The following is a 56,019-nucleotide window of genomic DNA, read 5'->3' on the forward strand; positions in this document are numbered from 1 at the left end:
ATCGGCGTGCACATCTGGAAATCACTGCCGTTCTGGACGCTGATCCTGATCACCGGACGCCTTGCGATCGCGCACGATCTGTTCGAGGCCGCCGAGGTCGATGGTGCGAGCTGGTGGCAGAAATTCCGCTACATCACCTGGCCGTCGATGCAGACGCTCTACATCACCTGCACACTGCTCTCGATGATCTGGACGCTCGGCGATTTCAACAGCGTCTATCTGCTCACCGGCGGTGGCCCGGCTGACCTCACGCACGTGCTGGCGACGCTCGGTATCCGCTATCTCCGGCTCGACCAGCTCTCGCTCGCGATGGCCTCCATCGTCTGCGCGATGCCGTTCGTCCTGCCGCTCGTGTACTTTATGATGAAACGGTTGTCGCGATGAAGCTTCCCGGCGTAAGCGAATTTTCCTGGCGCGACGTCGCGATCGAAGCGCGGCTGCTGCTGATCGGTATTCCTGTCTTCCTGTGGACGATGATTCCGATCTACCACATGTTCCTGTTCGCGATCTCCCCGAAGGAGGACGCGTTCTCGGGCAAGCTGTGGCCGGATCATCCGACGCTCCACAACTTCGAGATCGTGTTCAAGCAGCAGCACTACTTCCTGCGCGACTTCTACATCCAGTTCTGGAACTCGACGGTGATCGCAGTCTCCGTCGGCGTGATGACGCTGTTCATCGCCACCGCCGCGGCGTTCGCGATCTCGCGATTAAAGGTGCCGGGCGGCCGCACCGTGTTGAACCTCGCGCTCTTCACCTATTTCATCCCCGCGGCGTTCCTCGCCGTGCCGATGTACCGCACCATGGGCAATTACGGCCTGCTCAACAATCACTGGTCGCTGATCCTGGCCATGGTGACGATCGCCAGCCCCTACGCGATCTGGGTGCTCAAGCAGGCCTCCGACAAGCTGCCGGTCGAGCTGGATGAAGCCGCGGTGATGGACGGCGCCACGACGCTCCAGATCTTCCGCCTGGTCTACCTGCCGCTGATGATGCCCTCGCTGGTCGCGATCGGCACCTATGCAGTGCTGCTCGCCTGGAACGAATATCTCTACGCGTTCCTGCTTCTGTCCAACGACCGCGAGATCACCCTCCCCGTCGCGCTCGGCAACTTCCTCGCCGCCGACGATTCGCCCTGGGAGCTGTTGATGACCACCGGCTTCATTTACGCGCTGCCGCCGGCCGCGGTCTATTACGCCTTCCGCCGCTACATGGTGGGCGGGCTCACGGCAGGCGCGGTGAAGTCCTGACAATCGAGAGCCTCGTTCCGATGGAATCGGAACGGGGCTCTCGATTCTTGCTTTGACGCGTTTTCATTACGCGAACCGGTATCCACTTCGCTCGAAAGCGCTCCGGGACGCATCGCGTCGCCGCAAGCAGGGCGTTCGAGCGACGACGTGGACAATTGCGGGTTGTCCACGCCTGCTCTAACCTCGCAGCCCTGTCACGGGGCACGTCACCATGCGCGGCAACGACGCGATCCATCTCGGCCTGATGCTGCTGGCGTTCGCGGCGTCCTATCTGGTGCCGTTCGAGCTGCTGCTGCTGGCCTATGTCGTGCTCGGCCCGGCGCACTACTTCACCGAGATCTCGTGGCTGCACGATCGCAGCTATTATCTGCCCCATCGCGGGATCGCGGCGGTCCTCGCGATCATCGCCGTGGTCGCGGCGCTGATCGACAACGCCTCATGGTTCGGCCTTGCGATGTGGGGCGCGCTGGTCGTCTGCGCCATGCTGGCAGCCACGACCTCCGCGATCGAGAGCATGCTGCTGTTCATGGTGGCGATCGTCCTGTCCGCGATCATGTATTCGAGCGGATCGTCGCTTGCAGTCATCGGCATCCTGATCCCGACCCTGATCCACGTCTCGCTGTTCACGCTGATCTTCATGGTGCTCGGCGCGCACCGGTCGGGCAGCCGCGTGCAGGCTGCGCTGGTGGTCGTCTATCTGCTTGCGGTCGCCATGATCCTGTTGCTGCCGCCAACGGCCGAAATCCGGATCCCGAGCTTTGCCCGGGTCGGACAGGACTATTTCGGCAATGTCGGTCCGGCGCTGGGCCGGCTGTTCGGAGTCCCCGGCCTCGTCCTCGACACCCGGCTGACGAGCCTGCTCGCCTTCGTCTACACCTACCACTACCTCAACTGGTTCATCAAAGCCGACATCATCCGCTGGACTGAGGTGCCCAAGGCGCGGCTGGCGGCGATGGCCGCCGCAAGCGCCGCCTCCACCGCGCTGTACTTCTACGACTACGCTTTCGGCTTCACCTTCCTGCTGGCGCTGAGCCTGATTCACATCCTGCTCGAGTTTCCGCTCGACAGCCTCGCGCTGCGGCAGCTCGGATCCGCTGTCCAGGGCGCGATACGCGCGCGATATGCGGGGCCCATCGCGGCCTCCGCGGCGCAATCGCGTTCTACGGGCACCAAGGCCGCGAAACGCGCAACGCGCTCACGCTGATCATCTCTCCGCGCTCTTTCGTCGATACGCGACCAGCAGGGCGATCGTCGAGCCGATGAAGTAGCCGGCGGTCGCGCCCGAGATGGCGCGGCCGGCGACGATCGCCAGCGCGCGATCGCCCGCATCGATCGCCGAAATCACGCCGACCGCATATTGCGAGGCGAAGACAATGAGGTTGCGGACCAGACCAAATGGACTGCCCGGACGGATGATCTGCCCGGTCGTGTGATCGACGTCGAACGGGCGCGGCGTCAGCACACCGAGCGGCAGCAGCGCCAGCGCGGCCGCGATCCATGCGACCAGCGGCGAAACGCTGTCTTGGTGGCCGAAGCCGAGTCGCGAAATCCCCCAGACGATGAAGACGACCGGCACGATCAGCGCGCGCCAGATCGGCGTCGTGCGCGGCTGCATCGCCTTGACGCCCTGCCACACCAGAAAAGCGAGCAGCATCCAGACCCAGACCGGCGTGTGGATCAGGATCTGGTAGGCGAATGTCATGATTGCTCCTCGCCTACAGCGGCGCCGCGCTCTCGCCCTGCGAGCTCGAGAGTTTCGAGGCAAGCGAGGCGATGACGATGACCACCGCGATCAGGGCGATCACCAGCGTGCAGATCGCGTTGATCTCGGGCTTCACGCCAAGCCGCACCTCCGAGTAGATCCGGATCGGCAGCGTCGCCGAGCCTGGGCCGGTGGTGAAACTCGCGATCACGAGATCGTCGAGCGACAGCGTGAAGGCCAGCATCCAGCCCGCCGCGATCGCGGGCGCGATCAGCGGCAGCGTCACGGCGACGAACGCGCGAACCGGGTTGCAGCCGAGGTCCATCGCCGCCTCCTCCAGCGAACGGTCGAGCGAGCCGAGGCGGGACTGCACGACCACCGCGACGAAGCACATCGTCAGCGTGGTGTGGGCGATCGTCACCGTCCAGAAGCCGCGCTCGGCGTTGAGCGCGACGAACAGCAGCAGTAGCGACAATCCGGTGATCACCTCCGGCATCACCAGCGGCGCGTAGAGCATGCCCGAGAACAGCGTGCGGCCGCGAAAGCGCTCGCCGCGCGACAGCGCAACGGCTGCGAGCGTGCCGAGCAGCGTGGCGATGGTCGCGGAGGAGACCGCGACCCGCAGGCTCATCCAGGCCGCCTCGATCATGGCGCGGTCATTGAAGAACTCGTGGTACCAGCGCAGCGACCAGCCGCCCCACACCGTCACCAGCCGCGAGGCATTGAAGGAGTAGATGACGAGGATGAGGATCGGCAAATAGAGGAATGCCAGGCCCAATGCGAGCGAGGCGATGTTGAAGCGGGACAGGCGGGAGACCTTGCGCATCGCTTCAGCGCCCCTGTTCCAGCTGCCGCTTCTGCAGCCGTTCGTACAGCAGCAGCGGCACCAGCAGCACCACCAGCAGCACGATCGCCGCGGCGGAAGCCACCGGCCAGTCCTTGTTGGTGAAGAATTCGAGCCACAGGGTCTGGCCGATCATCAGCGAATTGGAGCCGGCCAGAAGGTCCGGGATCACGAACTCGCCCACGATGGGGATGAAGCACAGCAGCACGCCGGCCCCGACGCCGGGCAGCGACAGCGGAAAGGTGACGAGCCAGAACACCTGCCAGGGCGGCGCGCCGAGATCAGAGGCCGCCTCCTCCAGCACCGGCTCCATTTTCGCGAGCGTGGCGTAGAGCGGCAGGATCATGAACGGCAGATAGGAATAGACGATGCCGATATACATCGCGGTGTCGGTCGAGAGCCACACCACCGGCTGGCTGACCAGATGCAGCGCGAGCAGGATCTGGTTCAGCAGGCCGTCATGCTGGAGGATGTTGATCCAGGCATAGATGCGGATCAGGAACGAGGTCCAGAACGGCACTATCACCAGCACCATCGCCACCGCCTGCCAGCGCTTCGGCAACCGCGCCATGCCGTAGGCGATGGGATAGCCGATCACGAGCAACAGCGCAGTCGCGGTGACGGCGACGGTGAGGCTGCGCACATAGGCGAACACGTAGATGTCGTCTGAGGCGAGCAGCTTGAAATTGTCGATCGACAGCGCGGCGAACGCTGCCTTGAGCGCCTCCCATCCCGCCATCAGGTCGAACACCGGCTCGTAGGGCGGCTGCGCGATCGCCGTCTGCGACAGGCTGATCTTGAGTACGAAGCCGAACGGCACCAGGAAGAACAGCAGCATCCAGACATAGGGCGCGATCGCGGCAAAGCGCGCGGGCCTTGCGAAGATGCGGCGCGAGCTCATGATTGCAGCACCACGCAGTCGTCGGGCGTGAACCAGGCGACGACACGCTGGTTCAGGCTGTAGGCGTCGACGTCGAGTCGCGCGCTGTTGGGGACCGACGCCTGCACGATTCCGCCGGCATCGAGCTTCACCTTGTAGGTGGTGGTGCCGCCGAGATAGCAGATGTCGGCGACCACGCCGTCCAGGCTGTTGATCGCCGTCTCACGACCGGCCTCGCTCTCCGGGCCGCGGCGCGACAGCTTGACCTTCTCGGGCCGGATCGCGACCGACAATTTTCCCGCGCCGACGCCTTCGCGCGGCTCGGCCACCACCAGCGCACCCGCATCACGCGTGCCGATGATCAGACGATGACCGTCGCGCAATTTGGACTCGCCGTCGAACAGATTGATGTCGCCGACGAACTCCGCGATCCAGCGCGAGCGCGGCGCTTCATAGAGTTCGCGGGGGCTCGCGACCTGGGCGAGCTTCCCGGCCTTCATCACGCCGATCCGGCTTGCCATGGTCATGGCTTCCTCCTGATCGTGGGTGACGATGATGAAGGTCATGCCGAGCCGGCGCTGCAGCTCCATCAGCTCGCCCTGCGTACTCTCGCGCAGCTTCTTGTCGAGCGCCGCGAGGGGCTCATCGAGCAGCAGAAGCTGCGGCCGGCGCGCCAATGCACGCGCCAGCGCCACGCGCTGACGCTGACCGCCGGAGAGCTGGTCGGGCCTGCGCTTCTCCAGCCCCTCGAGCTTCACCAGCGCAACCATTTCGGCCACGCGCGTGGCGATGTCGGCACGCGCCATGCCGGCCCGCTTCAGGCCGAAGGCGATGTTGTCGCGCACGGAGAGATGCGGAAACAGCGCGTAGTTCTGGAACATCATGTTGATCGGGCGTTCATGCGGCAGCGCCTGCGCGATGTCCCGGCCGCCGAGCAGGATGCGCCCCTCGTCCGGCGCCTCGAACCCGGCGAGCATGCGCAGCAGCGTGGTCTTGCCGCAGCCGCTGGGCCCGAGCAGCGCAAAGAACTCGCCGGCCTTGATGTCGAGCGACACGCCGTCCACGGCCCGGAACGTCCCGAATGTCTTGGCGACGCCCTCGATGCGCAGCAGCGGCTGCCCCGCCGCGGGAAGCGCTTCCGCGCCGGCGTCTATCTTGGGCAATTCGTCCGTCATGGTCCCTGCCAACCCCGATTCCGCCGCACGCTAGCGGCCGATCGTCCCCAGCTCAACCGGTTCGGGGGTGACTTCCACTGCAGTCCCGTAGCCCGGATGGAGCGCAAGCGTAATCCGGGACGGTCCATCGGTGGTGAGACTTTCCCGGATTGCGCTTCGCTCCATCCGGGCTACGCCACTAGCTCACACCCGCCATGAACACGGCCAGCGCGTCACGGTCCGCCGCGGGCATCGTCAGGCCGAGCTTCGAGCGCCGCCACAGAATATCCTCGGGAAAACGCGCCCATTCGCGGGTCATCAGATAGCGCACTTCGGCGCCGGTCAGTTCGGGACCGAAGGCGGGGCCGAGCTCGTCGCGGGCCTTCGCCTCGCCGAGCACGGCCGGCAAGCGCGAGCCATAGGCCGCAACCAGGCGGTGGGCCTGCGTCTCCCCGAGAAAGCGCCAGCGGTCGCGGGCGAGGTCAACTTCGGTGTCGAAACGATCCCAGGCAAAATCTCCGCCGGGCAACGCGGCGCCGGCCGTCCAGGACGGCGACATCGGATAGAACGGCGTCAGCCTCGTCACCGCCCGCTCGGCGCGCAGGCGTGCGGTGGTGACGTCGCCGCCGAACATCGTGATCAGCGGCGCCTTGCGCCGGCGCGCGTGGAACAGCGTCGTCCCGTCGCGCCGTCGCACGGACGCCAGCGTCAGGTTGACGCCGGAGACCGCGCGCACCACGTCGGTGGGCGCGACGCGCTCGCGGAAATAGCGGCTGGCGGCCTCGCAGAGATAGCTGACGTCAGCCCCAGGCATCGCCACGATCGCGGGATCACCAGTGAAATCACGAGTGACCGTGCCGATCAGCGCGAAATCGCGCTCAAAGGGGCTCGCGAAGATCAGCCGCCCATCGCTGTTCTGGAAGACGTAGACGTTATCGGACTCGAACAGCCGCGGCACGATGATCTGGCTCATCTGCATGGCCGCCATGGCAGGCTGCGGCTGGCGCAGCACGGTCTCTGCGACGATCGACGTCCAGCCGCCGGTGGCATTGGCCAGCGCCCGGGCCGTGACCACGCGGCGATGGCCACGATCGACCACCGCGAGGCGCCATGTGTCGGTTCGATCGGCGCGGACACAGCGCGCCCCGGTCCGGATCGCAGCGCCGCGTTCGGCGGCGTCCAGCGCCGTCAGCACCACCAGGCGGGAATCATCGACGACGCAGTCCGAATATTCGAAAGCCGTGCCGAACGGGCGCTTCAGCGCGTTGCCGACCGGATGATGCGTGATGTCGAGGGTCGTCGCGGCAGGCAGGCCGCTCCGACCGGTGAGGCCGTCATAGAGGTACAAGCCGGCGCGCAGCAGCCAGGGGGGACGCTCCTCGGAATGGGCCGGGATCACGAAGCGCATCGGCCGGACCAGATGCGGCGCGATGGCAAGCCACGTCCGGCGCTCGGCCAACGCCCGGCGCACCCGCCAAAAACCGCGGCGTTCCAGCACCGACAGATCGCCATGGATCAGCCGCGGCGTCGCGGATGACGCCGCGCCGCCGAGATCGCCCTGCTCCAGCAGAATGACCCGCAGGCCGCGGCCGGCCGCATCGCGGGCGAGGCTGACACCGTTCAGGCCGCCGCCGATGATCGCAAGGTCGTAATCCGCCATGAAGCCGTCGAATGGGAGCTAGCGCCCGCCATCACTAGAGCCATTTCCATTCCGATGAAATCGGAACGAGGCTTTGGATTCTTGTTTTGACGCGTTTTCTTTGCGCGAACCGGTATCCGCTTGGCTCGATAACGCTCTAGCCGGTCTTGAGCGCAAGCTCCATGGTCTCGGCGCGGCCGACGAGGCCGGCATATTTGCCGATCGGCAGCGGCTTGCCGAGCAGATAGCCCTGCACGCCGTCGCAGCCCTCCTTGGCAAGAAAGACGAGCTGATCGAGGGTCTCGACGCCCTCGGCGATGATCGACATTTCGAGGCCGTGGCCGAGATCGATCACGGCGCGGACGATAGCCGCCGATTGCGGGTTGCGGCCGAGATTCATGATGAAGGCGCGATCGATCTTGATCTTGTCGAACGGGAACGCCTGGAGATAGCTCAGCGAAGAGTAACCGCTGCCGAAATCATCCATGGAGATGCGCACGCCGAGCGCCTTCAGCCGGCGCAGCAGTGCAAGACCCCGGTCAAAGTCCTCGATCAGCACGCCTTCGGTGATTTCCAGCTCGAGCCGGCCGGGTGCCAGGCCCGTCTCGATCAGGATCGAATGGACCAGCCCGACCACGTCGCCGTGCATGAACTGCGCCGGCGACAAATTGACCGCGACCTGGAGCGGCTTCGGCCAGGACGCCGCCTCGCGGCAGGCCTCGCGCAGGATCCACTCGCCCATCTCGACGATCAGGCCGCTCTCCTCCGCGATCGGGATGAACTCGGCCGGCGAGACCTGGCCGCGCACCGGATGCTGCCAGCGCGCCAGCGCTTCGAAGCCGATGATCTCGCTCTCGGCGACGCTGTGGCGCGCGATGCCCTGCGGCTGGAACGCGAGCGACAATTCGCCGTTCTTGATCGCTTTCGACAGGTCCTGGTGCAGCACGCGGCGGTCGCGGATCTGCTGGTCCATCTCCGGCTGGTAAAGGCCGATCGTGCCGCGCGACTTCTGCTTGGCGCGGAACAGCGCCGCGCCGGCATTGGCCAGCAGCGATGCGCCGTCGGCACCATTATGCGGGAAGATCGACATGCCGGTGGTGACGCCGGCGCGGACCGCCCGGCCGTCGATCTGAAATTCCTGGGCAACGGCCTCGCCGAGCTGCTGCGCCAGCGCAAGGCCCGCCTCCGGCTGCTTGCCGTCGATGATGAGGCCGAACTCGTCGCCGGACAGGCGCGCCACCACGCCGCCGCGCGCGGAATCCTGAAGCCGCTGGGCCACCTCGATCAACAGCTTGTCGCCGAGCGCATGACCGAAGACGTCGTTGACCTCCTTGAGGCCGTCGAGGTCGAGGCAGAGCACGGCGAACTCCTCGCTGGCGCCTTCGCAGGCCTCGATCATCTGGGTCAGCGCCTGGAGGAAGGCGGCGCGGTTCGGCAGATCGGTCAGGCCGTCGTGATAGGCCATGTGCGCCATGCGCGACTCGGTCTGCCGGCGGTCGGTGACGTCTTCGTGGGTCTTGATCAGATATTGCGGCTCGCCGGCATCGCTGAGCACGGTCGCCCGCCGGGTCAGGAACAGCCGCAGGCCGTCCTTGGTGGAGATCGGGTGCTCCTCGGTAATCATCCCGCGCTTCTTGATCGCGGCCTCGTCGCGCGCGATGATCAGCTTGGCTTCCTTGGGATTGAAGATGTCGGAGGCGGTCAGGCCCGTGGCCTCTTCGCGCCGGCGGTTGAGGATCGTCTCCGCGCTGCGATTGGCGAGCAGGTAGCGGCCGTCCTTGACCTGCTCCACGATCAACGCCACCGGAATGTTGTCGACCACGAGCTCCAGGAACTTCTTCGTGCTCTCCAGCTCCTGCGACAGCGAGCGGCGGTCGGTGATATCCTCGAACACGAGCATCAGGAATTCGGGCTTGTTGCTCTCGTCGCGGACCACGATCCGGATCGAGGCAACCATGCGCCGTTCACCGGCGCGGTCGACCTCGAATTCATTGCGGAACTGGCCGTCCGGCGAATTCAGTGCCGCCTTGTCGGCCGCCTCGATGCTGGCCGCCGAGATGGGCGCGAACAGCTCACGCGCATTCTTGCCGACGGCGTGGTCGCGCGAGAACCCCCAGAACCGTTCATAGGCGCTGTTGGCGAAGATGTAGCGACCGTCCTCGATGTTCTTCGCGGCGACGCAGGCCGGCACGTGGTCCAGCACGGTTTCCAGGAATTGCTTGGTGGAGGCGAGCTGCCGTGACAGCTTGCGCTGATCGCTGACGTCCAGATGCGTCGCGACCGAGCCGCCGTTCGGCAACACGAAATATTTCACCAGGATGGCGCGGCCATCGGGCAGTTCGGTGATCAGGCCGTTGGGGCTCGCCGCCTTCTCGTAGAAATCGTCGTCGGAGACGGCGAGGACCCCGCGCTGCCGGCGCAGCTCGAGGATGTCGTAGCCGGTCATGCCGGTCCACAGATCCGAGCGCGCCAGGCCGTAGATGTCGAGATAGCGGTCGTTGCAGAACATGATGCGTCGTTGCGCATCCGTCATCACCACGCCCTGGTTGAGATTGTTCATGGCGGAGGAGACGAAGGCGTTGCGCCGCAGCTGCAAGCGCTTGGTGCGGCGCAGCGAGGAATGGATCCACAGCGCGATGGCGGCCAGGAACGCACAGACGACGATGCCGCCGATCAGCACTTCCCAGACCAAATTGGGATCGAGCTTGCCTGGCGGCGCGAAGCTGTCCGAGAGCGCAAAGGCGCGCGCAGGCGCGACCGCGCTGCCCAGGCACACGACGGCCTGCACAGCAATCGGAAGCGTGCTGCCCACGTGCCAGTTCTTCTCAGCCATCAGCCACCCGCGCTTTCAACGTCGGATTGTCTGGCTTCACGGGTTTGGATCGGGTAAACGCCTGTACGCGCAACAGAAAAATGTGACGCCAAATACGGCAATTGCCCTGACATGATAAATGCTTCCTTAATGGAAAACGGCCCGGTGCCGTGGTTCTCAGGCCTGATGCCACCGATGCTTTCAATGGATACACTGCACAACCATGGATAGGGTCGACTGCGTCGTCATCGGAGCCGGCGTGGTCGGGCTCGCGGTGGCTCGAAAGCTTGCCCAGGCCGGGCGCGAGGTGATCGTGCTCGAGGAAGCCGAGGCCATCGGCACCATCACCTCCTCGCGCAACAGCGAGGTGATCCATGCCGGGATCTATTACCGCGCCGGCAGCTGGATGGCGCGCATGTGCGTCAGCGGCAAGCATGAGCTGTACCGCTACTGCGGCGAGCGCGGCATCCCGCACAAGAACTGCGGCAAGCTGATCGTCGCGACCAGCGCCAAGGAGACCGAGAAGCTGCAATCGATCAAGGCGCATGCCGAGGCCAATGGCGTGCTCGACATGCAGCTGCTCACGGGCGAGGCCGCACGCGGGCTGGAGCCGGCGCTCGCCTGCGATGCCGCGCTGCTCTCGCCATCGACCGGCATCATCGACAGCCACGCCTACATGCTCTCGCTGCGCGGCGAGGCCGAGGCGGCCGGCGCGGCCTTTGCGTTTCACACCCCGCTGGTCCGCGCCAAGGCAGCCGGCGATGTGATCGAGATCGAGGCCGGCGGCGAAGCGCCGATGACGCTGCAATGCGGCCTGCTCGTCAACGCCGCCGGGCTCTCGGCGACGACGGTCGCACGCCACATCGACGGCATGCCGATCGACCGGATTCCACCGGCCTATCTCGCCAAGGGAAACTATTTCAGCTGCAACGCCAGGGCACCGTTCTCGCACCTGATCTATCCGGTGCCCGAGCCAGGCGGGCTCGGCGTGCATCTGACACTGGACATGGCCGGGCAGGCACGCTTCGGCCCCGACGTCGAGTGGATCGAGACGATCAATTACGAGGTCGATCCATCACGCGCCGAGCGCTTCTATCCGGCGATCCGGAGATACTGGCCGACGCTGCCCGACGGCGCGCTGATGCCGAGCTATTCAGGCATTCGCCCGAAGATCGTGCCGCCGGCGGTGGCCACGCAGGATTTTCTGATGCAGGGCCCGCGCGATCACGGCGTCGAAGGCCTGATCAACCTGTTCGGCATCGAATCGCCGGGACTGACGTCATCGCTCGCGATCGCGGATCACGTCGCCGAGCTCGCAGGCATCTAGGGGATTTTCCATCGGAGCGGAAAGGCTCCAAGCGCCGCGCAAATAACTTTGCACGCTGCGCACCTTCATGCAGGGATGAGCGCAATAGCTCTCACCCCTGCATGAAAGGGTAAGTTCAACTCTACACTGTTACAGGGGTTACTAGTGGAGCGTGTCGCCGGTGTGCTTCAAACGCTCGATCTGGTCCTTGACCATCAACTTCCGTCGCTTCAACTCAACAATTTGCAGGTCGTCTGTTGAAAGGTGCACGAGAGCTTCGTGCAATTCGTTTTCGAGCGTTTTGTGCTTCCGTTCCAATTCAACCAGATGTGCCTGAATTGTCATTCGAAACCTCCTCGGTAGGGGGAAACCTTGGATTCGATCCGGACAAACAAGTGTACATCACCGATTCGTTCTGTCGATATGTATCCGTCGTCGCAGCGTCATTTTTGAAAATTCATATGTAACGAATCGTGAGTAAGGAACCACGCTGGAAAAATCCATGATATCAATGTGCTTGCGCAACGCCGCAACGAATCGTCGAAATATCTTGCGAGAGTTCGGTGAGCGGCGGCCCGAGATCGCTTGCGATCACGGCGCGCAAGGACGATAATTTCCACAGGGCATCCACAGCCTTGAATCTCACGCCCATCGGGTTTTCGGCCACCGCGAACATGACCAATGAAGACGAGCGTGAGCTCGAAGCCGAGCTCACCCGGTTGCAGCAAGAACACCGAGATCTCGACGCCGCGATCGATGCGATGCATCAATCGCCTGCCCCCGACCTGTTGCGGTTACAACGGTTGAAGAAGCGCAAGCTGTTGTTGCGCGACCGTATCGCGTTCATCGAAGACCAGATCACGCCGGACATTATCGCCTGATCCGCGAGGCCCTTTTCGTGGCAGCTCGCCGCATCCGAATCCGCTTGACTCGAAAAGAACAAAATAGGAACATTTGGGCATCCCACCGCCCCAGGAAACGCCCAGGAAACCCCCGAGGACAACGCAGATGTCGGCAACCGCCCTTCTCGACAACAGCCATTATGAACAGGCCTGCGACCAGGCGATCGCGATGTGCGACGGCAATCTGCGCAGCACCATCAAGGCGCTGATCATGGCCAACGAATATCTGGAAGCAGAGCTGGAAGAGTTGCAGGCGGCGATTTCAGCCGGCTGCATTCCCGAGACCGCACGCAGCAAGGTGCGGAGCAACAGCAGCGCCGCCTGAGTTCAACATCGGAGCAACGCCATGTCGGATGTGACCTACTACGTTGCAATGCCCTTCCTGATCGATGCCGACGGATCGCCTGTCGCCGGCGCCGCGGAGGAATGCCAGAGCTCGGCGGCCGCGTTGCGGCGCGCCGAGATCCTGGCGCACGGTGCCGGCCATATCGGCGCGGTTGCGTTCAGCCGCAGCGGCGATCCCATGACCGGCGAATTCGGCGACGCCACGCTGCTGCGCAAATTCGGCAACGTGCCGGAAGATCTGGCCACGCTGTAAGGGTTGTTGCTTGAGCATGATCTCCGCGCGACGCGGTCCGCATTTGTCGCGAAGATCATGCCCTAGTTGCTGACCAGCCTGATCAGCGGCTCGTGCCGCCGGTGCGCCTTGCGCACATACATGGCGGCATCAGCCTCCTCCAGCGCGCGACCTGCATCGGACTGCGCCCCCAGCAGCGCGACACCTGCGGAGGCGCCCGCGGTCACGCGCTGACCGCGAAAGGTAAACGACAATTCGTCGATCGCCTGCTCGAAGGTCGCAGCCTTCGCCTTGGCGTCGGTCTCGCTGAGATTCCAGAGCAGCAGCGCGAACTCGTCGCCGCCAAGCCGGCCGACCACATCCGAGGCGCGGACCTGCCGCGTCAGGGTGGCCGCAATCGCCTTGAGCACCTCGTCTCCGGCGGCATGGCCGAAGGAATCATTGATCGGCTTCAGGCGATCGACGTCGAGCACGATCAGCGCGCCGCTGGCGCGGTAGCGCTTCATGTAGGCGATGGCGCGCGCGAGCTCGCGCTCGAAGCCGCGCCGGTTCGGAATCTCGAGCAGGAAATCGGTGTCGGCCGCAGCTTCCAGTTCCGCAACCCGCCGCTCCGCCTCCTTGAGCTTGCTCCGCAAGCCGCGGATGGTCGCCCTGGTGTCGTCGGCGGCCGACGCTCCGCGCCGCGCCGGCTTGGCCGAGCGCTTCGCCAGCCGCCTGGGGGCGGCTTTGGAGCGGCTGGCGCTGGTCTTTCGGCCCTTTTTGGCCTTCGCAGCGCTCGCCCTTTTTGGTTTCTTCATGGGCATCCTGCTCAATGAAGGCTTGCGGGGATTCACCAAGACAGGATAGTGCATTCCCTTCTCCTTGCCACCGCCTTGCGAGCCACCGGCCGGAACCGTTAATCTGGCCTATCTTTCTGTTTTCCGAGCACAATTGACGTCATGACCGCGCCGATCGCCATCATCATGGGAAGCCAGTCGGACTGGGAGACGATGCGGCATGCCGCCGACACGCTCGCAGCGCTCGGCGTTGCCGCCGATACCCGCATCGTTTCGGCACACCGCACCCCCGACCGGCTGTTTGCATTCGCCAAGGGCGCCAAGGCGGCGGGCTACAAGGTCATCATCGCCGGCGCGGGCGGCGCTGCGCATCTGCCCGGCATGGCGGCGGCGCTGACGGAACTGCCCGTGTTCGGCGTTCCCGTCGAATCCAGGACGCTCAAGGGCATCGATTCGCTCTATTCGATCGTGCAGATGCCCGCGGGCATCCCGGTCGGCACCCTCGCCATCGGCAAGGCCGGCGCGATCAACGCGGCGCTGCTTGCGGCTTCAGTGCTCGCATTGTCCGACCCGGCCCTGGCCGACCGTCTCGCCGCCTGGCGTAAGGCACAGACCGAGGCGGTTGCGGAGCGCCCGGAGGACAAGGCGTGACTGACGCAAAGCAGGTGAAGCTGAAGCCCGGCGACACCATCGGAATCCTCGGCGGCGGACAATTGGGGCGGATGCTGGCCATGGCTGCGGCGCGGCTCGGCCTGCGCTGCCAGGTATTCTCGCCCGATCCGGACTCGCCCGCCTTCGACGTCGTGCTGAACGCGACCTGCGCCGAATATGCCGACGTCGAAGCGCTCGAGCTGTTCGCCAACGATGTCGACGTCATCACCTACGAATTCGAGAACGTGCCGTCTGCCGCCGCGATGGTGCTGGACGCGCGCCGCCCGGTGCTGCCCAACCGCAAGATCCTCGAGACCACCCAGGACCGGCTCGCCGAGAAGGATTTCGTGACGCGGCTCGGCATCGGCACCGCAGCCTATGCCGACGTCACCTCGGTCTCCTCGCTGCGCGAGGCGATCGTCCGGATCGGCCTCCCTGCGGTGCTGAAAACCCGCCGCTTCGGCTATGACGGCAAGGGCCAGGCCATCATCCGCGAGGGCGACGACATCGCCAAGGTCTGGACCAGCCTCGCCACCAAATCGGCGATCCTCGAAGCCTTCATCCCGTACGAGCGCGAGATCTCCGTGATCGCCGCGCGCTCGGCGACCGGCCAGGTCGAGTGCTTCGACGTCACCGAGAACGAGCACCGCGACCACATTCTGAAGATATCCCGCGCGCCCGCACAGATTCCGGATGCGCTCGCGGAAGAAGCGCGCAGCATCGCCGGCAAGATCGCCGGCGCGCTCGATTATGTCGGCGTGCTCGCGGTCGAGATGTTCGTGCTCGCCAACGGCACCGGGCCGAAGGTGCTGGTCAACGAGATCGCCCCGCGCGTGCACAATTCCGGACACTGGACGCTCGACGGCGCCTCGGTCTCGCAGTTCGAGCAGCACATCCGCGCCATTGCCGGCTGGCCGCTCGGCAAGGCCGTGCGCCACGGCGAAGTCGTCACCATGACCAATCTGATCGGCGACGAGATCAACGATTTTGAGAAGTGGCTGAGCGTGCCGGGCGCGACCGTGCATATCTACGGCAAGGGCGCACCGCGCCCCGGCCGCAAGATGGGCCACGTCACCGAAGTCAGGCCGACGAAGGGCAAGTAGCAGGACCGCGGCGCATGCCGCGATCCCGCCTTTCGATCAGGCCGTCTTCACGCCCGCGACGACGCCTGAGGGTTCCTCGCTGAGCCAGCGATAGAGCACCCCGCCCAGCGCGCCGCCGATCAGCGGTGCGACCCAGAACAGCCAGAGCTGCGACAGCGCCCAGCCGCCGACGAACAGCGCGGGCCCGGTGCTGCGCGCCGGGTTCACCGACGTGTTGGTGACGGGGATGCTGACGAGATGGATCATCACCAGCGCGAGCCCGATTGCGAGCGGAGCGAAGCCCGCGGGCGCGCGGCCATGGGTGGCGCCCATGATGACGAACAGGAACATCATGGTCATCACCACCTCGGTGACGAAGCAGGCGATCAGGCTGTACTGGCCGGGCGAATGCGCGTCGTAGCCGTTCGATGCGAAACCCTTGCTGACGTCGAATCCGGGAGCACCGCTGGCGATTATGTAAAGCAGCTGGGCGGCGACGATCGCGCCGCAGACCTGCGCGATCACGTAAGGCAGGATCTGTCCTGCCGGGAAACGTCCTCCGGCGGCAAGCCCGACGGTGACGGCCGGGTTGAGGTGGCAGCCCGAGATGTGCCCGATCGCATAGGCCATGGTGACGACGCTTAAGCCGAACGCAAGGGACACGCCGACCAGGCCGATTCCGACCTGCGGAAAGCCGGCGGCGATCACCGCGCTGCCGCAGCCTGCGAATGTGAGCCAGAATGTGCCGATCGCCTCGGCAGCGTATTTCTTCATATCCATGTGACGTCTCCCCTAATTCCAGGAATTTCCGGAGCAAAGCTCCGGGAACTGCCCCACCCTTGGCGCCGAATCACCCAAATCGGGGCCGTACGGAGGTATTTTCGCCTTATTTAATGGCTGAACTTGGCCCGAAAACCTGCTTGGCAGGTGGACATCGCGGGTTTTGTCTGATACATCCGCGCCCTCAAGGTTAAGGGCTTGTGCGTTTCGCCATCCCCTTTGACTTACCAGAATTCAAATCCGATCCACTGAAGAGGATGCCGCGTGCAGGTTCTCGTTCGCGATAACAATGTCGATCAAGCCCTCAAGGCGCTGAAGAAGAAGATGCAGCGCGAGGGAATTTTCCGCGAGATGAAGCTCCGCGGTCACTACGAGAAGCCCTCCGAGAAGAAGGCCCGTGAAAAGGCTGAGGCCGTGCGCCGCGCGCGCAAGCTGGCCCGCAAGAAGCTGCAGCGCGAAGGCCTGCTGCCGATGAAGCCGAAGCCGGTGTTCGGCGCCGGTCCCGGCGGTGATCGTGGCGGCCGCAGCGGCCCGGGTGCAGGTGCAGGTCCGCGCGGACCGCGCTGATTCCGCCTGACTTGCAAGACTTCAGTTTTCCAAGACTTCAGTTTTCGATGACGCGGGCCCTTGGCCCGCGTTATTGTTTTGTGAGCGGTGCCTTCTCTGGGACGGGGGCACTACCGATGCGGCACCAGCGCGAGCGAACCGTAGATGGCCTCCCCTTTCCCCGCACGCCGCTTGGCGCGGCTACGCCAGATCTGGCGACAGCCGTTCGCGCTCGGCTTGATGGGGATCGTGCTGTGCGGCTGCTCCTTCGATCTCGGCTCCATGATGCCTGAGAAGGAGAAGCCGCAGGAGGCGCCCAAGGCGGCTGCGACGGTCGCCGACAGCGCGGTCAGCGCCGGCAATGTCAGCGAGGCCCAGGCTCACACCGCAAAAGGCCAGACCCTGGCAAAGGCGGGGGAGACGGCTGGCGCGCTGGACGAGTTCAACCGGGCCGTCGCACTCGATCCCTACAACGCACAGGCACTTTATGGTCGCGCCCTGATCTATCAGGGCAACAACGAGCATAATTTCGCCATCGCCGATTTCAGCGCCGCCAACGGGCTCAATCCGCAAAAGGTCGAGCCGTTGCTCGGCCGCGCCATCAGCTATCTCGCCATCGGCAAGGTCAAGGAAGCGGCGGCCGATCTCGATGAGGCCTCAGAGGTCGATCCGCACAACGCGCAGGTATGGACCGCGCGGGGACAGGCCTATGAGCGGCTGGGTGACAAGGCCAAGGCGGCCACGTCCTACAACAAGGCGGTCGCGCTACGTCCACGCGACGATACCGCCCGCAGCGGCCTCGCCCGCGTCGGCGGCTGACAGCGCGCCTAGAGATTCTTGTTTCGACGCGTTTTCTTCGCGCGAAGCGGTGTCCACTTCGCGCGAAAACGCTCTCAGCCACCGTCTTAATCGGGGGTGGCGCTCTTCGGCAGGACGGAGTGGAACATCGACTTCATGCCCGACAGCATCTCGTCGGCGACATTGGTCTTCTTCGGCCGCGGCATGGTCGCGCCGGCATCGGCACGCAGGTCAAGTGGCGGCGCGATCACCGGCACCGGAATGTCGGCCGGCGGCGTCATCCGGTTCGGATCGTCGTTGCCGATCGAGGCGGTGTAGGGCGGATTGACCAGCGACGCGCTGCCATTGCCATAGGCTTCGGACGAAGGCGTCGACACCGTGATCGGCGGCGGCAGCGGACGGAGCGCGGACGGCTCCGCAGGAATGACACGCGGGGCTTCCGGGGTGCGGGAGGCTTCCCGAACCGCAGGCTCCGGCGACCTCTCGGCCGACTTGGTTTCAGCCGGCCGGGTTTCCGAAGACTTGGTTTCAGAAGATCTGGCCTCGGCGGCCTTGCCCTCAGGCGACTTGCGCAGGCGCTCGATGGCGGCGCGCGCGAGATCGTTGGCGTCGGGGGTCGCAGCCGGGGACGCCGGTGCCGAATTGGCCTCGACCACCGGGGTGGTGGCGGGAGCCGCGACAGCCGGAGCGGACTTGGCGGCCGCCTTCTCACGCGCCGGGTTGCGGCCGCGCGGGCTGGTCTCGGCGGGAGCAACGTCCGCGGCCTTGGTCTCGGCCGGGTGTTCGCCGGATTTGTCGGCGGGCTTCTCGGCCGCCGCCTTGTCGGTCACGCTCTTCTCGGGGACGCCTTTGGCCTTGACGCCGGGCGCCGGGAGGTTGGCCACATCGGAGGGCTTGCCGCTCTTGTCGGCATCGGCAGGCGCCACCACGGCCGCGGGGGCATCGGCCGCCGGCTTGGCGTTGATATAGTGGTTAACGATGTACGCCCCGATGATCGTCGCGAGCACCGAGGGGAGAATATCCATCGAGATTTTAGCGAGGTATTTCAGCATTTCTCGGCCACTCCCCGCGCGATCAGATGCGGGAACTTTGGGGCATTGTAAGGGATCAACTGCGACGGATCGATGGCAAAGGGTTCGCTCGCCTTACGGCTTCAGCTCGATCTCAAGGAACACGATCTCGGTTGAGGTTTCGTTAAGTACGTCGTGTTGGACGCCGGCCTTGCGAAAGTAAGATTTTCCGGCCGCGAGCTGCGCCTTGGAACGCTCGCCGCCGGGCGCCACGATGGTCATCTCGCCGGCGACGACGGGAACAATCACATAGTCCATGCCGTGGGTGTGGTGCCCGGTCGCGCTGCCCGGGGCGAGCCGCCACTCGGTCACCCGGACCTGCTCATTGTCGACCTGAACCTCGGATTTGGCGGCAAGCATCGGGAATTTCCTTCTACGGCACGAAAACCATGAACACGTAGACGGCAAATACCACCATATGGACCAGCCCGAACAGGACATTGGTCCTGCCGGTGCCGAAAGTCAGCATGCTCAACAAGAATGTCAGGAACAGCAGGGCCGTGTTCTGGGGATTGAGGCCCAGCACGAGCGGCTGGTCGAGCAGGTAGGTGGCGACCCCGACCGCCGGAATGGTCAGGCCGATGGTTGCGAGCGAGGACCCGAGCGCCAGGTTGATGCTCTTCTGGAGGTCGTTCTTGCGCGCCGCCGCAATCGCCGAGACGCCCTCCGGCATCAGGATCAGGAGGGCGACGAGGAGGCCCGCGAACGCTGGCGGAGCGCCGATCTGAACCGCAACCGCGTCCACCACCAGCGAGAACTTCTTGGCGAGGAGGACAACCGCCAGCAGCGAGATCAGCAGCAACACGATGCTCAGCACCAGCATCCTGCCGGACAAATGCGCCTCCCCGCCCTCGCCGTCCGCCCTCTCGTGGACGAAGTAGTCCTTGTGCAGGACGATCTGGGTGTAGAGGAACACGCCGTAGAGCACGATCGTTGCGAGATCGACGAAGCCGAGCTGGAGCGTCGAATAGATCGGGCCCGGCGTCGTCAGCGTGTAGTTGGGCATGATCAGGGTGATGGTTGCCATCGCAATCAGCACGCTGAGATAGACGTTGGCGCCCGAGACCTGAAAGCCCTGCTCGCGATAGCGCATGCCGCCGATGAAGACGCAGAGGCCGACGAGGCCGTTGCAGACGATCATCACGACGGCGAACACGGTATCGCGGGCGAGCTCCGGAGCCGGCTTGTCGCCCAGCATGATCGTGGTGATCAGTGCGACCTCGATGATGGTCACCGCCAGTGTCAGCAGCAGCGTGCCGTAGGGCTCGCCGATGCGCTCCGCGATCACCTCGGAATGATGAACGGCCGCGAACACGGTGCCGAACAGGATCACCAGGAGCACGATCGCGAACAGGGCTCCGCCCGCCGTTAGCGTAAAGCTGTAGCCGGTCGCGGTCACGATCAGGAACAGCAGCACCGCCAGAGCGGGGAAGATCCAGGACGACCGCGGCATCGGTCCGTGTGCGCTCATGCGGGCGATTCCTTCAAATGGGAGACCGATTATGCGCGAGAAGATCGCATCCGTCAGCCCTCAGGACCCATTGATGAAGTTTCGTGCGATCTCGATGGCGCCAAAGCTGCCGAGATCGTCGTGCCCGCCGCCGGGAATGCGCACGAACTGCTTCGGCTCGCGGGCCAGCGCAAACAATTTCTCGCCGAATGCGATCGGGATGGTCTGGTCCTGCGCGCCATGCATGATCAGGAGCGGAGCCGTGACGCGTGCGATGCGCTCATCCGAGTGGAAGGGGTCGCGGATCAGGAGGCGAACCGGAGCGAACCAGAAATGCGCGGCGGCGACGTCGGCGATCGACGAATAGGGCGCCTCGAGGATCAGCTTCCCGACCGGATGTTCGGAGGCGACGGCGACCGCAACGCCGGTCCCGAGCGAGAAGCCCCAGGCGACGAGGCGCCGGGCGTCATAGCGCGCCACCGCGAACGCGTACGCGGCCGCGCCATCGCGCAGCAGGCCATCTTCGCCCGGTGCGCCGCTGGAGCCCGAATAGCCGCGATAGGACAGCGCGACGAGACCGGTGCCGTCAGCCGTGATCGCCTTGAAGTGGCCGGCAAGGCCGGCCAGAGAATCGCCGTTGCCGTGGAAGAACAGCACCACGGCACGGCCAGGCTTTGGCGGCACGTGCCAGACGATGACCTTCTCGCCGTCAGACGTCGTCAGGACATGCTCTTCGGCGTCTGGAAGTCCCGCGGCGGCAGGCGCCGTGCGCTCGGCCGTCGGAATCGGAAACAGCATGGCGCGCTGTTTGGCAAACAACAGGACGAGACCGGCGAGGTAGCCGGCCGCGAGGATGGTGGCGGTCCATTTCAGGAATGTCATCGCGGCCCGCCATTCCGGAGTTCAGGATTTGCGGCGGCTCGTGAGCAGTTTGAGAACGTCCGGCCGGATGCTCAAGGGAATCTCGCGGCAGCCGCACGCCGCCGCATGGGCAACGTGCCACGCGACACGCTGCTCGCGCGTCGCCTTCGGTGGCATGCGATGGGACCGGTGCCACTCCTTGTTCAGGGCCACGGTCCGCTCGCCTTCCCGCCCTACATCGCCTTGACGATGTTCTCGGTGACCTTCTTGGCGTCGCCGAGCAGCATCATGGTGTTGTCGCGATAGAACAGCGGATTGTCGATACCGGCATAGCCCGAGGCGAGCGAGCGCTTGATGAACATGACGGTGCCGGCCTTCCAGACCTGGAGGACGGGCATGCCGTAGATCGGCGAGGTCTTGTCCTCTTCGGCCGCCGGGTTGGTGACGTCGTTGGCGCCAATCACGAAGGCGATGTCGGCCTGCGCGAATTCGGAGTTGATGTCCTCGAGCTCGAACACCTCGTCGTAGGGGACGTTGGCCTCGGCGAGCAGCACGTTCATGTGGCCGGGCATGCGGCCCGCGACCGGATGAATGGCGTACTTCACCTCGACGCCTTCCTTCTTCAGGATGTCGCCCATTTCGCGCAGCGCGTGCTGGGCCTGCGCCACCGCCATGCCGTAGCCGGGCACGATGATGACCTTCTGCGCATTCTTCATGATGAAGGCGGCGTCGTCGGCCGAGCCGAGCTTGGCGGGCTTCTGCTCGCCGCCGCCAGCGCCGGCCGCGGCGGTCTCGCCGCCAAAGCCACCGAGGATGACCGAGATGAAGGACCGGTTCATCGCGTGGCACATGATGTAGGACAGGATCGCACCCGACGAGCCGACCAGCGCGCCGGTGATGATCAGCGCGGAATTGCCCAGCGTGAAGCCGATGCCGGCCGCAGCCCAGCCGGAATAGGAGTTCAGCATCGAGATCACGACCGGCATGTCGGCGCCGCCGATCGGGATGATCATGAGCACGCCGAGCGCCAGCGCGATGATGACGATCAGCCAGAAGTCGAGCGCGCTGCCCGACATCACCAACCCGACGATGAAGACGACGAGCGCGATCGCGAGCGCGATGTTGATGACGTGGCGGAACGGCAGGATGATCGGCGCGCCGCTCATGCGCGCGGACAGCTTCAGGAACGCGATCACCGAGCCGGTGAAGGTCAGCGCGCCGATGGCGACGCCGAGCGACATCTCGACCAGGCTCTGCGGATGGATGTTGCCGGGCGTGCCGATGTCGAAGGCTTCCGGCGCGTAGAACGCGCCGGCGGCAACCAGCACCGCGGCCATGCCGACCAGCGAGTGGAAGGCGGCGACCAGTTCCGGCATCGAGGTCATCGGCACGCGGCGGGCGATCACCGCGCCGATGCCGCCGCCGATCGCGATACCGACGATGACGAGCACCCAGGCGAGGCCGTCTGCCGGCGGATGGTTGGCGAGCGTGGTGGCGACCGCGATCGCCATGCCGATCATGCCGAACAGATTGCCCTGGCGCGACGAAGCCGGGCTCGACAGCCCGCGCAGCGACAGGATGAACAGCACTCCCGCCACGAGATACAAAAATGCAGAGAGGTTGGCGCTCATCTCAGGTCCCCATTGATCCCTTCAGCCCGAGGTGGCCGCTTACTTCGACTTCTTCTTGTACATCGCCAGCATCCGCTGGGTGACAAGGAAGCCGCCGAAGATGTTGATGCAGGCGAAGATCAGAGCGACGAAGCCGAAGGCGCGTGCCCAGCCCGAGCCGCTCGAGACATTGGCGACGCCGCCGGCGAGGAGCGCGCCGACCACGATCACCGAGGAGATTGCGTTGGTCACGCTCATCAGCGGCGTGTGCAGCGCCGGCGTCACCGACCACACCACGAAATAACCGACGAAGACGGCAAGGACGAAAATCGACAGCCGGAAGACGAAGGGGTCGACGACCTGTGCAACATGCTCCATGGCGGCTCTCCTAAGCTTTCGGCTGGAAGTTCGGGTGAATCACGGCGCCGTCCTTGGTGAGCGCCGTCGCCTTCACGAGTTCGTCGTCCCAATTGACGGCAAGAGCCTTGCTGCCCTTGTCGACCAGGGTCTCGATGAAATTGAACAGGTTGCGCGCGTAGAGGCTGGAGGCGGACGCCGCGACGCGGCCGGCAACGTTGGTGTAGCCGACGATCTTGATGCCATCGACATCGGCGACCTCGCCCGGCCTCGCGCCTTCGACATTGCCGCCGCGCTCGACGGCGAGATCGACCAGCACCGAACCCGGCTTCATCGACTTGACCATGTCGGCCGAAACGAGCTTCGGCGCCGGCCGGCCCGGAATCAGCGCCGTCGTGATCACGATGTCCTGCTTCTTGATGTGTTCGGCGGTGAGCGCGGCCTGCTTGGCCTGGTATTCCTTGGACATTTCCTTGGCGTAGCCGCCGGCGGTCTGCGCGTTCTTGAACTCCTCGTCCTCGACGGCGAGGAATTTTGCGCCGAGCGATTCCACCTGCTCTTTCGTCGCGGGCCGCACGTCGGTCGCGGTGACGATGGCGCCGAGACGGCGCGCGGTCGCGATCGCCTGGAGGCCGGCAACGCCGACGCCCATCACGAACACCTTTGCGGCGGGCACGGTGCCGGCGGCAGTCATCATCATCGGGAAGGCGCGGCCGAAGGCCTCGGCCCCCTCGATCACGGCGCGGTAGCCGGCAAGGTTCGCCTGAGACGACAGCACGTCCATCACCTGCGCACGGGTGATGCGCGGCATCAGTTCCATCGCGAAGGCGGAGACGCCGGAATCGGCGATCGTCTTCAGCGCGGCCTCGTTGCCGTAGGGGTCCATGATGGCGATGACGAGCGCACCGCGCTTGTACTGCGCGAGCTCGGAGGCTTCGGGACGCTTCACCTTGATGATGATGTCGGCGTCCTTCAGCGCATCGGCGCTGACGGTGGCGCCCACGGCGGTGAATTCGGAATCCGGCAGGCCCGATTTGAGGCCGGCGCCCGGCTCGACGGCGATCTCGGCGCCCAACGCCTTGAACTTCTTCACCGTATCAGGCGAAGCGGCGACACGCGGCTCCGACGGATCGATTTCCTTGGCAACGGCGATCTTCATAGGCCCTCCGGCGACGCGGGACAGCGCGCGCAAACTTAAGCGTTACTCCCGCAGCGTTCGATACCGGTTTTGGGACCGGCTTGGATGCAAATTTTGTAGGCGGCAGCTGCTGCTGACGTGTGCAGCTGCCGATAGGTCAGGTCAGGAAGATCGCCATCAGGATCACGATGAGCGCGACCGAGGCCGTGCCGTACTTCACCAGCTTGATGAAGCCCTCATAGGTCTGCTCGTGGGCAACGTAGTCGTTGCCGTCGGCGGTGGTGTACGCCACTTCGCTATGGTCAGCCATGTATTGTCCCCAGTCGAAAGTCGAATTCTTGGGCTGGGATACCGCAAACCTTCGGGCAGGGCAACGGCACCGATGGCCGGTTTTCGGGCAAATCAGGTGATTTGGAATTCCGATTGCCGGGAATCCGGCTGTCGCGCTGCTCAGCCCTGATCGATCATCGTGGCGGTGACGCTCGCGGTTTGCCGCCGAGGTACCGGAAGACCGAGCGCCTCGCGGACCGCGTCGATCGCCGGCTCGCCCGCTTCAGTGAATCGGGCCATATGCGGATCGACGCCGGACCCGACCGCGACCGGATTGTCACCGGACAGGAAACCGTGCGCCATGTGGAAGCCCAGCGCGCGGTAGACCTCGAACTGCTCCTCCGAGAAGAACTGGTCACCCGTGGTCTCGTGCGGGAAGCGGTCGTTTCGCCGCGCGTAGTCCCGGATGTAGTCGTTCTCGTCGCCATTGAGCGACGATTTGACGTAAACGAGATAACCCTGCTCGTCGCCTCCGTAGTCGATGGTGCCGATCGCGACGTGGACGTGGTCTCGCGCAATGTCGTCGCGCTCGTCGGCCGCGCCGGGATCACCCGCCTTGTCGGCATTGCGCGCCATCAGCGCACGCGTGCGCTCGCGAATCGGCGTCCATGGCAGGTCGATGCGGACGCCGAGATCGATGCGGGCGTAACGCTGTAACGTCATCAGGGAACCGAAATTCATCGGCGCATCGGCTTCCGCATCGACCGCGATGATCACCTTGCAGCGGCGGCGCAACAGCTCGTAGACGCCGAGATTCTCGATATGACCGCCGTCCGTCAGATAGACGCTGTCGCTGTTCTCGTACAGGCGCCCCGAGATCTCCGACCAGAAATAGATCGGCGTGGAGCGGCGCTGCGGCCGGACACGCTCATCGACGTAACGCGGGTTCTTCAGCCAATAGCCGAGCCGGACGTTGAGGAGCGCAAGCGTGGGCGTCAGCGCCTTGATCGAGCTCGAACCCATGTTCGAGGAGGCCGCGGCTCCGGAAATCGCCATTGCGGTGGCGAGATCGAGACTTTGCTCGTCGTCCTGCACCAGATCGGTGGGCGCATAGCCCGTCGCCTCGCTGCCGACGTTCAGGGCGGAGAACACGAAGAAGTCCGCGTTGCGTCCGCGCCGGTTGGCAAAGTCGGAGCCCTGAATATTCAGCGCCGTATTGATGAGCTGATAGGGCGCGTGCAGCTTCGGCGCAGCCGGCTGCCCTGGAATCCGGGCCGTCGCGGCCGGAGCGGCGTAGAGATCCGTCAGCTTCATGCGATCGAGCGCCTTGAAATCGCGCCCCTGGTCGAGACTGGCTTCGGCGGGCGCGACGCGCCCGTCGGCCGAACGCGTCGGATCGAACAGGAAGGCCTTGCTCAGGCGATCGCGATAGAGCCGGTGCAACGAGTTCGCATTCGGCGTCAGGCAGAACGAGATGGCGAACAGCAGGGCGCCGGCGAACGTGTAGAGGATCACCATGTGCAGGCTGTAGGAGTAGGCGAGCTCCGAAGCATTGCCCTGGAACAGGCTGGGAAAACGAACCTGAACCACCTGCCCCGCTTTCTGAGCCAGGAACAGGAGCCAGGCGGGCGTGTGCCAGATCGGCGTCAACTGCTCGGCATCTGCCACGACCTGCGGTGCGGCTTTCGGCGTGATTTCCGCCGACAAGGTCCCCTTGCTGACATCGAACTGAATCCTGCCTGCGAGGCTTCCGGACGGCGCGTTCGATTTGGCATTGACCAGGCACTCTCGCTGGGAGGTTGCGCCCATAACGGACGGGCACCTCTCGAACAGATCGTTGGCGATGCCCCAATAGGATAGATAGAGGTATGCGACCCAGATGACGAGCGGAAGCGCAAGGCCCGCGATCCATAGCGCGACCTTGGCCACGACCGCGAGCACAAGCGAACCCCATTGCGAGGATGCGCTGTTGCCCTTCAGCAATTCCACGAATTGCTGCCTGAACGCGGTGACGAAGACACCGATTGGCGCAGCCACTGCCGCGAGCGACTTGATCCAGGTGATCGCAACCGCAGCAGCCGGTCCACCGATTGCGCTGCTCTCGGCGACATCGAACATCTGCTCCAGCATGAAGGGTTGAAACTCGAAGAAGGCGATCACCGCCAGCAGCACCAGGAAGGTCGCGCCCATGCTCGGCCAGTGCGAACGGAACTCCTGCCGCTTGCCGGGGCTCGCGAGCGACTGCTTGAGCGCCCATCCGAAAAACAGGACGCCCCCGATGATTGCGATCGACAGGCTCAACGCAAAATGCTGGACCTTGAGAAACCGGGCGAAGTCGCACGCGACGCCCAGCAACAATGCGATCCCGCCAATATAGGCGAACACGACGCTGGGACCGCTGCCGCGGACGGAGCGGGAGGTGAAATAGGCGAGCCCGCTGCAAGCGAACATCACGAGCGCGACGACCAGGCCGAATGTGCTGAAACCGTAACGATCGATGTCGCTGAAATCATGCAGCTCGCACAACGACCTGTTGTTGAGACTGATGCCGAAGATGTTCGCATCCGTCAGGCAGCTCCGCAGCGGCGTTGACCAGATGGTGATGGCGGCAAGCAGCAGCACGATGGGCAACGTCAACCCGATATTGGCGACCAGTCCCCGCACGACGATCGCAACTCCGGTCAGGAGATCGCGGGCACCGGCGGGGATCAGATAGTTGGAATAGTTGCGCAGGTGTCCGACCGACGGCGTATCGCTGATCTCGGCGGACGTGACGGTTCCGCCGGCGGGTCTCTCGCCGAACACAAAGCGCCGTGCGGTCGTCATGGTGGCGCTGAGCGAGGTGCCGATATAGCCGCCGCCCGACACCGTGGAGAGATAGTCGATCCGGCCGATCAGGTTGTGGTGGTTCAGTGCCTGGAGCACGCCGAGGCAAACGGCCGACGAGCGAATGCCACCGCCGGACAACGCAAGTCCGACGACGTCGAGCAACTGGCAGGGTTGCAGGCCGTCGGCGTCGAGGCGCCGTTCCGGCTCGCGGCGGGTGTTGATCGCCTCGATCTCATCGCAAACGATCTGATGGTGCTTCTCGCACCAGGGCGTTTCCTGATCGACGGCGGCAGCATTTCTCGCCATCGGAACCGGCGTGGCGGGCCCTTGATGGAGCATGGGTGCCTCCCCAGGGAGAAACCGATCAATCCACAATCAATAGTAGAAAATCATTTCCGAGTATCTGTTGAGTTAGTCTTGCGGGCCGCGCGAACGTTCAATCGCACGTAGCAAATCGCCGGCCTCCGCCGCGAAGGTCGCCCACGCCCACGGATGGAACTGGGGGCCGCAAAAAAACCTGCGGCACCCGCATTCCGTGCGCCCGGAAGGAACTCGCGCTTCGCCTCAGCCCATCGCCTCGAGCTCGTCGATCATCCCGGCGATGACCGAGAGACCGCCGTCCCAGAATTTGGGATCCTTGGCATCGAGCCCGAACGGCCGCAGCAGCTCGGAATAATGCTTGGTGCCGCCGGCGGCGAGCATGTCGAGGTAGCGCTCGGCAAAGCCCTCGGCCGCATTCTCGTAGACGGCGTAGAGCGAGTTCACGAGACAATCACCGAAGGCATAGGCGTAGACGTAGAACGGCGAGTGGATGAAGTGCGGGATGTACATCCAGTAGTTCTCGTAGCCCGCCTTGATCTCGATCGCCGGCCCGAGGCTCTCGCCCTGCACCGACAGCCAGATCTCACCGAGCCGCGTCGCGGTGAGCTCGCCGTTCTTGCGCTCGGTGTGGACCGCGCGCTCGAACGAATAGAACGCGATCTGCCGCACCACCGTGTTGATCATGTCCTCGACCTTGCCGGCGAGCAGCGCCTGGCGCTGCCGGGCGCTCTTGGTCTGCGCCAGCAACCGCCGGAAGGTCAGCATCTCGCCGAACACGCTCGCGGTCTCGGCCAGCGTCAGCGGCGTCGGCGCCATCAGCGCGCCGTTCTTCGCGGCCAGCACCTGGTGCACGCCATGGCCGAGCTCATGCGCGAGCGTCATCACGTCGCGCGGCTTGCCCTGGTAGTTCATCAGCACGTAAGGATGCGCCGACGGCGTGGTCGGATGTGAGAACGCGCCCGGCGCCTTGCCGGGGCGAACCGGCGCGTCGATCCAGCGATCGGTGAAGAAGCGCTCGGCGATCTCGGCCATTTTGGGCGAGAAGCCGCGATAGGCCGTCAGCACCATGTTGCGCGCATCGGGCCAGCCGATGACGTCGGTCGCGGCGAACGGCAGCGGCGCGTTGCGGTCCCAATAAGCCAGCCGCTTCTTGCCGAACCACTTCGCCTTCAACGCATAATAGCGATGCGACAGCTTTGGATAGGCCGCGCGCACCGAGGCGACCAGCGCGTCCACCACCTCGCGCTCGACGCGATTGCTCAGATGCCGAGAATCCGCGACGTCCTTGAACCCACGCCAATTGTCGGAGATGTCCTTGTCCTTGGCGAGCGTGTTGGTGATCAGCGCAAAGGTGCGCTCATTGGCCTTGAAGGTCTTTGTCAACGCTTCGGCCGCAGCCTTGCGCTTTGTGCCGTCACGGTCCTGCAGGAAATTGAGCGTCGGCTCGATCGCGAGCTCTTTGGCGCCGACCTTGAAGCGCAGGCCGGAGATGGTCTGGTCGAACAGCCGGTTGAAGGCGGAATAGCCGGTCTGCGACTTCTCGAGGAAGAGCTGCTCGAGCTTGTCGTCGAGCTGGTACGGCTTCTCCTTGCGCAGATCCTCGATCCAAGGACGGTAATACGCGAGCTCGGCGGCCTGCATCGCGCGGTTCAAAATATCGTCATCGACGCGGTTGAGCTCGAGCGCGAAGAACAAGAGATGCGTGGACGCCGCCGTTAGCCGCTCGGAGACATCGCCGTAAAACTTTGAAATCGTGGGATCAACGCTGTCGCCGGCATGGACGAGACCGGCATAGGAGCCGAGACGGCCGGCGAGATCGTCGATCGCCTCATAGCGTCGCACCGCCTCGGCGAGCCATTTTCCGCCATCTTCGTTTGCTGTCCCTGTAGCGAGCTTGCCCTTGTAGTCGGTCTCGAACGCGACGCAATCGGCGTCCATCCTTTCGAGATCGCGCTCCACTTCCGGCGCATCGATCCCGGAATAGAGGTCGGCGAGGTTCCACTCCGGAAGCCTGCCGGTCTTGCCCGCAGGCTTTGCGGGCAAAGATTTGGAGGACTTTGCCTTGGCGGCGGATTTCCTGGTGCTTGGCTTGCGGAGAGCGGGCTTGCTGGAGGCAGATTTCTTGAGAGCAGATTTGGAGCGCGAATTCATTGTGTGGGAAACCTGTGTTCAACAAGCGCGACGGCGGGCGGGGGCATCAAGGTTTAAGAGTGCGTTAATCGGCTTCGGCCAGAGTGACCCGATTCGAGACAGATAGTAGTAGCGTGCGGGGAACACCATGGCTGCCTGTATTTTGATCGCCGACGACGACGCAGTAGCCCGCCGGCTGGTCGAGAACATGGTGCAGAAATGCGGCTATGAGACGGTCGTCGTGGACTCCGGCGACGCCGCGATCGCCGCCCTCACCGCCCCCGATGCACCGACGATCGACGCCGTCATCCTCGATCTCGTGATGCCCGGCCTCGACGGCATGGGCGTGCTGGCGAAAATCCGCGAGGCCGGCCTCGGCGTCCCCGTCATCGTGCAGACCGCCCATGGCGGCATCGACAACGTGATCTCGGCGATGCGCGCGGGCGCGGCCGATTTCGTCGTCAAGCCGGTTGGCTTGGAGCGGCTCCAGGTCTCTCTGCGCAACGCACTCAATGCCTCCGCGCTCAAGGGCGAGTTGCAGCGTATCCGTCACAGCCGCGAGGGCCGGCTGACTTTCTCCGACATCATCACCCGCGCCGAGGCGATGGCGGCCGTGATGCGTGCCGCGCAGAAGGCCGCGGGCTCGTCGATCCCAGTGCTGATCGAGGGCGAGTCCGGCGTCGGCAAGGAGATGTTCGCACGCGCCATCCATGGCAGCGGCGAGCGCAAGGCTAAGCCGTTCGTCGCGGTCAATTGCGGTGCGATCCCCGACAATTTGGTCGAGTCGATCCTGTTCGGTCACGAGAAGGGCGCCTTCACCGGCGCCACCGAACGGCACACCGGCAAGTTCGTCGAGGCTCATGGCGGCACGCTGTTCCTGGACGAGGTCAGCGAGCTGCCGCTCACCGCGCAGGTCAAGCTGCTGCGCGCACTTCAGGAAGGCGCGGTCGAAGCGGTCGGCGGACGCAAGCCGTTGAAGGTCGACGTCCGGATCATCTCCGCGACCAACCGCAGGCTGCTGGAGCGGGTGAAGCAGGGCCATTTCCGCGAAGATCTGTTCTATCGCCTCCACGTGCTGCCGCTGACGATCCCCTCGCTGCGGGCGCGGCGTGAGGACATCCCGTATCTGCTCCGGCATTTCCTGGCGCGCTTTGCCGCCGAGGAGAATCGCCTCATCACCGGCATCAGCGGCGAGGCCGTCGCGCACCTCGCCCAGCTCGACTGGCCCGGCAACATCCGCCAGCTCGAAAACGCGGTCTACCGCGCGGTGGTGATGAGCGAGGGCGACCAGCTCGACCTTGCCGACTTCCCCCTGCTCACCTCGCAGCCGCATCTCGAGACCGACATCCCGACCGCGCCGCTGATGCTCGAGCCGATCGCGGCGCCCTCGGTGGTGTCGGGTGGTGAAATACCGATCGCGCCGCTGCCGCTGGCGGGCACCCTTTCCATGCTGACCCCCACCGGCGACGTCCGCCCGCTGGAGGACATGGAGAGCGAGATCATCCGTTTCGCGATCTCGCATTATCGGGGGCAGATGTCCGAGGTCGCCCGCCGCCTCAAAATCGGCCGGTCCACGCTCTACCGCAAGCTCGACGAAGCCGGGGTTCCCGGACATGGCGGCAAAAGCGGTGAGGAGACGCCCTGAGCCTCATGCGAACGGAGGTTCGCCTGGCGTTGCGATGACGCCGCAAGCCCTTCGCATTACGGCAAAATCCGGCTGCGACGTGAACCGTGACTTGGAAGTGACAGACACATGGAAAAGCGTCTGCCAAAGCCGCACAATCCGTTGCAAACGGGCTTTCTTGAAGTCAGTTTGTCGTGAGTTGTCCCGGGTAGCGCTGGCCGCCCAAACGGGGCCTGTATATCGTCTGCGTAGGATTCGTTCGTCCGCGTATGAATCGTTGCGTGCAGGCGTGCAACTTTCGAGCGGCCGGCGCAGTTTAGCCCGAAGCTCATTAGGCGATAATGAAGCTGTTCCACGAGGGACAGTTCACCCGAGGGGTGCGACACAATGCGTGACTGTTTGAACCACCGTGCGGGCTTTGACCGCGTCTTGATGACGGTCGCGGCGACCTTCCTCACGGTATCGGCCAGCTCGGCCCTGGCGCAGGATCAGGCGCGCAGCAGCGCCGCCGAACTCGCGATCGAAGCCGCGATCCCGCGCCCCGAGCCCGCCAACGTCCCGCCCCCGACCGCATCCGACATCAAGCTCGACACCACCGCGACGGTTCAGGATTCCGCAAAGGAGCCGGCCAAGGAACCGGTGAAGGCCGAAGCCGCACCGGCTCCCGACAAGGTCGAGACCAAACCTTCCGACGTCGCCACCACGCCTGCAGCTGAGGCGCCGAAGAACGAAACCGCCAAGACCGAGCCTGCCAAATCCGAACCGGCAAAGGCCGACACCGCGACGGCAACGCCGGCCGCGCCTGCGGCCCCCGCTGCGGCTCCGGCCGCCGAGCCGGTGAAGGCCGCGAGCAACGTTCCCGCCGCCGACCAGCCGGTCGCCGACAAGCTCAAGGACATCATCGGCGCCAAGACCTCGCGCCATTTCGACCGCAAGAACGAGCGCGCCGCGATCGAGAAGTTTTACGGTGCACGCGACTTCGCGCCGGTCTGGACCCAGGCCGGCAGCCTGACCGCCGCGGCCAAGGGCGTGATCGCGCGGCTGAAGGATGCGGCCTCCGATGGTCTCAATCCCGCCGACTATCCGGTGCCGGATTTCGCCGCCGCCACGACGCCCGATGCGCTCGCCGATGCCGAGCTGAAGCTCACCGCCAGCATGTTCGACTATGCGCGCCAGGCCCAGAGCGGCCGCATGCACTGGTCGCAGGTCAGCGGCGACATCCTCTATCCCGAGCATCCGGTCGATTCGAGCGAGGTGCTCGCCAAGGTCACGACCGCAGCCGACGCCTCCGCAGCGCTCGACAGCTACAACCCGCCGCAGAAGCTCTACAAGGAGCTGAAGGCCAAGCTCGCCGAGCTGCGCGGCCAGGGCAGCGGCCCGGTGATCGAGATCGGCGACGGTCCGGCGCTGAAATACACCCCGGCCGGCAAGAAGCAGGCTGAAATCGTCGTCGAAGATCCGCGCGTGCCGCAGCTCCGCGCCAAGCTCGGCCTCCCCGAGAACGCCGGCGACACCCGCTATGACGCCACCGTCGCCGAAGCCGTGCGCAAATTCCAGAATAGCGCCGAGATGAAGGTAACAGGCATCCTCGACGACAAGACCGTCAAGGCGATCAACACGCCGAAGCGCGACAAGCAGATCGACGTTGTGCTGGTGAACATGGAGCGCTGGCGCTGGCTGCCGCGCGACCTCGGCGTCCCCTCGCTGGGCGATGCCTATGTCATCCTCAATATTCCTGACTACACACTGAAGGTGATGCAGCGTGGCCAGCAGGTCTGGACCACTCGCGTCGTCACCGGCAAGCCGGGCACGCATGCGACCCCGCTGCTCACCGAGACGATGAAGTACATCACGGTCAATCCGACCTGGAACGTGCCGCCGTCGATCGTCTACAACGAATACCTGCCGGCGCTTCAGCAGGACCCGACCGTGCTCCAGCGCATGGGCCTCAAGCTCGAGCAGAACCGCGACGGCTCCGTGCACATCTCGCAGCCGCCCGGTGAAGCCAACGCGCTCGGCCGCATCCGCTTCAACTTCCCGAACAAGTTCCTGGTCTATCAGCACGACACGCCGGACAAGAACCTGTTCGCCAGGGACGATCGCGCCTTCAGCCATGGCTGCATGCGCGTGCAGAACCCGGATCAGTACGCCTCCGTTCTGCTCAACATCGCCATGCCGAACGAGAAGTACACGCCGGAGCGCGTGCGCAGCATGTACGGCAAGAGCGAGATCGACCTGAAATTCCCGACGCCGATCCCGGTCAACATCACCTACCAGACCGCGTTCGTGGACGATGGCGGCAAGCTGCAAATCCGCAAGGACGTCTATGGCCGTGATGCGACCATGATCAACATCCTGAAGAACGGCCGCGGCAAGGACCTCGAGAACGTCGTTGCTCACTCCCAGCCGAGCTATTCACGCCCGGCGACGACGCTGCCCTCGGGCGTGGCGATTGCCAACAATGGCGGCGGCTTCGGCTCGTCGGGTCCGAACTTCTTCGAGCGGCTGTTCGGGGCGCCGACCCCGCCGCCGGCTCCGGTCGGCCGCCGGCCGCAGCAGCAGCGGGTGTTTACCCGCTGAGGCCTCCCCGATCGGTCTTTGTCGGAAATTCTCTAGTAAGATCAGCGACCTCATCCCCCTGGATGGGGTCGCTTAACGTTAACCATTCTCCACCCGAACTCCGGCAGCGGGCGTTTTTTTGCCACACTGAACCGCTTAGGTTCGTATTCTGACTTGGTTTGGGGTCGAGAAGGTCAACCTCGAATTAACCTTCTCGCTTTAAGAAAGCGTTCATCCTCTTTCGCGCGCTAACGGGGTTGCCGGGAGAGTCCATTTTGAACGCTCGTCGACTGGGTGGGCTCATTCGTGCTGACAGGTTTCGCACGCAAATTCGCAGTGCTGTCGTTGTCCCATGCGGGAGTGAAGGCCGGATCCCGGATCGGCCTCGCTTCCGCACTGCTGCTTGCTGCCGCGGGCTCGGTCCATGACGCCGCCGCGCTGAACGAGACCAAGACGCTCTCGTTCCACCACACCCATTCCGGCGAAGACCTCACCGTCACCTTCAAGCGCGATGGCCGCTTCGACGAGGCCGCGCTGAAGCAGCTCAACCACTTCCTGCGCGACTGGCGGACCCAGGACGAGACGGTCATGGACCGTCGCCTGTTCGACATCCTCTGGGAAGTCTATCGCGACGTCGACGGCAAGCAGCCGATCCAAATCATTTCCTCCTACCGCTCCCCCGCCACCAACGCGATGCTCCGCCGCCGCTCCTCCGGCGTGGCGCGCTTCAGCCAGCACATGCTGGGGCATGCGATGGACTTCCACATTCCGGGCGTGCCGCTGGAGCAGATCCGCTTCGCCGGCCTGCGCCTGCAGCGCGGCGGCGTCGGCTTCTATCCGACCTCCGGCTCGCCCTTCGTCCATCTGGATACCGGCAGCATCCGGCACTGGCCGCGCATGACGCATGACCAGCTCGCCCGCGTGTTCCCGGATGGCCGCACGGTCCACGTTCCGACCGACGGCACGCCGCTGAAGGGCTATGAGCTGGCCAAGGCCGACATCGAGCGCCGCGGCACCGGCGACGATTCCGGCAGCAAGCCGAGTTTCTTTGCCGCTCTGTTCAAGAGCAAGTCGGCTCCCGCCGCCACGAGCAGCGACGAGGATGACGAGGGCGCGCCCGCCCCGGCCGCGAAGTCTGTTGCGCCGACCGTGGTTGCCGCCGCGGCCAAGCCGGCCGATCCGGTGCCGACACCGCGCGCCAAGCCGCAGATCGCCGCTGCGATCCAGCTCGCTTCGGCCGATGCGCAGCTCGTTGCACCGCCCAAGCCGAAGCCCGCGCCCGTGGCTGACAAGCCTGCGGCCGGCAAGCCGGAGACCCCGGCCGACATCATCAATGCCCGCGGCTTCTGGGATGCCCCTGCGACCCCGCAGCAGGCGACGCCAGCTCAAGTGGCGGCGTTGAAGGCCCGCCAGGCGCTCGCCGCCGCCACCGAGCCGCAAGCAACCGCGTCCGTCTCCAGCGCGGCCTATCAGGCGCTGGCCTATGCGCCGGCGTCCGCCTCCCCGGTCGACCGCGCCAACGTCGTCGCCGCCTCCGCGCTGGTCCCGCGCACAGGCCGCCCCGTTGCCACGACGCGCGGCCTTGCGCCCGCGACCGAGATCAACACGGTGGTCGGCAAGAGCATCGACGGCAGGATCGCAACCGCGACCCGCCTCTCCGCCGCCAGGGGCGAAAGCATCTGGCTCAAGATCGTGATGCTGTCGCCGAGCGCCAGCCGCGCGATGTCGGTGACGTTGATGGGCGAGCTGGATACCGTTGCCCTGCGCGGCTATTTCGTCAAACCGCAGGCCGTGATCGCGATGGGCTTTGCCGACGATCCGATGCAGGGCCTGTCCTGCGATAGCTTTACGGGCAGTGCGACCGCGAAGCTCGAGACGACGTCGTTCGTCATGCGCACCGCGGCGCTGCGCTGAGATCTTTCCCCTCACGCCGTTCGGTAGTCCCGCAAGCCGGGATGAAGCGCAGCGCAATCCTGGGGCACGACAGCGCCACACGCTCAAGTGTCGTCCCGGCCTGGTGCGCATCCGCACTAAGGGAGATTCCCCCACTTCCAACGGGTAATCCACCCGGTATCGCTACGCATTCCAAACGCGCATTGTGGCAATGCGCCCAGAACGGACGCGATGACAAAGTCCGAGGACGCGATTGCGTTTGCCTTGGTGTTCCGCGTTTCCGCAGCGGCGCCGCATCTCAAGGGAAGTCGCCACAGCGAAGTAGGAGCATGCGATGTCAGTTCCATGCAAGTCTGAGCTCAGCCTTCTGAACCACGACGAGCGCGAAGTCATATTGAGTACGCACCATCCCGTGGTCGGAGAGATGGAGCGCGATGGACTTGAGAGCCTTCGCGCCCGACTTCGGGATCTGCGCGACAGGGAGCGTACATTGTCGCGGCATCGACGCCGCGAAACAAAGGGAACAGCCGACCCGCGCGGCAAGAGTTTCTCCGGCACGGCAGAGCATGCAAACCGGCGCCAATCGGTTTTCGCTGCCGCCATCAAGCGCGTCAAGAACGAGCTGAGGCGCATCCGGAAGTTTGAAGCACGACGGGAGCTCGGGGAAGCGGCGCGACGGGCGTTAGCACTCCGTCGGGCGCGTCAGTTTTCTCGCCCGCAGACGACCCCAACTTCGCATGACGGCATGCGGTCCATCCCAAGCCGTCGCCGGCTCAAGAAACTCCCACCGGAAAAAATCGGAAGAGTCTCGCAGGCCAACAAGCGGGCGCAGGCCCGACGAGACGCCAAACGCGGACGCGGCAATTGAGACCGACACCGACAATCTTGCGGATCGAGGCTGCGTGCCGGACCGGCGCAATGGCGTCCTCGCCACTTCCAAGACTACAGTGTCGAAGCCTGCAGCTTCTATCTCGCTTTCCTGACCCGCCGATCCAGATGATATGTCAACGCCAGCGAGAGGCAGACGGTGAGCTCCTGCTTCGGCAGCGCGCCGGATAGGGGCAACAGCAAAGCCCTGGTCTGCCGATATTCGAACTCATCGGGAAAGCGCTCGCGAAAGGTATCGATCAACGTCGTCTTGCAGTTGAACAGGATGGCGGCGCGCTCGGAGTCCTTCAGGCGGCCGAGCCGGATCGTGCTGCCGCTGCCGGTCTCATCGGTCAGGTAAGCCGGCTCGCCCCATTTCAGCGTTTCGGTGAGCTTGCCGACATCGTGATGTGCCGCAGCGGTCGCGAAGATCAGCTCACGTACCTGGAGCAACCGCTTGCCGATCGGCGCCGGAAGAGCGCCGAAGGCACGGCTCACCTCGCGCGGCAGCGGCGGCGCAGTCACAGCGGTCTCCGTTCACAAACGAAGTGCAACACGCCACGCTTGTAGCCCGGATGGAGCGAAAGCGTAATCCGGGGAATGCTTCCATACTGCGAGAACCCGGATTTCGCTGCGCTCCATCCGGGCTACGGCAGCAGTGCTAGAGGCGCATCGCCTCAGAGCATTCCCAGCGCCTGCATGTAGGTCTCGAGGATGGTCTCGGCCTCGGCGCGCTCGTTCGGGTCCTGCTTGCGCATGCGCACGATGGTGCGCAGCGCCTTGACGTCGTAGCCATTGCCCTTGCTCTCGGCATAGACGTCGCGGATGTCGTCGGAGATCGCCTTCTTCTCTTCCTCCAGCCGCTCGATGCGCTCGATGATGGATTTGAGCTGGTCCTTGGCAAATTTCGTCGCGGGCTCGTCGTCGCGGACGGCGGCGGAGGTGGCCATCTTGGTACTCCCAATGGAACTGGCAAAACGAGGTGACGCCGGCATCCTCACCGCGCGTGCTGGTTGACCCTTAGGGTTCGCGGCTCTCGCGTTCAAGCAAGCATCGCGCTCGTCCACAGCGCGCCCACACCTTCCTGCGGCGAGGCCAAGAAAGAGTTGTGTGGTGCGACTCACCGCCGGACTGCCGGCGAGGCCGTTCAGTGCCCGGGGTGAACCTTCTTCATCGCCTCGAGCTGCTCGGGCGCGGCCGTGCCCTGGTATTTCGACTTCCAGGTCTCGTAGGGCATGCCGTAGACGGCCTCGCGGCTCTCGTCCTTGCTTAAGCTCACGCCCTGCGCGTCGGCAGCGTCCTTGAGCCAGTTCGACAGGCAGTTGCGGCAGAAGCCGGCCAGATTCATCAGATCGATGTTCTGGACGTCGGTCCGCGTCTTCAGATGATCGACCAGGCGCCGGAAAGCGGCCGCCTCGAGCTCCGTTCTGGTTTTGTCGTCGATTGCCATGGCTGGATCCCTTCGGCCTGAATTGGTTCTGCCCCCGATGGGGGTCACCCTTACGGGATCAGGTGGGCCCTTGTCACAGATTTTGCCATATCACGGCGCAAACGGCGCCAGAGCCAACCCGAAGGCCGGTTCCCCGGCCCTACGCCAAATCGTCAATCATCTGGTATACGTTCCGCGACAATGATCGCCGAATCTCCCCGCGCCCCCCTTCGCCTGCTCGCCCGGTTGGTCCCGGTGCTGGTGGGTGGCCTGCTGTGCCTGTGGGCCAGCCCGGCCTCCGCCGACTTCCGGCTTTGCAACAACACCTCGAGCCGGGTCGGCATTGCGCTCGGCTACAAGGACGCCGAGGGCTGGACCACCGAGGGCTGGTGGAACATCTCGTCCCGCTCCTGCGAGACCCTGCTGCGGGGAACGCTGGTCGCGCGCTACTATTACATCTACGCGATCGACTACGACCGCGGCGGCGAATGGTCGGGCCAGGCCTTCATGTGCTCGCGCGACAAGGAATTCACCATCCGCGGCACCGAGGATTGCCTCGCGCGCGGCTACGACCGGACCGGCTATTTCGAGGTCGATACCGGCGAGCAGCGGGCTTGGACAGTGCAGCTGACCGACGCCAACGAGCAGCCGTCACAGCAGCAGCGCGTGCCCGGCCTGCCGGGCCCTGTCGGCCCGGGTGGCGGCGTTCCGGGTTTGCCCAATAGTCCGCCCGGTGGTACGCCCCCCGCCGCGCCTGGCCTTCCGCCAGCTCCCTCGCCACCGTCTGGAAATAAGCCATGAGGCGTCTTCGCCGTATCAAGATTCTCGCGACCCTGGGACCTGCCTCTTCGGACCTCGCGATGATCCGCCGCCTGTTCGAGGCCGGCGCCGATCTGTTCCGCATCAACATGAGCCACACCCCGCATGACAAGATGCGGGAGCTGGTCGCGACGATCCGCAACGTCGAGAGCAGTTATGGCCGGCCGATCGGCATCCTGGTCGATCTCCAGGGCCCGAAGCTCAGGCTCGGCGCCTTCGCGGAAGGCGCAGTCCAGCTCCAGAACGGCCAGATCTTCACGCTCGATTCCGACAAGACGCCGGGCGATGCCACGCGCGTCAATCTCCCGCATCCGGAGATCCTGGCTGCACTCAGGCCCGGCCATTCGCTGCTGCTCGACGACGGCAAGGTGCGCCTGATCGCGGAGGAGACCTCGAAAGAGCACGCGGTGACGCGTGTCGTGGTCGGCGGCCGGATGTCCGACCGCAAGGGCGTCAGCCTGCCCGACACCGATTTGCCGGTCTCCGCGATGACGCCGAAGGACCGCGCTGACCTCGAGGCCGCGCTGGTGACCGGCGTCGACTGGATCGCGCTGTCCTTCGTGCAGCGCGCCGACGACGTGATCGAGGCCAAGAAGATGATCCGCGGCCGCGCCGCTGTCATGGCCAAGATCGAGAAGCCGCAGGCGATCGACCGCCTCGCCGACATCATCGAGGCCTCCGACGCGCTGATGGTGGCGCGCGGCGATCTCGGCGTCGAGCTGCCGCTGGAACGCGTGCCGAGCCTGCAGAAGCAGATGACGCGCATGGCGCGCCGCGCCGGCAAGCCGGTGGTGATCGCGACCCAGATGCTGGAATCGATGATCCAGTCGCCGGTGCCGACCCGCGCCGAGGTCTCGGACGTCGCCACCGCCGTCTATGAAGGCGCCGACGCCATCATGCTGTCGGCGGAATCGGCGGCCGGCAAATTCCCGGTCGAGGCGGTCTCGACCATGAACCGCATCGGCGAAGAGGTCGAGCGCGACCCGATTTATCGTTCCGTGCTCACCGCGCAGCGCCCCGCGCCGGAATCCACCGCCGGCGACGCCATCGCGGACGCCGCCCGCCAGATCGCCGAGACGCTCGATCTGCCGGCGCTGATCTGCTGGACCAGCTCGGGCTCGACTGCAGTGCGCGTCGCGCGCGAGCGGCCGAAGCCGCCGATCGTGGCGATCACGCCCAACATCGCGGCCGGACGCCGGCTGGCGGTGGTCTGGGGCGTGCATTGTGTGGTGGCGGAAGACGCGCGCGACCAGGACGACATGGTGAGCCGCGCCGGCCAGATCGCCTTCCGCGACGGTTTTGTCCGCGCCGGCCAGCGCGTGATCATCGTCGCTGGCGTGCCGCTCGGCATCCCCGGCACCACCAACATGGTGCGCATCGCCTCGGTCGGCCCCGAGGGCGGCGCGGATATCTAGTCCGCGGGAGCCCGGCAAACAAAAAAAGACGAAAACAACCCCATGCACAGTAGCCGGCGTTGCCGGCGAAGGTGCTCGGGTTTTGTGGAAAGGCGCGCTCGGGCAATGACCTGAGCGGAATCGGGTCTCGGCCCCGGTCGCGACCTGCTCTTCAGGCCCCGACCAGCGCTTTCGCGGTCGGCAGCAGCGTCTGCTGCACCACCAGACCGCGGGCGCGGGCGTCCATCACGCCGACGGCGCGCAGGGCCAGCAGCGTCACGGTCTGCACCGCATCGCGCATCCTGGCGGGATCGTCGAGATTGTCGGGCGCGAGCGGCCCGACCAGGGCCTCATGCAGCGCCCCCAACAGCGCGGTGGCCGCCAGCGCGGTATCCTGCGCCGGCAAATGGCCGGCCCGCACGGCGGCGTCGATCCGCGCGGCCATCTCGCCGGCGATCTCGCGGCGGCTGGCGAGGCGGGACGCGCTGACATCGACGTCGACCGGCTCGGCCAGGATGCCCCAGGCCAACCTGCGCTGCGACAGCGTGTGGACCGCCACGGTGGTGACGGCCGCCGCCAGCGCCGAGGATGGGCCGGGCGCGGCATCGGCCGCCCGGCGGATCGCCGCGAGCTCGTCGCGCGACACCTCGGCAATCAATTCGGAGATCAGCTCGGACTTGGACGGGAAGTAGCGGTAGACCGTTCCGGCCGCGACACTGGCCCGGACCGCAACCGGCGCGATCTGCACCGCCGCCATCCCGCCTTCCGCCGCAGCTTCCCGCGCTGCAGCAAGAATCGCACTGCGCCTGGCCGCAAGGCGCTTCACCACTTGATGCGTTCGCCGATAAACCATGGCGCGCTTCCTGTCCCACACGCCAGCCGCACGCCCCGCGCGGCCGAACGCGTCGTCCCTGCAATAGATGCAAATCGTCCCGCAAGGACTGAACAACTATTCAAAGTGAATGACAAGATGCAAATGCGTAGAACGTCACGCCGGACGGACGGGAGCGCCAAGCCTGCTGACGCCGGCTGGAGGGCTTTGAAGAAGAACGTGCGGGGAAGCTTGCCTGCGGGCCCATCCTTCGAGACGCCCGCCTACGGCGGGCCCTCGGGATGAGGTCGCGTTTCGCGGCAAGATATCAGACCCTCTTGGTGAGGAGCTCGCCAAAGCGGGCATCTCCGGACGATGCTCCGCATCGCCGGGCGAACCATGCAGGCCGAGCAGCCTCCGGCTCACTCCACCCCGCAAAAGAAAAGAGCCCCGTCCGGGACGGGGCTCTCGAAACTCTCAGATCGTCCGGTCTTACTTGAGGCTGGACGAGATCGAACCGAACTTGGTGTTCAGCGAGCTGCCGAGGTTGTTGACGACGGTGATGATCGCCAGCGCGATGCCGGCAGCGATCAGGCCGTATTCAATGGCGGTGGCGCCGGATTCGTCCTTCACGAAACGCGAAACGAGGTTCTTCATAGACTGCTCCCAAAGAGTACACGAGGCTTACAAATGGTCTGGTCTTCTCGGCTTCCCAGCGCCGCCCGACCATGGAACCGAACCTAGAGGCAAAGAATTGCGCCGCAGTTAATTCGACTGCGGAAACACGAAGCGGATTGCACGTATTCGACGATGGTAAAGGAGAATTGAAAACAATCCGTTAAATCGTAGCTATCCGCGGCGACGCCGCTGCGGCGCGATTTACCCGAAGTTATGACCGCGCATGGTCCAATGCCGCCCGCTCGGCCTGAAGCACGACGAGATGAATCGTTCATCGCGCTTCAGGTTATTGTTTGAGCATGATCTTCTCGGAAAACCGCTACACACTTTTCCGGATCATGCTCCGACCGACAAGAACAAGCAGGACGACGAGGCGGCATGTCCCTTTCCTTTGCCAACAGCATTGCGATGCAGAGCCGCGCGCGCGCACTGCTGCCGCTCTGCGTCGGTGCCGGCACCTATCTGTTCTTCCTCTTCGTCGGCGACACGCTGCTTCAGGACTCCGACTCGTTCTGGCAGATCAGGATCGGGCAATGGATCCTCGATCACGGTGCCCTGCCCTACACCGACTTCTATTCTTTCACGCGCCCAGGGGAATCCTGGATCTCGACGTCGTGGCTGTCACAGGTGCTGTTCGCCTTCTCCTACGCGCAATGGGGCTGGGCCGGACCCGTGATCCTCACCGCGACCGGGATGGCGCTCACCGCTGCGGTCTTCGTCTATCTCCTTGACGCGCAGATCGAGGCGCCGCGCGCGGTGCTGTTCGCGATGCTGGCGCTGCTGCTGTCGATCCATCACGTGCTGGCGCGTCCGCATATTCTGGCGCTGCCCGTCATGGTGGCGTGGGTCGGCCTGCTGATGGCGGCTGCCGACCGCCGAAGCGCGCCGTCCTGGACCTGGCTGCCGCTGATGGCGCTTTGGGCGAATTTGCATGGCGGCTTCGTGCTGGGCCTCGCGCTGATCGGCCCGATCTCGCTCGAAGCGGTCGAGCATGCCGAGAAGGGACAGCGGCTGAAGCTGTTCATGCGCTGGGTGCTGTTCGGCGTCGGCGCGCTGATCGCTGCCTGCTGCACGCCTTACGGCTGGCGGACGCTGATGGGCGCGACCAACATCCTCAGCCTCGGCGAATTGCTGTCACTGATCTTCGAATGGATGCCGGCGAACTTTGCCACCTTCACCGGGTTCGAAGGCGCACTGCTCGGCCTGATCGCGCTCGGCTATTATCGCGGCCTCGTGCTGTCGGCGCCGCGGATCTTCCTGATCCTGTTCCTGACCTGGACCGCGCTGACCCATGTCAGGAATATCGAGGCCTTCGCCTTCCTGGTGCCGCTGGTGCTGGCAAAGCCGCTCGGCGAGATGTTCCCGCGCCCGCCAGCGGACACCGCCGACGCAGACCGCTGGCCGGCCCGCTATGTCACCGCGCTCGGCGCGCTCATGATCGTGGCCGCGAGCTGGACCTCGACCTCGCTCTACATGGGACACCATCGCTTCACGTTCACGATGACGCAGACGCCGGTTGCGGCGGTCGACCTGCTCGAAAAACTCGGGGTGCAGCGCATCTTCAACGCCTATCAGTTCGGCGGCTATCTGATCTCGCGCGACGTCCCTGTGTACGTCGACGGCCGCGCCGAGCTCTATGGCGAAAAGTTCGTCATGGACTTCTTCAAGGCGACGGAAGGCAAGAAGCCCGAGCTGCTGCCGCGCCTGCTCGACCAGTACAAGATCGACGCGACGCTCCTGGTCGCCGATGCGCCGGGCCCGCAAATCCTCGATCAGCTCAAGGGCTGGAAGCGGATCTATACGGATGACATCGCGGTGATCCATGTGCGGGACAATGCGGACGGAGCGGCGCCGCCGTCGAAGTGAGGAAGCGACTTCCGGCGCGTCCTCTCAGATCCGACGTTCGCTTAAAGATGTGAAGCGGACCTAGGCACGCATTCCGGCCATTTCGCCGTTTGCCCCAAGGCGGTCGTCAAGCGGCAATGTCAGTTGCTGTTAATTCGACTTATGCGCCCGGAGTCAGCGTAGCAGCGATGACAAGGGCTCGCGCGGTTTTCGTATGGGCTTGAACCATCTGCCTCGTGTTAACGACCAAGAGCCAATCATGTTCGACGATCTGATGACCCTCCTGGTTATTCTGTCCTTCGGCTTTCCCGCCATGCCATGGTTTTTGGGTGCGCGATGGGGGTCGAGAGGAGTTTGGCTCAGTACAGGATTTGCCGTAGTCATCCTGTTATGTTTTTTTCCAATATTGTTCTGGGTTGCATGCGGTGCCTGTGGGCAGGGCGCGATAGCCATCTTTATGCTGGGGCCGATCTGGATTGCTTCGGCATTGCTTACGGTCACTTCGGCGGCGTTCGCTTACTACAAATTCGCGCGCTAATTTCCGCAAGACCGCGAAGGCGCTAGGGGGTAACGATACCGCCCACGCTGGGCATCGCAGATGAAGTGATTGAGTATGGCATCAGCGATGTCAGCTTGTGGCCCATCAGCGAAGTGGCGACACCTTTCATTGAGGCCCGCTTGGTGGGTAGAGCGGACTGACTTTGCTCACTCTGCGTTCTTCGCATTTTGACCCATAGCGGACGTGAACATTTTGCGTTGGCAAGCGCCGCCAAGACGGACGATGGCTCCTTGCTATGGACCCGCTCGTCTCGCAACGAGAATATTGGCTATACACTGCAAGACGATTTCGTTTTGTTGATTGCGCACTCTGATTTGGTTGCGCACGATGCCTCGATCAGGTTTCGACTTAGACTCCCGCTTCTCCAGAACAATCATCTCAAGATCGAGTTCATCTCCTGGGCGTACCGGGTTCGGCAGCCTTAACTCATCCCAACCCATTCCGGCGAGGACATGGAGCCGAGGCTGGAGCTTCGGCGTGAGCGAGATGAAGATCGAAAACGTATGGGCGCTCGATGCGGTTAGTCCCCCAAAAATTGAACGTGCTGCTGCCTCCTCATCGAGGTGACGGGGCGCTGGATCATATTGCTTGGCGAACTGGACGATCTCTTCCTTCGAGACCAGATAAGGACCAGCCTTGCTAGTCATACCAATTTCGGCATCTTCAAAATACAGCTGGGTCATGGCTTCGTCCTCTGCGGATGAAGTAAATCAGGCACGGCTCAACGCGGCGGGATTATAACCCTTTTCAAGCATCAATTTCTGTTCTTGTCCGGCTAACCCACACGTCGTTCAGGCCAGTCGCACCAATTTCCAAGGCAGCCTTTCCCGGATGAGCAAACACCAAAGGTCATCATCCGAAAATCAGCTTATGGCCCATCAGCGAAATGGCGACACCTTTCATTGAGGTCCGCTTGGTGGAGTAGAGCGGACTGACTTTGCTCACTCTGCGTTCTTCGCATTTTGACCCATAGCGGTCTTCCATTGATCTAGATCAACGCGAGGTACATCCGGGAAGTTTGGTTCAATCGTCGAACAAGAGAGGACGCTTATGAGCGATCATCCAGAAGACGGTCCCCCGAACGAATCCTCCTCAAACGCATTCGAAAAAAATAGGCGCGGCAATGACGGCATGCAACGACGCGACCTTTTGTTGGGTGGTTCGTCGCTCGCTGCGATGACGGCTTTGGCGGCGACGGCGCCAGCGACCGCTCAAGTGCAACAGGCTGCACCGGCACCCGCAGCAGCACCCGCATCGACGGGGCCGAAGCTTGGCGAGATCCTGCCGTTTCCGCAGCCGCCGCGTCCTGTCATCACCGAGCCGGATTGGCGCAAGGTGCCGCAGCCGAAGCCAGTCTCGATCCGGCCGCCGAAGGGCGCCCCCAACATCCTGGTCATTCTTCAAGACCAGACTTCCTATGCGGACCCATCGACCTTCGGCGGACCGATCAACTTCCCGACCATGGATCGTCTCGCCAAAGAGGGGCTGACCTACACGAACTTTCACGTCAACAGTCTGTGTTCGCCGAGCCGCACCGCGCTATTGACCGGACGCAATCAACATCAAAATAGCCAAGCCGCTGTAGTTGACGGTGCGACCTCATATCCCGGCGACACCGGCATGCGGCCAAAGAGCGTTGCGCCTATCGCTGAAATTCTTCGACAGTGGGGCTATTGCACGTCGATGTTCGGCAAAAGCCACGAGACGCCGCCGTGGGAAACCAGCATGAGCGGCCCGTTCGACCGCTGGCCAGCGCGACAGGGCTTTGAAAAATTCTATGGCTTCATCGGCGGCGAGAAGAACTTGTTCCGGCCCTACCTCGTGGATGGCACTACCGAACTCGGCGTGCCGCGCGACCCAAACTATCATTTCAACGTCGATATCACGGACAAGGCGATAGGCTGGATACGTGGTACGCGCTCGCTGACCCCGGATCGTCCGTTCTTTATGTATTACGCCACGGGCGGCGCGCATCCGCCTCACACGCCGCCGAAAGAATGGCTCGATGTCTACAAGGGGAAATTTGATCAGGGGTGGGACAAGCTACGCGGGGAAATTCTTGCGCGTCAGATAAAGATGGGCCTGATGCCTCCGGGCACCAAGATTGCTGAAAACCCTCCTGAAATTCCAAAATGGGACGCCCTTTCGGACGACGCGAAGAAGGTGCTGTCGCGGCAAATGGAAGTCTATGCAGGCTATGCCGAGCATACCGACCGCGAGATCGGGCGTTTGATCGACGCCATCGGGGATCTCGGCGAACTCGACAACACCATCGTGATCTATATCGCCGGCGACAATGGCGGCACCGCGATCGGTGGTCTAAACGGAACCTTCAACGAATGGTCCAACCTCAACGACGCACCCGAAGACATCCCGTATCTCAAGACCCGAATGGACGAGTATGGCGGACCGAACTCCTACCCTAACTATTCGGTGGCTTGGGCAATGGCCGGCTCCACGCCGGCAACCTGGTGCATCAATGCCTGTCAGGGCGGCGGCCAGAATCAGGGCATGGTCATTCGCTGGCCCGGCGGCATCAAATCGAAAGGGGAAATCCGCAGGCAGTATACCCACCTGATCGACGTCGGCCCCACCATCCTTGAAGCCGTCGGCATCCCCGAGCCAAAGATAGTCAACGGCGTCGAGCAGATTCCGATGGCCGGCACCAGCATGATCTACTCGTTCGACGATGCGGCGGCAAAGGATCGCCACACCGTCCAGTACAACGAGTGCAGCGGCAATCGCAGCATCTACAAGGACGGCTGGATGGCCTGCGTGATGCACCGCGCGCCATGGGAGAGCAGCCCCCGCGTCGATGACTACGCCAAGGACAAATGGGAGCTTTACAATGTGGCCGTGGACTTCGGACAGGCTACCGACCTCGCCGCGCAGAATCCCGCGAAGCTGAAAGAACTGCAGGACCTATTCCATCAGGAGGCGATCAAGTTCGGCGTTTATCCGATGGATGACCGCTCCTTCGCACGGCTGAATGCGACCAATGCCGGACGGCCCGACATTATGGCCGGCCGTACCGAGGTGACCTACTACGCCGGGATGACCGGCATGGCTGAAAATGTCTTCATCGACACGCTCAGCCGTTCCTATGTTGTCACCGCCGACCTGGTCATTCCCAAAGGCGGCGCCAACGGCGTCGTGGTCTCGCAGGGTGGCCTGTTCGGCGGCTGGAGTCTTTACGTCAAGGACGGAAGACCCAAGCTCGCCTACAACTGGCTGGCGCGGGAGAAATACTTCATCGAAGGCAAGGAGGCTCTACCGGAAGGCAAGGTCACGCTGGTCTATGATTTCACCTATGACGGCGGCGGCCTGCACAAGGGCGGCACCGGCGTGCTGTCGATCAACGGCAGGAAAGTCGGCGAAGGCCGCATCAATAAGACGCAGGGCGCGGTGTGGTCGCTGGCCGGTGAGACCGCCGACATCGGCGTGGATGCCTACTCCCCAGTGTGCGATGACTACGATCCTTGGGAAAACGCCTTCACCGGCACCATCAACACCGTGAAGATCAAACACAAGGCTTGAGCGCAAGACTTGGCCCTTCCCCGTTACGCGAGGAGGGCTCTCTTTGTGTCCCGCGCCAACATCAGCGACTTCGTGCCATACCGCTCCAGGCATCCGCTCACCCAGCGGTTTGTTCACTGCGTAAGGCACAAACGTATCGGCGCTGCCTTGCCACAGATGAACCGGCCTATGGATCGCCGTGACGTCGAATGGCCACTGTTGGTAGAGCATCTGCGCATCGGCCACGAGACCGTCAACGCCTTGCCGGAAGCACTCGCGTCCGGACTCCACGATGGCACTCAACACATCGTCATCAGCAAGCGCCGCGAGGTCAGCGGGGCAGCTCGCCTTCAGCAATGCCTTCTTGTACTGCTCCGGAAACCGCGTCGCAGCGAGATCGATCAGGTCATACATTAGCTGGAAACCCGGCCGGAAATGCAGTGCAAGGAACCCGCCCATGGCGTCGGTCGAGGACAGATCCTTCGCTGCCCAATTCGTACCGAATGCGCCGTAGGATCCGGGAGCGATGCTGGTCACGTGTATCAGCTTCGCGGGATCGAGGTACGCCGCTGCCGCGAGCGCCCAAGGACCACCCTCAGACCAGCCTGTGACCGCAAAGCGATCGGTCTCAAAAGCGTTGGCAATCGCTTCCAGGTCTGCGGCCCAGCCTGCGAAGGTGCGACCGTGTTGAGGATCTGATTTGCCTTGGCCTGGACGGTCCACGCACACAAATCTCAAACCAAGTTTGAGCGCGTGAGACGCAAAAACCTTGGCTTCGAGCCGGCTCGATGGTCCGCCATGATTGTGAAGTACGAGCGGACCGTTCGGGTCGCCGACCTGAAGGTAAGCTAGTGATCGACCGCCGATCTGGACTGCGCCTTCGCCAAGGCACGCAGCGCTGCTTGAATTTCTCAAATGCATGCCCTCCGTCGGGCCTCGATGACTCGTCGATCTCGCGGAGCCTTTGTCTCAGCCAACCAACTCTTTTTGGAATGTCTTGATCGTAGGCCGCAACAACGGCCGCCATGGTCACACGGCTGTCGGATGTCTGCAACTGGCCCTCGGTAGCCATTTCCACGTTCAAAGCTGACGCCGGCTTTCGCCCCGAAGCGGGCACTTGCGATTTAAAGACCGATCGGTCTATATATCGATGATGAGCCGCCAAACCCCAGTGCAGTCGCCCCGTGGCCGCCCCCGAAGCTTCGACGTGGACGCCGCGGTCGAACGCGCGATGGGGGTGTTCTGGTCGCGCGGCTATCACGCCACGGCACTGCCGGACCTGCTTCGAGCCACGAAACTCTCGCGTGGCAGCCTTTACGCCGCGTTCGGCGACAAGCACTCGCTCTTCCTGCGCGCGCTCGATCGCTACATTGCCGATGCCGTGACACGGATGGATGTCGAGCTCGCTCCCCGCAGGGAGCCGGTCGACGCCCTGCGGGCCTATCTTGCCGGCTATGTCGATCGCACCAGCGGTGCCAACGGCCGGCGCGGCTGCCTGCTGGTGGCCACGGCCATGGAGCTGGCCGGCCAGGATGCCGCGATTGGTCGTCGCGTCGCGGGCTTCTTCAGGGCCATGGAGGCCCGCCTGGCCGATGCCCTGTCCCGCGCGAAGGTGGCGGGCAAGCTGGCCCACGGTGTCGATCCCGCGAGTGCCGCCAAAATTCTGGTCTGTTTCGTCGAGGGCCTGCGCGTGGTCGGCAAGACGGCGCCGGCGCGGGCCACATCGCAAGCCACCGCTGACGCTCTGCTCGATCGGTTCGTCAGGTAGCAACCCAATCAGGCCAACTACCCACGGACGCCTCCGCACTTGGCGCACCAATATCTGGACCGATCGGTCGTGAAAGGATAGATGCCATGTCTGCCATCCAGATCGTCTGCGCGGTAGCCGTTCCGCTGCTCTGGGGTTATCAGTTCGTGGCCATCAAGGTGGGCGTTGCGGAGTTCCCGCCGCTGTTCTTCCTCGCGCTGCGCTTCCTCGCGATCGCACTGCTGCTCGTTCCGTTCGTCAAACGGCCGCCGCGCGAGCAGTTCGGCCCTGTCGTCGCGATTTCGATCTTCCTTGGTGGCCTGAACTTCGGCCTGTTCTATGTCGGCCTCGGGCTCGGCTCGGGAAGCCTGTCGGCCGTCGCGTATCAGCTCGCGACGCCCTTCACCGTCCTGCTGGCCTGGCCGCTGCTTGGCGAGCGGCCGTCTCTCATCACGTCCGCCGGCGTGCTGCTTGCCTTTGCCGGCGTGGTCGTGCTGGCGGCGGGTCCAGCCCTCTCGGCAAATGCGCTTCCGCTGCTGCTCGTGGTCGGGGCGGCCTTCGCATTCGCGGTGTCCAACGTCCTGACGAAACGCTACGGCCCTTTCGATCCCCTGATGCTGATGGGGTGGTCCTCGCTGTTCACGGTGCCGCAGGTCATGTTGATGTCGCTGCTGCTCGAATACGGACAACTGGCGAGCCTCGTCACGGCGGATGGACGCGGCTGGCTGGCGCTCGCCTACACGATTTTCATCGGCGGAATTGTCGGGTTCGGCCTCTGGTTCTGGCTGATCGCCCGCTGCTCGATGGGCCGCGTCGCGCCCTTCGGCCTGCTGCTTCCGGTGTTCGCCTTGACGTCGAGCGTGCTGTTCCTTGGCGAGCGAATGACCCCGAAGTTGATCGCCGGCGGGCTGCTCGCGATCGCAGGCGTTGCGATGACACAAGTCAGACCGAGCGCGCGCCCCATTTGAGCCCGGACGTTGCGTTGTGGCATCGACATCGTCTGCCCGGCAATGGAGATCACGAGGCTTCACGTCTCGGTGGTGGACCGTGTTGCGACGTGACGCCCCCAACTTGCCGTGCGCTAATATCCGGTCGAACAGGAGGGCGTATCATGATGTTTCGCAATCTCTTCGCCGCGCTTGTCGTCACGGTCGCGATCAGCGCGGCACATGCGGCACCGCAATGGCTGAACCTGCCGCCGACGCCGACACTGCCCAGGGCGACACAGAGCGGCTTCGCGCCCGTCAACGGCATCAAGGTCTGGTACGCAATTTTCGGCCGCGGCGAGCCTGTCATCCTGCTGCATGGCGGCCTCGCCAACGCCAACTATTGGGGCCGCCAGGTCCGCGCGCTGCAACGGCACTATCAGGTCATCGTCATGGACAGCCGCGGGCATGGGCGCAGCAGCCGCAATCAGGAGCCCTATGGCTACGATCTGATGGCCTCGGACGTGGTTGCGCTGCTCGATCACCTGAAGATCAGGAAAGCTGCGATCGTGGGCTGGAGCGACGGCGCGATCATCGGCCTCGACATCGCGATGAAGCACCCCGAGCGGGTGAGCAAGCTGTTCGCCTTCGCGGCGAACTCGGATCCATCGGGCGTTGCAGACATCGCGTCGAGCGACGTCTTCAACGCCTACATCGCGAGAGCAGGCGAGGAGTACAAGCGCCTGTCGCCGACCCCGACCGAGTACAAGAGCTTCGTCGCCGAGATTACCAAAATGTGGGAGAGCCAGCCGAAATGGACGGCCTCGGACCTCGCTTCCATCAAGGTTCCGACCTGGATCGTGGACGGCGACCACGACGAGGCGATCAAGCGCGAGAACACCGAGTTCATGGCGGCGAACATTCCGGGGGCCGGCCTGCTGATCCAGCCGGAGGTCAGTCACTTCTCGTTCCTGCAGGATCCCGAGCAGTTCAGCGACGACGTGCTGCGATTTCTAGGGCGGAAGGACGCGGCGAAGTGAGATATCGTAGGGTGGGCAAAGCGAAGCGTGCCCACCGCTTCAGTGGCGACGGCCGAGAGATGGTGGGCACGGCGCTGTGCGCCTTTGCCCACCCTACGAGACCGGAGCCTCGTTGCGAGCACGGCGCCTCCACGTCGTCATTGCGAGCGCAGCGAAGCAATCCAGACTGCCGCTGCGGAAAGATTCTGGATTGCGTCGCTACGCTCGCAATGACGGAGTTTGCGGCTAGGCGCGCCCTCCTCTCGTGTCCCGGACGCGCTGCAGCGTGCAACGCTGCTGCGCTGAGCCGGGACCCAGAAGGCCACACGGCAAGATGCGGAGACATGGGCCCCGGTTCTGCAGCGCACCGCCGAAGGGGCGGTGCGCTGCGTCCGGGGCACGAGACCGAAGTTTGAGGCGCAACTGCATCGACATCGGCCAACAAAAAACGCGGCGTTTCCGCCGCGTTTTTCGATTCGATCTGCGCTTCTCGATTACGCCTGCGGCTGCGGCTCCAGGCCGGGATCCGGATCGGGGCGCGGACGCGACTTGCCGGCCGGGGGCACCGCGGAGGCGCGCGGCGTGGTCGGCTCGAGCACGGACTCGCGGTTCGGCTTCTTGCCCTTGAGCAGGTCGATGATCTCGTCGCCGGAGAGCGTCTCGAACTCGAGCAGGCCCTTGGCGAGCGCTTCAAGATCGGCGCGCTTCTCGGTGAGAATGCGGGTCGCTTCGTTGTAGCCCTCTTCCACGAAACGCCGGATCTCGGTGTCGATCTTCTGGACCGTCGCCTCCGATGCGTTCTGGGTGCGCGACACCGACATGCCCAGGAAAACCTCGTCCTGGTTTTCGCCATAGGACACGGTGCCGAGCGCCTCGGACAGGCCCCAGCGCGTCACCATCATACGGGCAAGGCGCGTGGCCTGCTCGATGTCGGATGACGCACCGGACGTCACCTTCTCACGGCCGAAGATCAGCTCTTCGGCGACGCGGCCACCCATCATGATGGCGAGGCGCGAGGTCATCTGCTCCAGCGACATCGACAGCTTGTCGCGCTCCGGCAGCTGCATCACCATGCCGAGCGCACGGCCGCGCGGAATGATGGTCGCCTTGTGGATCGGATCGGTCGCGACGACGTTGAGGCCGACGATGGCGTGGCCGCCCTCGTGATAGGCCGTCAGCAGCTTCTCTTCCTCGGTCATGACGAGCGACTTGCGCTCGGCGCCCATCATCACCTTGTCCTTGGCCTCCTCGAACTCGGCCTGCGTCACCATCCGCTTGTTGCGACGGGCGGCGGTCAGCGCGGCTTCGTTGACGAGGTTCATCAGGTCGGCGCCGGAGAAGCCCGGGGTGCCGCGCGCGATGGTCTTGAGGTTGATATCCGGCGCCAGCGGCACCTTGCGGACGTGAACCTTGAGGATCTGCTCGCGGCCGACGACGTCGGGATTGGGCACCACGACCTGACGGTCGAAGCGGCCCGGACGCAGCAGCGCGGGATCGAGCACGTCGGGACGGTTCGTCGCCGCGATCAGGATCACGCCCTCGTTGGCCTCGAAGCCGTCCATCTCGACCAGCAACTGGTTCAGCGTCTGCTCGCGCTCGTCATTGCCGCCGCCGAGACCGGCGCCACGGTGACGGCCGACCGCGTCGATTTCGTCGATGAAGATGATGCAGGGCGCGTTCTTCTTGGCCTGCTCGAACATGTCGCGGACACGGGAGGCGCCGACGCCGACGAACATTTCGACGAAGTCGGAACCCGAGATGGTGAAGAACGGCACGTTGGCTTCGCCCGCGACCGCACGCGCGATCAGGGTCTTACCGGTGCCGGGGGGGCCGACCAGCAGCACGCCGCGCGGAATACGGCCGCCGAGGCGCTGGAATTTGCCGGGGTCGCGGAGGAATTCGACGATCTCCTGCAGGTCCTGCTTGGCTTCGTCGACTCCGGCGACGTCCTCGAAGGTGACGCGGCCATGGGCCTCCGTCAGCATCTTGGCGCGCGACTTGCCGAAGCCCATCGCCTTGCCGGCGCCGCCCTGCATCTGACGCGACAGGAAGATCCACACGCCGATCAGCGCGATGAAGGGCAGCCAGGAGACCAGCAGCGAGACGAACCACGGCACGTTGTCGCCGGGCGGCTTCGCGGTGATCTGGACCTTGCTGTCATAGAGGCGCTTCACCAGCGTCGGATCGTTCGGCGCATAGGTCTGGAAGCTCGAGCCGTTGGTGAAGGTGCCGTGGATGTCCGGGCCCTGGATCACGACGTCGCGCACATTGCCGCGGTCAACTTCGCTCAAGAGCTGGGAGAAGGCGATGTCCTGCGAGGAGGCGCGCTGACCCGGATTCTGGAAGAGCGTGAACAACGCCAACAGCAGCAAGACAATGATGACCCAGAGGGCGAAATTGCGCAGATTGGCGTTCATCGATCTTCCTTCATGGTCGCGCGGATCGCGGCCTGATCCTTGGGCGGTAGCAGTTACTTTGTCAGTGCGAGGAAATCCCCAAGGAATCCTCTTGGTTAGACGGATACAATTTAGGTGCCGCCCCGGTCGCTGCCAAGGGAACGAGATGGGACTATTTATCCCATCTTAGAGCGATTCCCGCTGAAATAATGGCGATCTGCCCGGGGTTTTTCCTGCCTGGTTAAGGTGTCCTGACGGCACGCGGCCGAAACGGCCGGTGTCATGATCCGCCCTGATCCGCCCTCATCCGCCCCTTGGACCGCCGGGCCGGCGCCGGTGCGATGTGGATACGCCCCCCGGCAAGGCTGATCAAGGCTCCCGCAAGCGTCTGCTTCAGGACCGGCCGGCCATTTGCGGCTGCGCGGGGACCCGCAGCTATGGCCTGATCGAGCGCGGCCAGGAGGGTCTCGACCTTGCCGAGTTCCGCCGGCCCCTCATGACCAAGGGCATTGACGGCCCGCAGCAGGAGCCGCAGCCGGACCTCCTCCGGCAGATTGGCGAATGCCGAGGCCTCGAAGCTGCGACCGCCTGCCTGCGGCGCATCGCCGCGCGCCTGAAGCTGAAGGAAGCGTTCGGCGCCATCGACCAGCACGTCGACCGCCGCATTGGCGCGCGCCAGCCTGCCTGCGAGCCGCGCCAGGCTCCTGCTGTCGCCCCCCTCGGCCGCGAGCTGCTGCAGCAGCGCGCGCAGCCGCGGCCGGGTGAAGGCGGTGTCGCGATTGGTGGGATCATCGGCAAAGCCGATCTTCGCCCGCCTCAAGGTCGCGATCAGCTGCGACTTCGGGACATCGAGCAGCGGGCGTACCAGCACGACGCCGTCGCGCTCCGTGAGGCGCGCCATCGCCGACAGCCCGGCAAGCCCGCTGCCGCGGACAAGGCGCATCAACAGGGTCTCGGCCTGGTCGTCGCGGGTGTGGGCGGTCAGCACATGGCGCGCGCCGGCGTTGCGTGCAGCCTGCGCAAGCAGGCGGTAGCGGGCTTCGCGCGCAGCGGCAGGCAGTCCCGTGTTCGGCTTCGCGCCGCGCCAGCGCAGGGTCCGGTGTACCAGCCCGAGTTCAGCCGCCAGCCGCTTGACCTCGCGTGCCTCGCGCGCCGCCTCCGGGCGCAGGCCGTGATCGACGGTGACGACGGTCAGTTGCGGGCCGCGTGCCAGGCCGCGCTTCCAGCGTGCGGCGAGCCACATCAGCGCGACCGAGTCAGGTCCGCCGGAGACCGCGAGCACCAGCGCCGGCGCGCTTCTGAGCTCGGCGAAGAGCTGCTTCGCCGCGCGCGCAGAGATCGGTGAGTTGTCGTCGTCTGACATGACGCTGCCCAGGCAATCACCAGACTATTTAGCGCAGCGCCATCCGCATTGTCAGGGCGCAAATGCCGCGCGTCAGCACTTCACCCGCTTCTGCTCGCGATCGACGGCGGATTTGACGCCGGCGGAGGCGCGCGGATATTTGCGGCCGACCTCACCGAAGGCGGCGCAGGCGGCCTCTTTCTCCTTCAGCGCGGCCAGCGACTGGCCGAGCCGCAGCAGGGCATCCGGCGCCTTGGCGGACTTGTCGTATTTGGTGGTGACAGCGAGGAAGGCTTCCGCGGAGTCGCGATATTGCTGGCGCTGGAAATAGCTTTCGCCGAGCCAGTATTGCGCGTCGCCGAGCAGCGGATCGCTCGGATATTTCTGCGCAAAATTCTTCATGGTCTGCTCGGCCAGCGCATAGTCCTTGCGCTGCATGTAGCCGATGCCGAGGTCGAACTCGTCGCGCGGCGTTGCCGAGGGCGGCAGGGTCGTCAGGCCGGTGCCGCCCGATGGCGCTGGATAGCCCGATTGTGCCGGCGGGTAGCCGGGCTGGGCTGCCGGCGGCACGCCTTGCTGGTAGCGCGGGCTGGTGTTGGCGAGATCGAGCGGCTCGCCGGCAGCGCGCCCGCCGCCAGGGGCGCCTGCCGCCATCGGCTGCTGCCCGCCACCAAGCGCGCGCGGCGCGCCGGGCGCATTCGGGTTCTGGTTCGGATCGAAGGAATCACCGCGGCGGCGCACGCCGGGCGCACCGGGCGCCGGCTGCTCCTGAACGATCGGCGCGGGAGCCGCGATCTGCGGCTGCTCGTAATTCGGCTGAGCCTGTTGCTGCTGGCGATAGGCCGGCGCGGACTGCGCAGGCG

General features: G+C 64.5%; 50 protein-coding genes and 1 pseudogene (2 of these 51 cut by a window edge). 22 read left to right on the top strand and 29 right to left on the bottom strand.

Annotated elements, in window-relative coordinates; translation table 11 throughout:
• The 3 genes from ABIB99_RS11095 to ABIB99_RS11105 all read left to right on the top strand — a co-directional run.
• Positions 1 to 384, top strand: the end of a protein-coding gene (locus tag ABIB99_RS11095; RefSeq protein ID WP_063981138.1) for a carbohydrate ABC transporter permease. Its footprint begins 489 nt before the window's first position; 384 of the gene's 873 nt are visible here — the last part of the coding sequence; its start codon lies off the left edge, out of view; its stop codon occupies positions 382 to 384.
• Complete coding sequence (locus tag ABIB99_RS11100) at positions 381 to 1,247, top strand: carbohydrate ABC transporter permease (protein ID WP_354175806.1); 867 nt, start codon at positions 381 to 383, stop codon at positions 1,245 to 1,247. The genes ABIB99_RS11095 and ABIB99_RS11100 overlap by 4 nt, the downstream gene beginning before the upstream one ends.
• Positions 1,248 to 1,458: 211 nt before the next feature.
• On the top strand, positions 1,459 to 2,451 hold the full coding sequence (locus ABIB99_RS11105) for a hypothetical protein (RefSeq protein ID WP_354175808.1): 993 nt from the start codon (positions 1,459 to 1,461) through the stop codon (positions 2,449 to 2,451).
• Here ABIB99_RS11105 and ABIB99_RS11110 read toward each other — a convergent pair whose 3' ends face one another.
• The 6 genes from ABIB99_RS11110 to ABIB99_RS11135 all read right to left on the bottom strand — a co-directional run bounded on the left by ABIB99_RS11110 (position 2,452) and on the right by ABIB99_RS11135 (position 10,299).
• Positions 2,452 to 2,949 (bottom strand): DUF6622 family protein, encoded by a 498-nt coding sequence (locus tag ABIB99_RS11110; protein ID WP_354175810.1) that lies wholly within the window; start codon positions 2,947 to 2,949, stop codon positions 2,452 to 2,454. It abuts the gene before it with no gap.
• A gap of 13 nt (positions 2,950 to 2,962) precedes the next feature.
• Positions 2,963 to 3,775, bottom strand: a complete 813-nt coding sequence (locus ABIB99_RS11115; protein WP_354175811.1) for an ABC transporter permease — start codon at positions 3,773 to 3,775, stop codon at positions 2,963 to 2,965.
• Positions 3,776 to 3,779: 4 nt separating this feature from the next.
• Positions 3,780 to 4,694, bottom strand: coding sequence for an ABC transporter permease (locus ABIB99_RS11120; protein WP_166344395.1), 915 nt, complete (start codon positions 4,692 to 4,694; stop codon positions 3,780 to 3,782).
• Complete coding sequence (locus tag ABIB99_RS11125) at positions 4,691 to 5,848, bottom strand: ABC transporter ATP-binding protein (RefSeq protein WP_354175813.1); 1,158 nt, start codon at positions 5,846 to 5,848, stop codon at positions 4,691 to 4,693. Before ABIB99_RS11125 ends, ABIB99_RS11120 begins: the two co-directional genes overlap by 4 nt.
• A 178-nt stretch (positions 5,849 to 6,026) precedes the next feature.
• Positions 6,027 to 7,487 carry a glycerol-3-phosphate dehydrogenase gene (locus tag ABIB99_RS11130; RefSeq protein WP_354175815.1) on the bottom strand — a complete coding sequence of 487 codons (1,461 nt, stop codon included), beginning with the start codon at positions 7,485 to 7,487 and terminating at the stop codon, positions 6,027 to 6,029.
• A gap of 136 nt (positions 7,488 to 7,623) precedes the next feature.
• Positions 7,624 to 10,299, bottom strand: coding sequence for a sensor domain-containing protein (locus tag ABIB99_RS11135; RefSeq protein ID WP_354175816.1), 2,676 nt, complete (start codon positions 10,297 to 10,299; stop codon positions 7,624 to 7,626).
• A 202-nt stretch (positions 10,300 to 10,501) separates the two neighbouring features.
• On the opposite strand from ABIB99_RS11135, the gene ABIB99_RS11140 reads away from it, so the two are divergent.
• The gene (locus ABIB99_RS11140; RefSeq protein ID WP_354175818.1) at positions 10,502 to 11,605 is read left to right on the top strand and encodes an NAD(P)/FAD-dependent oxidoreductase; all 1,104 of its coding nucleotides are present in this window, start codon (positions 10,502 to 10,504) and stop codon (positions 11,603 to 11,605) included.
• Between the two features lie 141 nt (positions 11,606 to 11,746).
• On the opposite strand, the gene ABIB99_RS11145 is transcribed toward ABIB99_RS11140, so the two are convergent.
• A complete protein-coding gene (locus ABIB99_RS11145; protein WP_008131172.1) occupies positions 11,747 to 11,929 on the bottom strand; it encodes a YdcH family protein in 183 nt (60 codons plus the stop codon).
• A gap of 329 nt (positions 11,930 to 12,258) precedes the next feature.
• Here ABIB99_RS11145 and ABIB99_RS11150 point away from each other — a divergent pair, with 329 nt between their 5' ends.
• The 3 genes from ABIB99_RS11150 (at position 12,259) to ABIB99_RS11160 (ending at position 13,084) form a co-directional block, all read left to right on the top strand.
• Positions 12,259 to 12,465 (top strand): YdcH family protein, encoded by a 207-nt coding sequence (locus ABIB99_RS11150; protein ID WP_063986093.1) that lies wholly within the window; start codon positions 12,259 to 12,261, stop codon positions 12,463 to 12,465.
• A gap of 127 nt (positions 12,466 to 12,592) precedes the next feature.
• On the top strand, positions 12,593 to 12,811 hold the full coding sequence (locus ABIB99_RS11155) for a hypothetical protein (protein ID WP_014492449.1): 219 nt from the start codon (positions 12,593 to 12,595) through the stop codon (positions 12,809 to 12,811).
• A 21-nt stretch (positions 12,812 to 12,832) separates the two neighbouring features.
• Positions 12,833 to 13,084: a hypothetical protein gene (locus tag ABIB99_RS11160; protein WP_063981128.1), complete on the top strand. Its 252-nt coding sequence runs from the start codon at positions 12,833 to 12,835 to the stop codon at positions 13,082 to 13,084.
• A 62-nt stretch (positions 13,085 to 13,146) separates the two neighbouring features.
• Here ABIB99_RS11160 and ABIB99_RS11165 read toward each other — a convergent pair whose 3' ends face one another.
• Positions 13,147 to 13,860 (bottom strand): GGDEF domain-containing protein, encoded by a 714-nt coding sequence (locus ABIB99_RS11165; protein ID WP_354175820.1) that lies wholly within the window; start codon positions 13,858 to 13,860, stop codon positions 13,147 to 13,149.
• 141 nt (positions 13,861 to 14,001) lie between these two features.
• On the opposite strand from ABIB99_RS11165, the gene purE reads away from it, so the two are divergent.
• Complete coding sequence (gene purE, locus ABIB99_RS11170) at positions 14,002 to 14,490, top strand: 5-(carboxyamino)imidazole ribonucleotide mutase (protein WP_354120079.1); 489 nt, start codon at positions 14,002 to 14,004, stop codon at positions 14,488 to 14,490.
• Positions 14,487 to 15,593, top strand: a complete 1,107-nt coding sequence (locus ABIB99_RS11175) for a 5-(carboxyamino)imidazole ribonucleotide synthase (protein WP_354175821.1) — start codon at positions 14,487 to 14,489, stop codon at positions 15,591 to 15,593. Before purE ends, ABIB99_RS11175 begins: the two co-directional genes overlap by 4 nt.
• A 36-nt stretch (positions 15,594 to 15,629) precedes the next feature.
• Here the strand turns inward: ABIB99_RS11175 and aqpZ are convergent, their stop codons facing one another.
• Entirely contained in the window at positions 15,630 to 16,352 is a 723-nt protein-coding gene (gene aqpZ / locus ABIB99_RS11180; RefSeq protein ID WP_063981124.1) for an aquaporin Z, read from the bottom strand.
• Between the two features lie 264 nt (positions 16,353 to 16,616).
• On the opposite strand from aqpZ, the gene rpsU reads away from it, so the two are divergent.
• Positions 16,617 to 16,919 (top strand): 30S ribosomal protein S21, encoded by a 303-nt coding sequence (rpsU, locus tag ABIB99_RS11185; RefSeq protein WP_071909764.1) that lies wholly within the window; start codon positions 16,617 to 16,619, stop codon positions 16,917 to 16,919.
• Between the two features lie 144 nt (positions 16,920 to 17,063).
• Positions 17,064 to 17,717, top strand: a complete 654-nt coding sequence (locus ABIB99_RS11190; protein WP_354175824.1) for a tetratricopeptide repeat protein — start codon at positions 17,064 to 17,066, stop codon at positions 17,715 to 17,717.
• Positions 17,718 to 17,803: 86 nt separating this feature from the next.
• On the opposite strand, the gene ABIB99_RS11195 is transcribed toward ABIB99_RS11190, so the two are convergent.
• From ABIB99_RS11195 to ABIB99_RS11240, 10 genes are all read right to left on the bottom strand, one after another.
• On the bottom strand, positions 17,804 to 18,748 hold the full coding sequence (locus ABIB99_RS11195) for a hypothetical protein (RefSeq protein ID WP_354175825.1): 945 nt from the start codon (positions 18,746 to 18,748) through the stop codon (positions 17,804 to 17,806).
• A 93-nt stretch (positions 18,749 to 18,841) separates the two neighbouring features.
• A complete protein-coding gene (locus ABIB99_RS11200) occupies positions 18,842 to 19,126 on the bottom strand; it encodes a cupin domain-containing protein (protein WP_014492439.1) in 285 nt (94 codons plus the stop codon).
• Between the two features lie 13 nt (positions 19,127 to 19,139).
• Positions 19,140 to 20,237 (bottom strand): calcium:cation antiporter, encoded by a 1,098-nt coding sequence (locus ABIB99_RS11205; protein WP_354175826.1) that lies wholly within the window; start codon positions 20,235 to 20,237, stop codon positions 19,140 to 19,142.
• Positions 20,238 to 20,297: 60 nt separating this feature from the next.
• Positions 20,298 to 21,098: an alpha/beta hydrolase gene (locus ABIB99_RS11210; RefSeq protein ID WP_135216416.1), complete on the bottom strand. Its 801-nt coding sequence runs from the start codon at positions 21,096 to 21,098 to the stop codon at positions 20,298 to 20,300.
• 212 nt (positions 21,099 to 21,310) lie between these two features.
• Positions 21,311 to 22,708: an NAD(P)(+) transhydrogenase (Re/Si-specific) subunit beta gene (locus ABIB99_RS11215; RefSeq protein WP_063981117.1), complete on the bottom strand. Its 1,398-nt coding sequence runs from the start codon at positions 22,706 to 22,708 to the stop codon at positions 21,311 to 21,313.
• Between the two features lie 39 nt (positions 22,709 to 22,747).
• Positions 22,748 to 23,065 carry a proton-translocating transhydrogenase family protein gene (locus tag ABIB99_RS11220; protein ID WP_063981116.1) on the bottom strand — a complete coding sequence of 106 codons (318 nt, stop codon included), beginning with the start codon at positions 23,063 to 23,065 and terminating at the stop codon, positions 22,748 to 22,750.
• A gap of 10 nt (positions 23,066 to 23,075) precedes the next feature.
• Positions 23,076 to 24,203, bottom strand: a complete 1,128-nt coding sequence (locus ABIB99_RS11225; protein WP_063981115.1) for a Re/Si-specific NAD(P)(+) transhydrogenase subunit alpha — start codon at positions 24,201 to 24,203, stop codon at positions 23,076 to 23,078.
• 136 nt (positions 24,204 to 24,339) lie between these two features.
• The gene (locus ABIB99_RS11230) at positions 24,340 to 24,492 is read right to left on the bottom strand and encodes an aa3-type cytochrome c oxidase subunit IV (RefSeq protein ID WP_008136857.1); all 153 of its coding nucleotides are present in this window, start codon (positions 24,490 to 24,492) and stop codon (positions 24,340 to 24,342) included.
• 140 nt (positions 24,493 to 24,632) lie between these two features.
• Positions 24,633 to 27,620: a patatin-like phospholipase domain-containing protein gene (locus ABIB99_RS11235; RefSeq protein ID WP_063981114.1), complete on the bottom strand. Its 2,988-nt coding sequence runs from the start codon at positions 27,618 to 27,620 to the stop codon at positions 24,633 to 24,635.
• 225 nt (positions 27,621 to 27,845) lie between these two features.
• Entirely contained in the window at positions 27,846 to 29,753 is a 1,908-nt protein-coding gene (locus ABIB99_RS11240) for a M3 family oligoendopeptidase (protein WP_354175828.1), read from the bottom strand.
• Between the two features lie 127 nt (positions 29,754 to 29,880).
• On the opposite strand from ABIB99_RS11240, the gene ABIB99_RS11245 reads away from it, so the two are divergent.
• The 3 genes from ABIB99_RS11245 (at position 29,881) to ABIB99_RS11255 (ending at position 35,829) form a co-directional block, all read left to right on the top strand.
• Positions 29,881 to 31,377, top strand: a complete 1,497-nt coding sequence (locus ABIB99_RS11245; protein WP_354175829.1) for a sigma-54-dependent transcriptional regulator — start codon at positions 29,881 to 29,883, stop codon at positions 31,375 to 31,377.
• 366 nt (positions 31,378 to 31,743) lie between these two features.
• Positions 31,744 to 33,936, top strand: a complete 2,193-nt coding sequence (locus ABIB99_RS11250; protein WP_063981111.1) for a L,D-transpeptidase family protein — start codon at positions 31,744 to 31,746, stop codon at positions 33,934 to 33,936.
• A 285-nt stretch (positions 33,937 to 34,221) separates the two neighbouring features.
• Complete coding sequence (locus ABIB99_RS11255; RefSeq protein WP_283017559.1) at positions 34,222 to 35,829, top strand: peptidoglycan L,D-endopeptidase MepK; 1,608 nt, start codon at positions 34,222 to 34,224, stop codon at positions 35,827 to 35,829.
• 945 nt (positions 35,830 to 36,774) lie between these two features.
• On the opposite strand, the gene ABIB99_RS11260 is transcribed toward ABIB99_RS11255, so the two are convergent.
• The 3 genes from ABIB99_RS11260 to ABIB99_RS11270 form a co-directional block, all read right to left on the bottom strand.
• Complete coding sequence (locus ABIB99_RS11260) at positions 36,775 to 37,200, bottom strand: hypothetical protein (protein WP_063981109.1); 426 nt, start codon at positions 37,198 to 37,200, stop codon at positions 36,775 to 36,777.
• 152 nt (positions 37,201 to 37,352) lie between these two features.
• Complete coding sequence (locus tag ABIB99_RS11265) at positions 37,353 to 37,625, bottom strand: DUF2312 domain-containing protein (protein WP_014492426.1); 273 nt, start codon at positions 37,623 to 37,625, stop codon at positions 37,353 to 37,355.
• A gap of 197 nt (positions 37,626 to 37,822) precedes the next feature.
• Entirely contained in the window at positions 37,823 to 38,125 is a 303-nt protein-coding gene (locus ABIB99_RS11270; RefSeq protein WP_063981108.1) for a DUF1244 domain-containing protein, read from the bottom strand.
• Between the two features lie 180 nt (positions 38,126 to 38,305).
• On the opposite strand from ABIB99_RS11270, the gene ABIB99_RS11275 reads away from it, so the two are divergent.
• Together ABIB99_RS11275 and pyk are read left to right on the top strand one after the other, a co-directional pair.
• Positions 38,306 to 38,905 (top strand): DUF1036 domain-containing protein, encoded by a 600-nt coding sequence (locus tag ABIB99_RS11275; protein ID WP_063981107.1) that lies wholly within the window; start codon positions 38,306 to 38,308, stop codon positions 38,903 to 38,905.
• Positions 38,902 to 40,338 carry a pyruvate kinase gene (pyk, locus tag ABIB99_RS11280; RefSeq protein WP_063981106.1) on the top strand — a complete coding sequence of 479 codons (1,437 nt, stop codon included), beginning with the start codon at positions 38,902 to 38,904 and terminating at the stop codon, positions 40,336 to 40,338. The genes ABIB99_RS11275 and pyk overlap by 4 nt, the downstream gene beginning before the upstream one ends.
• Before the next feature lie 151 nt (positions 40,339 to 40,489).
• On the opposite strand, the gene ABIB99_RS11285 is transcribed toward pyk, so the two are convergent.
• Together ABIB99_RS11285 and ABIB99_RS11290 are read right to left on the bottom strand one after the other, a co-directional pair.
• Positions 40,490 to 41,170: a TetR family transcriptional regulator gene (locus ABIB99_RS11285; RefSeq protein ID WP_063981105.1), complete on the bottom strand. Its 681-nt coding sequence runs from the start codon at positions 41,168 to 41,170 to the stop codon at positions 40,490 to 40,492.
• Between the two features lie 450 nt (positions 41,171 to 41,620).
• Complete coding sequence (locus tag ABIB99_RS11290) at positions 41,621 to 41,785, bottom strand: Flp family type IVb pilin (RefSeq protein ID WP_014492421.1); 165 nt, start codon at positions 41,783 to 41,785, stop codon at positions 41,621 to 41,623.
• Positions 41,786 to 42,184: 399 nt separating this feature from the next.
• Between ABIB99_RS11290 and ABIB99_RS11295 the strand changes: the two genes are divergently transcribed.
• Positions 42,185 to 43,672 carry a hypothetical protein gene (locus ABIB99_RS11295; RefSeq protein WP_063981104.1) on the top strand — a complete coding sequence of 496 codons (1,488 nt, stop codon included), beginning with the start codon at positions 42,185 to 42,187 and terminating at the stop codon, positions 43,670 to 43,672.
• Between the two features lie 238 nt (positions 43,673 to 43,910).
• The gene (locus tag ABIB99_RS11300; protein ID WP_187387924.1) at positions 43,911 to 44,189 is read left to right on the top strand and encodes a hypothetical protein; all 279 of its coding nucleotides are present in this window, start codon (positions 43,911 to 43,913) and stop codon (positions 44,187 to 44,189) included.
• A gap of 254 nt (positions 44,190 to 44,443) precedes the next feature.
• Here the strand turns inward: ABIB99_RS11300 and ABIB99_RS11305 are convergent, their stop codons facing one another.
• Positions 44,444 to 44,893, bottom strand: coding sequence for a MaoC/PaaZ C-terminal domain-containing protein (locus tag ABIB99_RS11305; protein WP_063981102.1), 450 nt, complete (start codon positions 44,891 to 44,893; stop codon positions 44,444 to 44,446).
• Positions 44,894 to 45,260: 367 nt separating this feature from the next.
• Here ABIB99_RS11305 and ABIB99_RS11310 point away from each other — a divergent pair, with 367 nt between their 5' ends.
• A complete protein-coding gene (locus tag ABIB99_RS11310) occupies positions 45,261 to 47,747 on the top strand; it encodes an arylsulfatase (RefSeq protein WP_283017561.1) in 2,487 nt (828 codons plus the stop codon).
• A gap of 114 nt (positions 47,748 to 47,861) precedes the next feature.
• Here the strand turns inward: ABIB99_RS11310 and ABIB99_RS11315 are convergent.
• Positions 47,862 to 48,647: pseudogene (locus ABIB99_RS11315) on the bottom strand (alpha/beta hydrolase); the annotation flags it as partial.
• Between the two features lie 232 nt (positions 48,648 to 48,879).
• Here ABIB99_RS11315 and ABIB99_RS11320 point away from each other — a divergent pair.
• From ABIB99_RS11320 to ABIB99_RS11330, 3 genes are all read left to right on the top strand, one after another.
• On the top strand, positions 48,880 to 49,494 hold the full coding sequence (locus ABIB99_RS11320; RefSeq protein ID WP_354176198.1) for a TetR/AcrR family transcriptional regulator: 615 nt from the start codon (positions 48,880 to 48,882) through the stop codon (positions 49,492 to 49,494).
• Positions 49,495 to 49,580: 86 nt separating this feature from the next.
• Positions 49,581 to 50,441, top strand: coding sequence for a DMT family transporter (locus tag ABIB99_RS11325; protein WP_354175834.1), 861 nt, complete (start codon positions 49,581 to 49,583; stop codon positions 50,439 to 50,441).
• Positions 50,442 to 50,584: 143 nt separating this feature from the next.
• Positions 50,585 to 51,439 carry an alpha/beta fold hydrolase gene (locus tag ABIB99_RS11330; protein ID WP_354175836.1) on the top strand — a complete coding sequence of 285 codons (855 nt, stop codon included), beginning with the start codon at positions 50,585 to 50,587 and terminating at the stop codon, positions 51,437 to 51,439.
• 473 nt (positions 51,440 to 51,912) lie between these two features.
• On the opposite strand, the gene ftsH is transcribed toward ABIB99_RS11330, so the two are convergent.
• The 3 genes from ftsH to ybgF all read right to left on the bottom strand — a co-directional run.
• The gene (ftsH, locus tag ABIB99_RS11335) at positions 51,913 to 53,835 is read right to left on the bottom strand and encodes an ATP-dependent zinc metalloprotease FtsH (protein WP_071909744.1); all 1,923 of its coding nucleotides are present in this window, start codon (positions 53,833 to 53,835) and stop codon (positions 51,913 to 51,915) included.
• A 259-nt stretch (positions 53,836 to 54,094) separates the two neighbouring features.
• A complete protein-coding gene (gene tilS, locus ABIB99_RS11340; RefSeq protein WP_354175838.1) occupies positions 54,095 to 55,177 on the bottom strand; it encodes a tRNA lysidine(34) synthetase TilS in 1,083 nt (360 codons plus the stop codon).
• Positions 55,178 to 55,249: 72 nt separating this feature from the next.
• Positions 55,250 to 56,019 carry the 3' portion of a tol-pal system protein YbgF gene (gene ybgF / locus ABIB99_RS11345; RefSeq protein WP_354175839.1) on the bottom strand. The gene runs 262 nt beyond the window's last position, so only the last 770 of its 1,032 coding nucleotides appear in the window; its start codon lies off the right edge, out of view — the gene reads right to left on this strand; its stop codon occupies positions 55,250 to 55,252.

Source organism: Bradyrhizobium sp. LA6.1, assembly GCF_040547805.1.
GTDB classification, from domain to species: Bacteria; Pseudomonadota; Alphaproteobacteria; order Rhizobiales; family Xanthobacteraceae; genus Bradyrhizobium; species Bradyrhizobium barranii.

What these genes read in the sequence shown, in the direction of transcription:
- ABIB99_RS11305 (WP_063981102.1), bottom strand. Translation starts at nt 44,893, where the DNA reads ATGACCCAGCTGTATTTTGAAGATGCCGAAATTGGTATGACTAGCAAG.
- ABIB99_RS11130 (WP_354175815.1), bottom strand. Translation starts at nt 7,487, where the DNA reads ATGGCGGATTACGACCTTGCGATCATCGGCGGCGGCCTGAACGGTGTC.
- ABIB99_RS11295 (WP_063981104.1), top strand. Translation starts at nt 42,185, where the DNA reads ATGTCCCTTTCCTTTGCCAACAGCATTGCGATGCAGAGCCGCGCGCGC.
- ABIB99_RS11190 (WP_354175824.1), top strand. Translation starts at nt 17,064, where the DNA reads ATGGCCTCCCCTTTCCCCGCACGCCGCTTGGCGCGGCTACGCCAGATC.
- ABIB99_RS11110 (WP_354175810.1), bottom strand. Translation starts at nt 2,949, where the DNA reads ATGACATTCGCCTACCAGATCCTGATCCACACGCCGGTCTGGGTCTGG.
- ABIB99_RS11220 (WP_063981116.1), bottom strand. Translation starts at nt 23,065, where the DNA reads ATGGAGCATGTTGCACAGGTCGTCGACCCCTTCGTCTTCCGGCTGTCG.
- ABIB99_RS11320 (WP_354176198.1), top strand. Translation starts at nt 48,880, where the DNA reads ATGAGCCGCCAAACCCCAGTGCAGTCGCCCCGTGGCCGCCCCCGAAGC.
- ABIB99_RS11250 (WP_063981111.1), top strand. Translation starts at nt 31,744, where the DNA reads ATGCGTGACTGTTTGAACCACCGTGCGGGCTTTGACCGCGTCTTGATG.
- purE (WP_354120079.1), top strand. Translation starts at nt 14,002, where the DNA reads ATGACCGCGCCGATCGCCATCATCATGGGAAGCCAGTCGGACTGGGAG.
- ABIB99_RS11225 (WP_063981115.1), bottom strand. Translation starts at nt 24,203, where the DNA reads ATGAAGATCGCCGTTGCCAAGGAAATCGATCCGTCGGAGCCGCGTGTC.
- ABIB99_RS11210 (WP_135216416.1), bottom strand. Translation starts at nt 21,098, where the DNA reads ATGACATTCCTGAAATGGACCGCCACCATCCTCGCGGCCGGCTACCTC.
- ABIB99_RS11165 (WP_354175820.1), bottom strand. Translation starts at nt 13,860, where the DNA reads ATGAAGAAACCAAAAAGGGCGAGCGCTGCGAAGGCCAAAAAGGGCCGA.
- ABIB99_RS11270 (WP_063981108.1), bottom strand. Translation starts at nt 38,125, where the DNA reads ATGGCAATCGACGACAAAACCAGAACGGAGCTCGAGGCGGCCGCTTTC.
- pyk (WP_063981106.1), top strand. Translation starts at nt 38,902, where the DNA reads ATGAGGCGTCTTCGCCGTATCAAGATTCTCGCGACCCTGGGACCTGCC.
- ABIB99_RS11310 (WP_283017561.1), top strand. Translation starts at nt 45,261, where the DNA reads ATGAGCGATCATCCAGAAGACGGTCCCCCGAACGAATCCTCCTCAAAC.
- ABIB99_RS11195 (WP_354175825.1), bottom strand. Translation starts at nt 18,748, where the DNA reads ATGCTGAAATACCTCGCTAAAATCTCGATGGATATTCTCCCCTCGGTG.
- ABIB99_RS11285 (WP_063981105.1), bottom strand. Translation starts at nt 41,170, where the DNA reads ATGGTTTATCGGCGAACGCATCAAGTGGTGAAGCGCCTTGCGGCCAGG.
- ABIB99_RS11215 (WP_063981117.1), bottom strand. Translation starts at nt 22,708, where the DNA reads ATGAGCGCCAACCTCTCTGCATTTTTGTATCTCGTGGCGGGAGTGCTG.
- ftsH (WP_071909744.1), bottom strand. Translation starts at nt 53,835, where the DNA reads ATGAACGCCAATCTGCGCAATTTCGCCCTCTGGGTCATCATTGTCTTG.
- ABIB99_RS11150 (WP_063986093.1), top strand. Translation starts at nt 12,259, where the DNA reads ATGACCAATGAAGACGAGCGTGAGCTCGAAGCCGAGCTCACCCGGTTG.
- ABIB99_RS11115 (WP_354175811.1), bottom strand. Translation starts at nt 3,775, where the DNA reads ATGCGCAAGGTCTCCCGCCTGTCCCGCTTCAACATCGCCTCGCTCGCA.
- ABIB99_RS11300 (WP_187387924.1), top strand. Translation starts at nt 43,911, where the DNA reads ATGTTCGACGATCTGATGACCCTCCTGGTTATTCTGTCCTTCGGCTTT.
- ABIB99_RS11290 (WP_014492421.1), bottom strand. Translation starts at nt 41,785, where the DNA reads ATGAAGAACCTCGTTTCGCGTTTCGTGAAGGACGAATCCGGCGCCACC.
- ABIB99_RS11200 (WP_014492439.1), bottom strand. Translation starts at nt 19,126, where the DNA reads ATGCTTGCCGCCAAATCCGAGGTTCAGGTCGACAATGAGCAGGTCCGG.
- ABIB99_RS11205 (WP_354175826.1), bottom strand. Translation starts at nt 20,237, where the DNA reads ATGAGCGCACACGGACCGATGCCGCGGTCGTCCTGGATCTTCCCCGCT.
- ABIB99_RS11160 (WP_063981128.1), top strand. Translation starts at nt 12,833, where the DNA reads ATGTCGGATGTGACCTACTACGTTGCAATGCCCTTCCTGATCGATGCC.
- ABIB99_RS11100 (WP_354175806.1), top strand. Translation starts at nt 381, where the DNA reads ATGAAGCTTCCCGGCGTAAGCGAATTTTCCTGGCGCGACGTCGCGATC.
- ABIB99_RS11140 (WP_354175818.1), top strand. Translation starts at nt 10,502, where the DNA reads ATGGATAGGGTCGACTGCGTCGTCATCGGAGCCGGCGTGGTCGGGCTC.
- ABIB99_RS11125 (WP_354175813.1), bottom strand. Translation starts at nt 5,848, where the DNA reads ATGACGGACGAATTGCCCAAGATAGACGCCGGCGCGGAAGCGCTTCCC.
- ABIB99_RS11245 (WP_354175829.1), top strand. Translation starts at nt 29,881, where the DNA reads ATGGCTGCCTGTATTTTGATCGCCGACGACGACGCAGTAGCCCGCCGG.
- ABIB99_RS11105 (WP_354175808.1), top strand. Translation starts at nt 1,459, where the DNA reads ATGCGCGGCAACGACGCGATCCATCTCGGCCTGATGCTGCTGGCGTTC.
- ABIB99_RS11240 (WP_354175828.1), bottom strand. Translation starts at nt 29,753, where the DNA reads ATGAATTCGCGCTCCAAATCTGCTCTCAAGAAATCTGCCTCCAGCAAG.
- tilS (WP_354175838.1), bottom strand. Translation starts at nt 55,177, where the DNA reads ATGTCAGACGACGACAACTCACCGATCTCTGCGCGCGCGGCGAAGCAG.
- ABIB99_RS11155 (WP_014492449.1), top strand. Translation starts at nt 12,593, where the DNA reads ATGTCGGCAACCGCCCTTCTCGACAACAGCCATTATGAACAGGCCTGC.
- ABIB99_RS11235 (WP_063981114.1), bottom strand. Translation starts at nt 27,620, where the DNA reads ATGCTCCATCAAGGGCCCGCCACGCCGGTTCCGATGGCGAGAAATGCT.
- ABIB99_RS11135 (WP_354175816.1), bottom strand. Translation starts at nt 10,299, where the DNA reads ATGGCTGAGAAGAACTGGCACGTGGGCAGCACGCTTCCGATTGCTGTG.
- ABIB99_RS11145 (WP_008131172.1), bottom strand. Translation starts at nt 11,929, where the DNA reads ATGACAATTCAGGCACATCTGGTTGAATTGGAACGGAAGCACAAAACG.
- ABIB99_RS11330 (WP_354175836.1), top strand. Translation starts at nt 50,585, where the DNA reads ATGATGTTTCGCAATCTCTTCGCCGCGCTTGTCGTCACGGTCGCGATC.
- ABIB99_RS11265 (WP_014492426.1), bottom strand. Translation starts at nt 37,625, where the DNA reads ATGGCCACCTCCGCCGCCGTCCGCGACGACGAGCCCGCGACGAAATTT.
- ABIB99_RS11230 (WP_008136857.1), bottom strand. Translation starts at nt 24,492, where the DNA reads ATGGCTGACCATAGCGAAGTGGCGTACACCACCGCCGACGGCAACGAC.
- aqpZ (WP_063981124.1), bottom strand. Translation starts at nt 16,352, where the DNA reads ATGGATATGAAGAAATACGCTGCCGAGGCGATCGGCACATTCTGGCTC.
- ABIB99_RS11120 (WP_166344395.1), bottom strand. Translation starts at nt 4,694, where the DNA reads ATGAGCTCGCGCCGCATCTTCGCAAGGCCCGCGCGCTTTGCCGCGATC.
- ABIB99_RS11325 (WP_354175834.1), top strand. Translation starts at nt 49,581, where the DNA reads ATGTCTGCCATCCAGATCGTCTGCGCGGTAGCCGTTCCGCTGCTCTGG.
- ABIB99_RS11275 (WP_063981107.1), top strand. Translation starts at nt 38,306, where the DNA reads ATGATCGCCGAATCTCCCCGCGCCCCCCTTCGCCTGCTCGCCCGGTTG.